The sequence below is a fragment of the Pseudoalteromonas sp. ASV78 genome, from assembly GCF_047806705.1.
GTDB classification, from domain to species: domain Bacteria; phylum Pseudomonadota; class Gammaproteobacteria; order Enterobacterales; family Alteromonadaceae; genus Pseudoalteromonas; species Pseudoalteromonas prydzensis_A.
This window is the reverse complement of record NZ_JBLOPA010000001.1, coordinates 1,562,740-1,619,241: the sequence shown is the minus strand read 5'-3', so window position 1 is coordinate 1,619,241 and position 56,502 is coordinate 1,562,740. Positions and strand designations below refer to the sequence as shown.

57 protein-coding genes, 17 tRNA genes and 1 pseudogene (2 of these 75 cut by a window edge) are annotated in these 56,502 nt (G+C 41.8%); 47 read left to right on the top strand and 28 right to left on the bottom strand.

Translation table 11 applies throughout. From position 1 onward, the window contains the following. The 5 genes from ACMVDV_RS07460 to ACMVDV_RS07440 form a co-directional block, all read left to right on the top strand. Positions 1-8, top strand: the 3' end of a protein-coding gene (locus tag ACMVDV_RS07460) for a transcriptional regulator GcvA (RefSeq protein ID WP_145240653.1). Its footprint begins 889 nt before the window's first position; only the last 8 of its 897 coding nucleotides appear in the window; its start codon lies beyond the left edge, outside the window; its stop codon occupies positions 6-8. A 1-nt stretch (position 9) separates the two neighbouring features. Beyond that, positions 10-642: an alpha/beta family hydrolase gene (locus ACMVDV_RS07455; protein WP_416157709.1), complete on the top strand. Its 633-nt coding sequence runs from the start codon at positions 10-12 to the stop codon at positions 640-642. 25 nt (positions 643-667) lie between these two features. Then, positions 668-1,036 carry a DUF423 domain-containing protein gene (locus tag ACMVDV_RS07450; protein ID WP_304184987.1) on the top strand — a complete coding sequence of 123 codons (369 nt, stop codon included), beginning with the start codon at positions 668-670 and terminating at the stop codon, positions 1,034-1,036. A 38-nt stretch (positions 1,037-1,074) separates the two neighbouring features. Beyond that, entirely contained in the window at positions 1,075-2,160 is a 1,086-nt protein-coding gene (gene rlmM, locus ACMVDV_RS07445; RefSeq protein ID WP_304184989.1) for a 23S rRNA (cytidine(2498)-2'-O)-methyltransferase RlmM, read from the top strand. Between the two features lie 175 nt (positions 2,161-2,335). Further along, entirely contained in the window at positions 2,336-2,689 is a 354-nt protein-coding gene (locus tag ACMVDV_RS07440; RefSeq protein ID WP_304184991.1) for a YkgJ family cysteine cluster protein, read from the top strand. Positions 2,690-2,747: 58 nt separating this feature from the next. Here ACMVDV_RS07440 and cysZ read toward each other — a convergent pair whose 3' ends face one another. Next, on the bottom strand, positions 2,748-3,458 hold the full coding sequence (gene cysZ, locus ACMVDV_RS07435; protein WP_414704871.1) for a sulfate transporter CysZ: 711 nt from the start codon (positions 3,456-3,458) through the stop codon (positions 2,748-2,750). 272 nt (positions 3,459-3,730) lie between these two features. Here cysZ and ACMVDV_RS07430 point away from each other — a divergent pair, with 272 nt between their 5' ends. Together ACMVDV_RS07430 and ACMVDV_RS07425 are read left to right on the top strand one after the other, a co-directional pair. Next, positions 3,731-4,204, top strand: a complete 474-nt coding sequence (locus tag ACMVDV_RS07430; RefSeq protein ID WP_304184993.1) for a nuclear transport factor 2 family protein — start codon at positions 3,731-3,733, stop codon at positions 4,202-4,204. A gap of 98 nt (positions 4,205-4,302) precedes the next feature. Continuing rightward, on the top strand, positions 4,303-4,923 hold the full coding sequence (locus tag ACMVDV_RS07425; protein WP_416157708.1) for a sulfotransferase: 621 nt from the start codon (positions 4,303-4,305) through the stop codon (positions 4,921-4,923). On the opposite strand, the gene ACMVDV_RS07420 is transcribed toward ACMVDV_RS07425, so the two are convergent. Further along, on the bottom strand, positions 4,914-6,317 hold the full coding sequence (locus ACMVDV_RS07420; protein WP_416157707.1) for a hypothetical protein: 1,404 nt from the start codon (positions 6,315-6,317) through the stop codon (positions 4,914-4,916). The two genes, ACMVDV_RS07425 and ACMVDV_RS07420, sit on opposite strands and share 10 nt — an antisense overlap. A 508-nt stretch (positions 6,318-6,825) precedes the next feature. On the opposite strand from ACMVDV_RS07420, the gene ACMVDV_RS07415 reads away from it, so the two are divergent. From ACMVDV_RS07415 to speB, 4 genes are all read left to right on the top strand, one after another. Continuing rightward, a complete protein-coding gene (locus ACMVDV_RS07415; RefSeq protein WP_416157706.1) occupies positions 6,826-7,287 on the top strand; it encodes a GNAT family N-acetyltransferase in 462 nt (153 codons plus the stop codon). Between the two features lie 56 nt (positions 7,288-7,343). After that, positions 7,344-7,745 (top strand): hypothetical protein, encoded by a 402-nt coding sequence (locus ACMVDV_RS07410; protein ID WP_416157705.1) that lies wholly within the window; start codon positions 7,344-7,346, stop codon positions 7,743-7,745. A gap of 315 nt (positions 7,746-8,060) precedes the next feature. Then, positions 8,061-9,974, top strand: a complete 1,914-nt coding sequence (gene speA / locus ACMVDV_RS07405; protein ID WP_416157704.1) for a biosynthetic arginine decarboxylase — start codon at positions 8,061-8,063, stop codon at positions 9,972-9,974. A gap of 1 nt (position 9,975) precedes the next feature. Beyond that, positions 9,976-10,899, top strand: a complete 924-nt coding sequence (gene speB, locus ACMVDV_RS07400) for an agmatinase (protein WP_416157703.1) — start codon at positions 9,976-9,978, stop codon at positions 10,897-10,899. A gap of 57 nt (positions 10,900-10,956) precedes the next feature. Here speB and ACMVDV_RS07395 read toward each other — a convergent pair whose 3' ends face one another. The 3 genes from ACMVDV_RS07395 to ACMVDV_RS07385 are packed head-to-tail and all read right to left on the bottom strand — an operon-like array spanning position 10,957 to position 13,381. Beyond that, positions 10,957-11,250, bottom strand: a complete 294-nt coding sequence (locus ACMVDV_RS07395; protein WP_304182094.1) for a hypothetical protein — start codon at positions 11,248-11,250, stop codon at positions 10,957-10,959. Continuing rightward, positions 11,247-12,284 carry a M48 family metallopeptidase gene (locus ACMVDV_RS07390; protein ID WP_416157702.1) on the bottom strand — a complete coding sequence of 346 codons (1,038 nt, stop codon included), beginning with the start codon at positions 12,282-12,284 and terminating at the stop codon, positions 11,247-11,249. The genes ACMVDV_RS07395 and ACMVDV_RS07390 overlap by 4 nt, the downstream gene beginning before the upstream one ends. Then, entirely contained in the window at positions 12,284-13,381 is a 1,098-nt protein-coding gene (locus tag ACMVDV_RS07385) for a YjgN family protein (RefSeq protein ID WP_416157701.1), read from the bottom strand. Before ACMVDV_RS07385 ends, ACMVDV_RS07390 begins: the two co-directional genes overlap by 1 nt. 167 nt (positions 13,382-13,548) lie before the next feature. Between ACMVDV_RS07385 and ACMVDV_RS07380 the strand changes: the two genes are divergently transcribed. The 8 genes from ACMVDV_RS07380 to msrB all read left to right on the top strand — a co-directional run bounded on the left by ACMVDV_RS07380 (position 13,549) and on the right by msrB (position 22,434). Then, a complete protein-coding gene (locus ACMVDV_RS07380) occupies positions 13,549-14,280 on the top strand; it encodes an RNA methyltransferase (protein ID WP_416157700.1) in 732 nt (243 codons plus the stop codon). Between the two features lie 67 nt (positions 14,281-14,347). After that, a complete protein-coding gene (locus tag ACMVDV_RS07375; protein WP_416157699.1) occupies positions 14,348-17,743 on the top strand; it encodes a chromosome segregation SMC family protein in 3,396 nt (1,131 codons plus the stop codon). 40 nt (positions 17,744-17,783) lie between these two features. Beyond that, positions 17,784-18,560 carry a cell division protein ZipA gene (zipA, locus tag ACMVDV_RS07370; RefSeq protein WP_416157698.1) on the top strand — a complete coding sequence of 259 codons (777 nt, stop codon included), beginning with the start codon at positions 17,784-17,786 and terminating at the stop codon, positions 18,558-18,560. 93 nt (positions 18,561-18,653) lie between these two features. Then, a complete protein-coding gene (ligA, locus tag ACMVDV_RS07365) occupies positions 18,654-20,663 on the top strand; it encodes an NAD-dependent DNA ligase LigA (RefSeq protein WP_416159065.1) in 2,010 nt (669 codons plus the stop codon). Next, positions 20,656-21,000 carry a DUF3392 family protein gene (locus ACMVDV_RS07360; RefSeq protein WP_416157697.1) on the top strand — a complete coding sequence of 115 codons (345 nt, stop codon included), beginning with the start codon at positions 20,656-20,658 and terminating at the stop codon, positions 20,998-21,000. The genes ligA and ACMVDV_RS07360 overlap by 8 nt, the downstream gene beginning before the upstream one ends. Further along, positions 20,997-21,494 (top strand): DUF2919 domain-containing protein, encoded by a 498-nt coding sequence (locus ACMVDV_RS07355; RefSeq protein ID WP_416157696.1) that lies wholly within the window; start codon positions 20,997-20,999, stop codon positions 21,492-21,494. The genes ACMVDV_RS07360 and ACMVDV_RS07355 overlap by 4 nt, the downstream gene beginning before the upstream one ends. Before the next feature lie 27 nt (positions 21,495-21,521). Continuing rightward, positions 21,522-21,962, top strand: coding sequence for a hypothetical protein (locus ACMVDV_RS07350; protein ID WP_416157695.1), 441 nt, complete (start codon positions 21,522-21,524; stop codon positions 21,960-21,962). 31 nt (positions 21,963-21,993) lie between these two features. Beyond that, a complete protein-coding gene (msrB, locus tag ACMVDV_RS07345; RefSeq protein WP_416157694.1) occupies positions 21,994-22,434 on the top strand; it encodes a peptide-methionine (R)-S-oxide reductase MsrB in 441 nt (146 codons plus the stop codon). 132 nt (positions 22,435-22,566) lie between these two features. Here the strand turns inward: msrB and ACMVDV_RS07340 are convergent, their stop codons facing one another. From ACMVDV_RS07340 to ACMVDV_RS07310, 7 genes are all read right to left on the bottom strand, one after another. Further along, complete coding sequence (locus ACMVDV_RS07340; RefSeq protein ID WP_304178433.1) at positions 22,567-24,228, bottom strand: tetratricopeptide repeat-containing response regulator; 1,662 nt, start codon at positions 24,226-24,228, stop codon at positions 22,567-22,569. Between the two features lie 855 nt (positions 24,229-25,083). After that, positions 25,084-25,159, bottom strand: a tRNA-Val gene (locus ACMVDV_RS07335). 136 nt (positions 25,160-25,295) lie between these two features. Then, positions 25,296-25,371, bottom strand: a tRNA-Val gene (locus tag ACMVDV_RS07330). Between the two features lie 172 nt (positions 25,372-25,543). Beyond that, positions 25,544-25,619, bottom strand: a tRNA-Val gene (locus ACMVDV_RS07325). Between the two features lie 154 nt (positions 25,620-25,773). Beyond that, positions 25,774-25,849: transfer RNA gene (locus tag ACMVDV_RS07320), tRNA-Val, on the bottom strand. A 172-nt stretch (positions 25,850-26,021) separates the two neighbouring features. Next, positions 26,022-26,097: transfer RNA gene (locus ACMVDV_RS07315), tRNA-Val, on the bottom strand. A 155-nt stretch (positions 26,098-26,252) separates the two neighbouring features. Beyond that, positions 26,253-26,328: transfer RNA gene (locus tag ACMVDV_RS07310), tRNA-Val, on the bottom strand. Positions 26,329-27,105: 777 nt separating this feature from the next. On the opposite strand from ACMVDV_RS07310, the gene ACMVDV_RS07305 reads away from it, so the two are divergent. From ACMVDV_RS07305 to ACMVDV_RS07260, 10 genes are all read left to right on the top strand, one after another. Beyond that, positions 27,106-27,181 (top strand) — tRNA-Ala (locus tag ACMVDV_RS07305). Between the two features lie 39 nt (positions 27,182-27,220). Beyond that, positions 27,221-27,296, top strand: a tRNA-Glu gene (locus ACMVDV_RS07300). A 146-nt stretch (positions 27,297-27,442) separates the two neighbouring features. Beyond that, positions 27,443-27,518 (top strand) — tRNA-Glu (locus ACMVDV_RS07295). A gap of 173 nt (positions 27,519-27,691) precedes the next feature. Continuing rightward, a tRNA-Glu gene (locus tag ACMVDV_RS07290) sits at positions 27,692-27,767 on the top strand. Between the two features lie 84 nt (positions 27,768-27,851). After that, a tRNA-Glu gene (locus ACMVDV_RS07285) sits at positions 27,852-27,927 on the top strand. Positions 27,928-28,100: 173 nt separating this feature from the next. Next, positions 28,101-28,176, top strand: a tRNA-Glu gene (locus ACMVDV_RS07280). Positions 28,177-28,531: 355 nt separating this feature from the next. Continuing rightward, positions 28,532-28,607: transfer RNA gene (locus tag ACMVDV_RS07275), tRNA-Glu, on the top strand. A gap of 606 nt (positions 28,608-29,213) precedes the next feature. Further along, complete coding sequence (locus tag ACMVDV_RS07270; protein WP_416157693.1) at positions 29,214-30,161, top strand: HlyD family secretion protein; 948 nt, start codon at positions 29,214-29,216, stop codon at positions 30,159-30,161. After that, positions 30,158-31,084 (top strand): ABC transporter ATP-binding protein, encoded by a 927-nt coding sequence (locus ACMVDV_RS07265; RefSeq protein WP_416157692.1) that lies wholly within the window; start codon positions 30,158-30,160, stop codon positions 31,082-31,084. Before ACMVDV_RS07270 ends, ACMVDV_RS07265 begins: the two co-directional genes overlap by 4 nt. Continuing rightward, entirely contained in the window at positions 31,081-32,235 is a 1,155-nt protein-coding gene (locus ACMVDV_RS07260; protein ID WP_304180530.1) for an ABC transporter permease, read from the top strand. The genes ACMVDV_RS07265 and ACMVDV_RS07260 overlap by 4 nt, the downstream gene beginning before the upstream one ends. Positions 32,236-32,287: 52 nt before the next feature. On the opposite strand, the gene gloA is transcribed toward ACMVDV_RS07260, so the two are convergent. Then, positions 32,288-32,686, bottom strand: coding sequence for a lactoylglutathione lyase (gene gloA / locus ACMVDV_RS07255; RefSeq protein ID WP_304180532.1), 399 nt, complete (start codon positions 32,684-32,686; stop codon positions 32,288-32,290). Positions 32,687-32,849: 163 nt separating this feature from the next. Continuing rightward, complete coding sequence (locus tag ACMVDV_RS07250; RefSeq protein ID WP_416157691.1) at positions 32,850-34,757, bottom strand: aminotransferase class V-fold PLP-dependent enzyme; 1,908 nt, start codon at positions 34,755-34,757, stop codon at positions 32,850-32,852. A gap of 275 nt (positions 34,758-35,032) precedes the next feature. On the opposite strand from ACMVDV_RS07250, the gene ACMVDV_RS07245 reads away from it, so the two are divergent. Beyond that, the gene (locus ACMVDV_RS07245; protein ID WP_416157690.1) at positions 35,033-36,028 is read left to right on the top strand and encodes a YncE family protein; all 996 of its coding nucleotides are present in this window, start codon (positions 35,033-35,035) and stop codon (positions 36,026-36,028) included. Positions 36,029-36,137: 109 nt separating this feature from the next. Here ACMVDV_RS07245 and ACMVDV_RS07240 read toward each other — a convergent pair. After that, a pseudogene (locus tag ACMVDV_RS07240) lies at positions 36,138-36,245 on the bottom strand (endonuclease III); the annotation flags it as partial. 373 nt (positions 36,246-36,618) lie between these two features. Here ACMVDV_RS07240 and ACMVDV_RS07235 point away from each other — a divergent pair. After that, positions 36,619-37,173, top strand: coding sequence for a GNAT family N-acetyltransferase (locus tag ACMVDV_RS07235; RefSeq protein ID WP_416157689.1), 555 nt, complete (start codon positions 36,619-36,621; stop codon positions 37,171-37,173). A 110-nt stretch (positions 37,174-37,283) separates the two neighbouring features. Here the strand turns inward: ACMVDV_RS07235 and nth are convergent, their stop codons facing one another. The 13 genes from nth to ACMVDV_RS07170 all read right to left on the bottom strand — a co-directional run bounded on the left by nth (position 37,284) and on the right by ACMVDV_RS07170 (position 48,037). Then, on the bottom strand, positions 37,284-37,916 hold the full coding sequence (gene nth, locus ACMVDV_RS07230; RefSeq protein WP_416157688.1) for an endonuclease III: 633 nt from the start codon (positions 37,914-37,916) through the stop codon (positions 37,284-37,286). Between the two features lie 37 nt (positions 37,917-37,953). After that, positions 37,954-38,652: an electron transport complex subunit E gene (locus ACMVDV_RS07225; protein WP_416157687.1), complete on the bottom strand. Its 699-nt coding sequence runs from the start codon at positions 38,650-38,652 to the stop codon at positions 37,954-37,956. Beyond that, on the bottom strand, positions 38,649-39,284 hold the full coding sequence (gene rsxG / locus ACMVDV_RS07220; RefSeq protein ID WP_416157686.1) for an electron transport complex subunit RsxG: 636 nt from the start codon (positions 39,282-39,284) through the stop codon (positions 38,649-38,651). The genes ACMVDV_RS07225 and rsxG overlap by 4 nt, the downstream gene beginning before the upstream one ends. Continuing rightward, on the bottom strand, positions 39,281-40,339 hold the full coding sequence (gene rsxD, locus ACMVDV_RS07215; protein WP_416157685.1) for an electron transport complex subunit RsxD: 1,059 nt from the start codon (positions 40,337-40,339) through the stop codon (positions 39,281-39,283). The genes rsxG and rsxD overlap by 4 nt, the downstream gene beginning before the upstream one ends. Then, positions 40,339-42,822: an electron transport complex subunit RsxC gene (gene rsxC / locus ACMVDV_RS07210; protein WP_416157684.1), complete on the bottom strand. Its 2,484-nt coding sequence runs from the start codon at positions 42,820-42,822 to the stop codon at positions 40,339-40,341. The genes rsxD and rsxC overlap by 1 nt, the downstream gene beginning before the upstream one ends. Before the next feature lie 9 nt (positions 42,823-42,831). Next, positions 42,832-43,386, bottom strand: a complete 555-nt coding sequence (gene rsxB / locus ACMVDV_RS07205) for an electron transport complex subunit RsxB (RefSeq protein WP_416157683.1) — start codon at positions 43,384-43,386, stop codon at positions 42,832-42,834. A gap of 1 nt (position 43,387) precedes the next feature. Continuing rightward, positions 43,388-43,969 (bottom strand): electron transport complex subunit RsxA, encoded by a 582-nt coding sequence (gene rsxA / locus ACMVDV_RS07200; protein WP_304180553.1) that lies wholly within the window; start codon positions 43,967-43,969, stop codon positions 43,388-43,390. A 248-nt stretch (positions 43,970-44,217) separates the two neighbouring features. After that, positions 44,218-46,161, bottom strand: a complete 1,944-nt coding sequence (locus tag ACMVDV_RS07195) for an EAL domain-containing protein (protein ID WP_416157682.1) — start codon at positions 46,159-46,161, stop codon at positions 44,218-44,220. 150 nt (positions 46,162-46,311) lie between these two features. Continuing rightward, positions 46,312-46,388 (bottom strand) — tRNA-Asn (locus tag ACMVDV_RS07190). A gap of 27 nt (positions 46,389-46,415) precedes the next feature. Next, positions 46,416-46,492: transfer RNA gene (locus tag ACMVDV_RS07185), tRNA-Asn, on the bottom strand. Between the two features lie 22 nt (positions 46,493-46,514). Then, positions 46,515-46,591: transfer RNA gene (locus tag ACMVDV_RS07180), tRNA-Asn, on the bottom strand. Positions 46,592-46,612: 21 nt separating this feature from the next. Further along, a tRNA-Asn gene (locus ACMVDV_RS07175) sits at positions 46,613-46,689 on the bottom strand. A 721-nt stretch (positions 46,690-47,410) separates the two neighbouring features. After that, complete coding sequence (locus ACMVDV_RS07170; protein ID WP_416157681.1) at positions 47,411-48,037, bottom strand: helix-turn-helix domain-containing protein; 627 nt, start codon at positions 48,035-48,037, stop codon at positions 47,411-47,413. 289 nt (positions 48,038-48,326) lie between these two features. On the opposite strand from ACMVDV_RS07170, the gene ACMVDV_RS07165 reads away from it, so the two are divergent. From ACMVDV_RS07165 to ACMVDV_RS07090, 16 genes are all read left to right on the top strand, one after another. Continuing rightward, positions 48,327-48,596, top strand: a complete 270-nt coding sequence (locus ACMVDV_RS07165) for a helix-turn-helix domain-containing protein (RefSeq protein ID WP_416157680.1) — start codon at positions 48,327-48,329, stop codon at positions 48,594-48,596. Next, the gene (locus tag ACMVDV_RS07160) at positions 48,596-50,806 is read left to right on the top strand and encodes a Mu transposase C-terminal domain-containing protein (RefSeq protein ID WP_416157679.1); all 2,211 of its coding nucleotides are present in this window, start codon (positions 48,596-48,598) and stop codon (positions 50,804-50,806) included. Before ACMVDV_RS07165 ends, ACMVDV_RS07160 begins: the two co-directional genes overlap by 1 nt. Positions 50,807-50,817: 11 nt before the next feature. Further along, entirely contained in the window at positions 50,818-51,531 is a 714-nt protein-coding gene (locus tag ACMVDV_RS07155; RefSeq protein ID WP_138561784.1) for an AAA family ATPase, read from the top strand. A gap of 9 nt (positions 51,532-51,540) precedes the next feature. Further along, positions 51,541-52,143, top strand: coding sequence for a hypothetical protein (locus ACMVDV_RS07150; RefSeq protein ID WP_416157678.1), 603 nt, complete (start codon positions 51,541-51,543; stop codon positions 52,141-52,143). Next, positions 52,130-52,459, top strand: a complete 330-nt coding sequence (locus tag ACMVDV_RS07145; protein ID WP_416157677.1) for a helix-turn-helix domain-containing protein — start codon at positions 52,130-52,132, stop codon at positions 52,457-52,459. Before ACMVDV_RS07150 ends, ACMVDV_RS07145 begins: the two co-directional genes overlap by 14 nt. A 2-nt stretch (positions 52,460-52,461) precedes the next feature. Next, positions 52,462-52,668 (top strand): hypothetical protein, encoded by a 207-nt coding sequence (locus tag ACMVDV_RS07140; protein ID WP_416157676.1) that lies wholly within the window; start codon positions 52,462-52,464, stop codon positions 52,666-52,668. A 6-nt stretch (positions 52,669-52,674) separates the two neighbouring features. Next, positions 52,675-53,277: a DUF3164 family protein gene (locus ACMVDV_RS07135; RefSeq protein WP_416157675.1), complete on the top strand. Its 603-nt coding sequence runs from the start codon at positions 52,675-52,677 to the stop codon at positions 53,275-53,277. A 12-nt stretch (positions 53,278-53,289) separates the two neighbouring features. After that, positions 53,290-53,475, top strand: coding sequence for a hypothetical protein (locus ACMVDV_RS07130; RefSeq protein WP_416157674.1), 186 nt, complete (start codon positions 53,290-53,292; stop codon positions 53,473-53,475). A 104-nt stretch (positions 53,476-53,579) separates the two neighbouring features. Then, on the top strand, positions 53,580-53,759 hold the full coding sequence (locus tag ACMVDV_RS07125) for a hypothetical protein (protein ID WP_416157673.1): 180 nt from the start codon (positions 53,580-53,582) through the stop codon (positions 53,757-53,759). After that, positions 53,752-54,363, top strand: coding sequence for a gp16 family protein (locus ACMVDV_RS07120; RefSeq protein ID WP_416157672.1), 612 nt, complete (start codon positions 53,752-53,754; stop codon positions 54,361-54,363). The genes ACMVDV_RS07125 and ACMVDV_RS07120 overlap by 8 nt, the downstream gene beginning before the upstream one ends. Further along, complete coding sequence (locus ACMVDV_RS07115; protein WP_416157671.1) at positions 54,335-54,832, top strand: hypothetical protein; 498 nt, start codon at positions 54,335-54,337, stop codon at positions 54,830-54,832. Before ACMVDV_RS07120 ends, ACMVDV_RS07115 begins: the two co-directional genes overlap by 29 nt. Then, positions 54,829-55,173, top strand: a complete 345-nt coding sequence (locus ACMVDV_RS07110) for a hypothetical protein (protein WP_416157670.1) — start codon at positions 54,829-54,831, stop codon at positions 55,171-55,173. The genes ACMVDV_RS07115 and ACMVDV_RS07110 overlap by 4 nt, the downstream gene beginning before the upstream one ends. Further along, positions 55,170-55,586, top strand: a complete 417-nt coding sequence (locus ACMVDV_RS07105; RefSeq protein ID WP_416157669.1) for a Mor transcription activator family protein — start codon at positions 55,170-55,172, stop codon at positions 55,584-55,586. Before ACMVDV_RS07110 ends, ACMVDV_RS07105 begins: the two co-directional genes overlap by 4 nt. Further along, a complete protein-coding gene (locus tag ACMVDV_RS07100; RefSeq protein ID WP_416157668.1) occupies positions 55,586-55,918 on the top strand; it encodes a hypothetical protein in 333 nt (110 codons plus the stop codon). The genes ACMVDV_RS07105 and ACMVDV_RS07100 overlap by 1 nt, the downstream gene beginning before the upstream one ends. Beyond that, a complete protein-coding gene (locus ACMVDV_RS07095) occupies positions 55,908-56,444 on the top strand; it encodes a hypothetical protein (RefSeq protein ID WP_416157667.1) in 537 nt (178 codons plus the stop codon). Before ACMVDV_RS07100 ends, ACMVDV_RS07095 begins: the two co-directional genes overlap by 11 nt. 29 nt (positions 56,445-56,473) lie before the next feature. Next, a protein-coding gene (locus ACMVDV_RS07090) for a hypothetical protein (RefSeq protein WP_416157666.1) crosses the window boundary here: on the top strand, positions 56,474-56,502 show its 5' portion. It continues 241 nt past the right edge of the window; the window shows 29 of its 270 coding nt (coding positions 1-29); its start codon is at positions 56,474-56,476; the stop codon falls past the right edge of the window.

Here is a 56,502-nt window from a genome sequence, read left to right as displayed (position 1 = left end):
AGTATTAATATGATTGAATGGATCAAAAGTAAGTCACCTGCTAAAGCTCAGTTTATTTTTGCCCATGGCGCCGGAGCAGGCAGTGACTCTGAATTTATGCAACAGGTGGCGCAATTACTAGCAGCGCACGATATTGATGTTGGTTTGTTTGATTTTGAATATATGCAAACCGCCAAGCAAACCAACAAGCGCAGGCCTCCCGATCGGGCGCCTAAACTGTTGGATTATTTTGCGCATATATTAACCTTTACACAGCCTAATCTGCCGCTGTTTATTGGCGGCAAGTCAATGGGCGGGCGGATGGCATCAATGCTTGTCAGTGAAGAGCGAGTAACAATGCCGACAATTTCAGGCGTATTGGCATTTGGCTATCCATTTCATCCTCCAGGTAAGCCTGACAAGTTACGCATTGAGCACTTTGGCAACATAGCATGCCCGTTTATGGTGCTTCAGGGCGAGCGCGATACGTTTGGCACCCGTGATGAATTAACTCAGCTACAACTTGATAAGCGTCCTGATTTTGTCTGGCTAGCTGATGGCGATCATTCCTTAAAGCCGCGTAAACGCAGTGGTTTTACAGAGTTAGGTAATGTGCAAACTGCCGCTGAGCACGCAGCAGGTTTTATCAAGCAGCATATCTAAAAGCATCTTTTATAGGAAAAAAATCATGATTAAACTATTTTTAATGGCTGGCAGTTTATTTTGTATGCTCTCTGTGGTGTTGGGCGCATTTGCGGCCCATGGCTTAAAAAGCCGAGTGTCTGAATACGCGATAGGCGTATTTAAAACCGCAGCAGAATATCAAATGGTACATGGCCTTGCGCTAATTGCGATTGCCATTTTAATCAAATGGGGAATTAACTTAACTTGGGCTGGTTGGTTTATTATTGCCGGTATTTTGCTGTTTAGCGGTAGTTTATATTTATTAGCAATCACAGGTTATAAGTGGCTAGGGCCAATTACGCCACTTGGCGGGGTTTGTTTTATCATCGGTTGGGTGATTTTATTGGTGCAAGTGGCACGCTTCAAATTTTAATAGAGAATATCGCGCGGGTGCGCAATTAAAGGGTTTTTATGTCAAGTGTAGTGATTTACTGTCGTAGTGGGTTTGAAAATGATGCCGCTGCAGAAATAACATTTCATGCCGCAGAGCAGGGCTTTGCAGGCTATGTAAAAGCAAAACCTAATACCGGCTACGTTATCTATGAATGCTTTGCAGCGCAGCACAGCGATGAAATTATTAAAAAAGTCGATTTCAAAAATATGGTGTTTGCTCGTCAGTGGTTTGCTGGCACTTTACTTGAAAACATGCCAGTTGAAGATAGAGTTGGCGAAATCGTAACAGCAGCGGTCGATTTCCCACTTTGCTCAGAGCTACGGGTAGAAACACCTGATACCAACGAAGGCAAAGAGCTATTAACGTTCTGCAAAAAAATCTCTACTCCGCTTAAAAAAGCGTTAGAGAAACAAAACACTGTGCTACGTGAACCGAAAGCTAATCGCCCTGTTATGCACATCATGTTTTTAACCAACAACACCGCCTATGTTGGGCATTCATATAGCTATAATAACTCGCCATTTTTTATGGGCATATTACGACTAAGAATGCCAAGTGATGCACCGAGTCGCTCGACATTAAAATTGGATGAAGCGTTTAACGTATTTATTCCTGAAAAAGATCAAGAAAGCCGCGTACAAGCCGGTATGCGCAGTGTTGACTTAGGTGCCTGCCCAGGAGGCTGGACATATCAACTAGTGCGTCGCGGTATGTTTGTCAGTGCCATTGATAACGGCCCAATGAACGATGATTTAATGCAAACAGGCCAAGTTAAGCATTTTCGTGTTGATGGCTTTAAATACCGCCCAGAAAAAAGAAATATTACTTGGTTGGTGTGCGACATGGTGGAAAAACCAACCAAAGTAACCAGTCTTATGATTGATTGGGCGGTCAACGCCTACGCCAAAGAACTTATTTTTAATCTAAAGTTACCGATGAAAAAACGCTTCGACAGCGTGTATGAATGTTTAACGATGATCAAAGAAGAGCTTAATAAATACGGTATCAGCTATGAATTACAAGCTAAACATCTTTATCACGACAGGGAAGAAGTAACGGTGCATTTGAACGTCACTAAAGTGCCGCAAAGTCTATACAGTTAATCAGCTTGCAGCGCTTAGATCTAAAAAGCACAGCTCTGGCTGTGCTTTGTTGTTATGGGGTAAGTAAGCACCAACATAACGTTGCAAGTTACTACACACAACACGTAATATAGAGTTAATGGAGAATCAGTTACGTTGCGGCAGCAATACACTGCAAAATAAAAGGTAAAGATAGATGTATAAGAATCAAAAAGTAATTTTGCGATTGCGCGCTAATATACCCTCGTTTGAGTGTGTTGAAGGCTGCCATGATTGCTGTGGGCCAGTGACAACATCATCTGAAGAAATGTCTCGATTACCAGTAAAAACGGATGCCGAGCATGAAGCGGCATTAAATGAGTTTAATTGTGTACACTTAGGTCCTAAAGGCTGCACAGTATATGATGAGCGGCCGTTAATTTGCCGCTTATTTGGTACTACACCAAGAATGCCTTGCCCAAATGACCGCAAGCCAGAACAGCCTGTAGACATTAAAATAGAGCGCGAAGTACACCATTTTATTGCCAATACACGCCAAGTGCTAGTGTAAATAGTGGTGCAAATCGGGGACTTAATAATGGCTTATATTGTCGTCCCCTCTGAGCGTTTTATTCGCGGTAGTTAGGGCGGTATTGATCAACCCATAAACGCGTTGCACCGCACACAGCGACGGGCATAACAATTAAATTAACGATAGGAATGGCTGTAAGTAACAACACTGCTAAGCCGAATCCATACGACAGCGTTTGTTTTTGTTTTAAGTCTTCTTTCATTTCTTTAAAGCAAATTTTATGATTATCAAACGGATAATCTTTGTATTGCACTGCATACATCCAACAGGTAAACATCACCCATAACACTTGACCGATAACAGGTAATATCCACAGTAAGATAAAAAAGCCAATAGCACGTGGCAGGTAATAGCACAACTTAGTCCACTCACGACCAAGCATTCGTGGTACGTCTTTAACAATCTCCGCTAAGCCATCATCATTAACCGTTTGACCCGTTAAGTGCAGCTCAACTTTTTCGCTAAGTAAGCCATTAAAGGGCGCGGCAATGAAATTAGTGATCACCGAAAACAGCATACTGTAACTAAATAAAATCACTAATACTGCAATCGGCCACATTAGCCACTCCAGCCAACTCAACCAGGTTGGTAATAGCTCATTTAAATAAGCGAAGCCATCAGTAAGCCAGCCATATAAAAAGAATAATGAGCTACCAAAGAGCACGATATTGATTAATAAAGGAATAAATACAAATCGCTTCAAACCTTTTTGGGTAATTAATTTGAAGCCCGAAAAAAAATATTCCATACCCTGCGTAAATTGCACGTTAAAACCTCAGATCATATCAACATTGCTCACAGTATAAGTTGCTCAGCTTTTTTGAACAGTATTTTTGCGTAACAAAGTGTTTAAAATCCAGCGTGTAACAGCGAGGTGTGAATACATTATGGATTGCCATTGAGGCGCATAAAAGAAAGTGCAGTAAATAATTGTATCAATATTAACGCTGGGCTATGGTTTGTAGATTAATCTCAATAAATTGATACGAGAGCTGCAATCAGCTCGTCAGGATGCCCCAAATGACTATGAGTAAACGCTATTTTTTGTCGTTGTTATTGGTTCCACTTTTAAGTTACGCCAATACTGATCCTTTACAAAATAAAATGCGCGGTTTAGATGCCGCATTGTTTGATGCTTTTAATCATTGTGATAATCCAGCGCAATTGGCGAAGCATGCTAGTTATTTTGCCAAAGATGTCGAGTTTTACCATGATAATGGTGGGGTGACTTGGGATCGTGATTCCATGATAGCTAATACCAAGAATTTTGCATGTGGTAACTATACGCGGGAGTTGCTCAGCGGCACGTTTGAAGTGTTTACCATTAAAGATTTTGGGGTGATGACCAAAGGAACCCACACATTTTGTCAAGATGGCGGCAATAAATGTGAAGGTAAAGCCGATTTTGTGATGCTTTGGCATGACTTAGGCGACAAATTAGAAATTACCCGAGTATTGAGTTATGGGCACCGTAGCAATATGGATAATAAATAAGGGAGCTTGCGGTTAAACTTCGGCTTAGCTTTGTTGCTCTGTGGGTGATGCTGCCATTTAGGTATATACTAACCAGCCTTTTTATATGAGCGTCTGTGATGTCTAAGATTTTTATTATTGGCCTACCAAGAACCGGCACCACCAGTATCAGCGTTGCGTTGTTAGAGATGGGCTTGTTAGTTGCGCATACCGCGTTTACTAAAAAAGCCTTTGAAATGGCTGATGCTATATCTGACGCGCCGTGTTTTAGTGATTATAAGCAATTAGATTCGTTATTTCCCAATGCGAAGTTTATTTATTTAAATCGTGACCTTAGGGCGTGGTTGCCATCCATCACTATGCTGCTTGAAAAAATGGCGCCACATCTTGATCTTAAAACTGGGCACTTTAGCCCGGTTCTAAAGCGCAGCTTTCACCAAACCTTTCCCACTATTCATCCACTGAGTGAGCGCGAGTTGGCTGCTTGTTATACTAAACATCAGCAGGCGGTATTTAAGTATTTTAAAGGTCGTGATGACTTTTTATCGCTTGATGTGAGCGTGCAGGGCAGCCTGCTAAAGCTAAAACAATTTTTGGGAATGCCGACAGATGGCGATACTGACTTTGCGAAATTAAATGTTGGCCGCAATGTCGCCAACTGGCGTGAGTATAAACACCCCAATAAAGTGAATGCTAACTTGGCTGGCATAGAGCATCGCAAGTTCTTTGATTACTGTTGATTTTTGGCTAATTGAGGCGCTTCACTAGCTGCTGAACTGCGAATGTTGCCACTACTATAAAAACTGAGCTTACCGATTAATTCAGGCACCAGTTGCTCGCTATTATAATCATAAATTTTATTCATTTGTGTTACGTGAAATGCGCCTTCAATACGCGAAATATTTTTTAGTGCCCAAGCTTCAACTGAATCTGAGCGAGTAAACTGCTCGGGCATTTTTTCTTTATCATCAAGTAGTGTTTGCCATAATTCGTTTTGGATCTGTGCGGGGGTCCCTGTGAATTGTTCTAGCGCATCGTTTATCCAGCCCATGCCAATGTCGTTATTGGCGTTTAAGATATTGTTATACAATTCACGTCTATTCGAGTCCGAGCTAATATTATCTTGCTGTGCGACAAACTTACCGTTGTCCATTTGGTAATACTGTTTATTCGCTTGGTAATTGGTTTGCTGCGCAAGGTAGCTAAACAAGTTAGGCTCGCCGTCTTTGTCAACTTCATTGAGCATCGCTAATACATCATCGTTTTGATGGGTTTTAACTAAGCTCATCATGTCGATAATACCGCTGCTTTGCTCAAGTGTCGTTTCCGATAAGTGGCTATTTAACTGGATAAGTTGGCCTTCGCTAAGGGTTTTTTCCATTAATAAATTGGCATAATCGTTTGCTAATTCATATTTTGCCATGTTGGCCCTGTAGTTTGATTTAAACCAGCTGATGGTGTCTGGCATGCTGATCATTGCTAACGTTTCATTGCCATGCTCATTTTCACCGATTGGTGACACAGGCTTTTTATAATCATTCCCTTGCTGTAATAATTTATCCATTGTTGCAATTGTACTACTTAGGGCATCACTTGATAGCTTGCTTAACGATGAAATTAATTGCTCACTACTATTTTTGTTTTCCAGGCCAAACTGATGGCGAGAGGTTGTCACAGCAAATTGAGTGAATGCAGCCAGTTCTTCATCACTCATTTTTTGCACTAGCTCAAGCAATTCTGCTGTTGGTTTGAGGTGTTGAAACATGTTTTTCAACTCACCATCTAGGCGATCTACCTGATCTAAAAATGCGTTAATATCATCAGGGTTGGTAAATTCACCGTATTTGTAACTACGTTCAGCAAACGGTTTATTTATGTCTATTGGGCTTGAGCCGATGCCGTATTTTTTCATACCCAAAATGGGATTCAGATCTGGGCTGTAGATGAAATCAATATTGCGGCCACGAAAAGGGTCTGGTGCTAGTTGGCTAATGGGCTGTTCAATAGCGATGACATAATCAGTTATAGCTTCTGAGTCGTTCACTTTTACTGTTGCGCTCGAGGTGCTAGCTGATTTTTCAAGCGTATTATGAGTTATTAATTGTTGGGTTTGTGCAGTGTTTGGTAGTTTCATTGTTATTCCTTTAACGACACTTTAAATATCTATCGACAGTGGGCGGCAAAGCTTGAGGAAATAGCCTATTTATTTAAGGCAATTGCCAGTACTACAGCAGTTAGTTGAGCATTAAAATGTAGCAGTACGACAAAAGTTGTAACAGATATACCCAAACCCCTCAAGATACGAGTTTCAGTTGGAATTAAAAGCGATTTAGGCAAGGCATTGATTGCAAATAATAGTGGTTCTATTGTTAAAATCAATAACGCAGTATCAATCGCTTTTAAACCAACCCGTTGGGCGTTTCACAGGAACTTACTCTCTGCGTTATTACTTCTTAAAAGGGACTGCCATTCTTGCAAAGTAACGCCTTGATATTAAGCCCCTGTGAAACGCTGAATTCTGCATCTTGAGGAGGTTTGGGTATAAAAGCATAAATAAATGATAAATCTATTCTTCTGGGTTGTTCATTCGCTGCAATTCGGTATAGTTTGTTATCAAATTATAATTATAAATTAGAGCTTTTATGCAGTTAGTCGACTTAACCCCTGATGATCCGGATGTGATTACTGTTTTTTCGGATATCGATAGGCTTATAAATTCTCTGTATCCAGTCGCTACGGCTCAGTCGTTATCACTCAATGAACTTGGCCAGCCTAATGTATTTGCGATAGGCTTAAAAAATGACGATGGTATTGTCGCGTGTGGAGCGATTGTAAAACAGCTTGATACCGTTCCTTATGGTGAAATACGCCGCTTGTATGTAAAACCGAGTTATCGTGGCAAAGGGTTGTCTCGACGTATTATGCAAATTTTATTGCATCATGCCGGAGAGGAACAAATTCCATTGATCCGACTGGAAACGGGGCCAAAACAAAAAAAATCAATAAGTTTATATGAAAACTTAGGCTTTCAACCTTGCGGCCCGTTTGGTAACTACACAGAGAATCCGCAAAGTTTATTTATGGAGCTTGGGCTTAGCCAGTAAACCTGTTCAAGTTTTGCAAAGCAGCTGATTCGTATAACCTACGTTTAAGAGGTGTTATGGAAATCCAGAAACCACTTTCTTTAATTTTTAGCTGCTTTGTTTTTATCACTGCCTGCGACGCTGCCAAGAAAGGAAATTCTGAGCCCTTACCGGCTGAGCCTTGGTGGGCGTCATTAGAACCAGACGTTGTGATTGATAATGATAAATTTTATTTAAACGGATGTGACTTTGTGACGCGAGTTATCAATAATAATGGTGATAACACAGCCCACGTCATTTTACAGATCCCATTTCGATTGCTAACTCCCTGTCCTCAGCAACAAGAAAATAACAGCTCACTGCAATTTGATGGCACCTATTTAACCCTCACTATTTGCCGCACTACAATTAGCGCAGGCGGCTGCGCTAAAGAGCGCTACAGAACCCGCGATTTTGAAAATTGGCAGGCTCAATGGTGAAGAGTATCAAGCATGGCGAGTGTTAGGTTCAAGGTCATCAAAAGCGGATGAAATCAGCAAAGTGATTAAATCTAAACATTAATTAAACATCTGGCATTTGCTTCCCCGTAAATAGCTAAAGCCCTTTTGTGATTTATCGTAAGAACCTCGCAACGCCTTGTTTTAATGCAGCTAGGCTCTATCCATCGTGTTGCTTATCATCAACACTAAAACTCACTCGTTACGAGTAAAAATACTTGTTGGACTTGATAAGCTATTTTTCTTTTAATGCGCGCAACAGCCGCAAGGCATTCATTAAATAAAAGAGAAAGATAAATGAAAGAGACAACATCACTAGAACAAGCTCGTACGAGTTACAATGTTCGTCATTGGAGCCAAGGTTTTTTTGGTATTAATGATCAAGGTGATGTGTATGTTGCGCCAAAGGCTGATGCCCCAGAGCAAACCATTGCACTTATTGATATCGCTAAACAACTTGAAGAGAAAGGTTTAAGCCTGCCTGCTTTGGTGCGCTTTCCACAAATTTTGCATCACCGCGTGCACAGTTTATGTGCTGCGTTTAATACCGCAATTGAAAGCTATGGTTACCCTAAAGATTACTTGCTTGTTTACCCAATTAAAGTGAATCAACAACGTGAAGTAGTTGAAGAAATTGTGGCAAGCCAAGCGAACGTAGAAAAGAAACAACTCGGTTTAGAGGCGGGCAGTAAGCCAGAGCTATTAACTGTGTTGGCATTGGCTGAAAAAACCAGTGCAGTGATTGTGTGTAATGGCTACAAAGACAAAGAGTATGTGCGCTTAGCACTGATTGGTGAAAAGTTAGGCCATAAAGTGTACATAGTGCTGGAGAAACTGTCTGAGCTGGATATGGTGCTTAGCCAAGCCAAAGAGCTTAACGTAAAACCGCGTATTGGTATTCGCGTGCGTTTAGCGTCGCAGGGTAAGGGTAAATGGCAAGCCAGTGGCGGTGAAAAATCAAAATTTGGTTTATCGGCTTCACAAGTATTACATGTTGTGAACCGTTTAAAAGAAACTGATCAGCTTGATTTAGTGCAGTTAGTGCACTTTCATTTAGGTTCGCAAATGGCCAACATTCGCGATGTGCGTTTAGGTGTCAGCGAAGCGGCGCGTTTTTATTGTGAGCTACGCAAACTCGGCGCACAAATTGATTGCCTAGATGTAGGCGGTGGTTTAGCCGTTGATTATGATGGCACGCGCAGCCAATCTCATAACTCAATGAACTACAGCTTAGCTGAGTATGCAAATAATATTGTTTACACCATAGGTGATATTTGTAAGCAGTATGAGCAACCGTTCCCGACCATTATTTCTGAGTCTGGGCGTGCATTAACAGCGCATCATGCCGTACTTATCTCTAATGTAATTGGCACGGAAAGTTACGAGCCGGAAGAAATTCAAGCACCAGCAGATGACGCCCCATTATTGCTTAATAACATGTGGCTATCGTGGCAGCAATTACATGTACTGACCGATGACCGTGCATTAATTGAGATTTATCATGATAGCCAAGGTGACTTAGCCGAAGCACATAACCAGTTTGCGATGGGATTATTAGATTTAACTCAACGGGCATGGGCAGAGCAAATTAATTTACGTGTATGTTATGAGCTTAACAAACACATGGATAATAAAAACCGTTTTCATCGCCCAATCATCGATGAACTCAATGCGCGGTTAGCGGATAAGTTTTTTGTTAACTTCTCACTGTTTCAGTCATTGCCTGATGCGTGGGGAATTGACCAAGTGTTTCCGGTATTGCCATTAAGTGGCTTAACGGAAGCACCGCAACGACGTGCGGTATTATTAGATATTACTTGTGACTCGGATGGTGCGCTTGATCATTATGTTGATGGTCAAGGTATTGAAAGCACTTTACCGGTGCCAGCATTTAGTGCTGAGAAACCTTATTTAATGGGCTTTTTCTTAGTGGGGGCGTATCAAGAGATTTTAGGTGATATGCACAACCTATTCGGTGATACCCACAGTGCGATGATCAGCATGGATGAGCACGGCGAGGCGAGTATCGTAGAAATTAATCAAGGTGACACAGTGGCAGATATGATGCGCTATGTGCACTTAGATGTTGAAGGTTTTCAATCTTCATATGCACAGCTGGTGGCTGCAAAATTACCACCGGCTGAGCAACAAAGTGTGCTTGATGAATTACAAGCGGGTTTAGACGGTTATACTTATTTAGAAGAGCTTTAATATGACCACTTTGTTTGATCACCCCGATCACTCATTGTATTCCAATGGCATGACGTTTTTACGTCAGCCAATGGTACAAAATATCACGGATATCAATGGCGATGTTGTGGTGCTGGGTTTGCCATTTGATATGGCAACCTCGGGACGTCCAGGTGCACGGTTAGGCCCTGATGCTATTCGCCGTGCATCAGTGCATTTAGCATGGGAAGAAACAAAATACCCGTGGACGTTCAAATTATTTGAGCGTTTACAAGTAGTGGATGCTGGCGACTTTACTTACCCGGTCGGTGACGCTGAATATTTTACCGCTAAGCTTGAGCAAGCCGCGGGCAATATTTTAAGCCAAGGTAAAGCGATTTTAGGTTTAGGGGGCGACCACTTTGTAACCTTACCTTTACTACGTGCGCACGCTAAACGCTTTGGTAAAATGGCCTTGGTGCATTTTGATGCCCACACAGACACTTACAGTAATGGCTCACGCTATGACCATGGCACCATGTTTTATCATGCGCCGAAGGAAGGACTGATTGACGTTGATCACAGCATCCAAATTGGTATTCGTACTGATTTTGATCAAAGCAAACACGAGTTTGCAGTGATTGATGCAATGGCAGCCAATGATTTATCGGCGCAAACCATTGCTGAGCAAATTTTAGCCCGAGTAGGTGATTTGCCGGTATACGTAACCTTTGATATAGATTGCTTAGATCCGGCATTTGCTCCTGGTACTGGTACACCCGTATGCGGTGGCTTAACATCAGATAAAGTACTTAAGATATTACGTGCCCTCAAAGGTATTAATATGATTGGTATGGACGTGGTTGAAGTATCACCTTCGTATGATCAAAGTGAATTAACTGCGATTGCCGCAGCAACCATTGCCAGTGAACTACTGCATTTATGGGCATTAAAGCATAAATATTAATATGCATTAATGCAGACTAAAAAAGCGCCAATTAGGCGCTTTTTTTAATCCAGCAAATTATGGAAATTTCATATTATGCTTTTTTGCATAGAGCAAACAAACAGGTATCTCGATAATTAAGTAAGTTAGCAAGGTAAACCAAAACCAATTCAACTTAAATCCTAACCAGTTGAATTCAATGCTGGAGTTGTAATATAAGCTCGCAGCGATAAACAAAGTTACGGCCGTTGCAAACACATCTTGCATCGATACTCTTTTAAAGTCATTACCTGCAAAGCGTGGGTAAATAAAACCATACCCTAACGCAATCACGGTAGCGGCTAAGACGATTAACGTTAACTCCGGTGTCATTGGGGCTGATATTGCCTTGCATGTGTAATTCGCTCTTGAGAGCTTGGGTGTGTTGATAAGTATTTTAACCAACTATCATCAAGTTTAGCCTTTTCAGCTAAGCTTGTTTGCAGTGCTTCAATCGCATCGGCAAAATCATGATTAGAGTAACCCAACTCAATTAATTTTTCGATGGCATACTGATCTGCTTCGCGTTCCATATCTCGTGAAAATGCTTGCTGTAAAAACGACGAGCCAGAGCCAAGTACCACTTCTGTAATACCCTCTAAGTCACCAAAAATAACAGCGAGAACGATGCTGCTGGCTGCTGCTTGGGCAGTTAGGCGAATGCCATGATGATACTCAACATGACCAATTTCATGCAATAAAATTGCCCGCAGCGCGTCCGGCTTATCATTAAGTAAAGTAACCAGTTCATCAGTAACAACAACGCGGCCATGTGGCAGTGCAAACGCATTAGCCGACAGGTAGTCCGATTGATAAAATGACAGTCTAAATTTAGTTGTATCTAAATTCAGCTTATTGAGTATGGTTTGCCATTGTAATTGCAGTGCCGCTTGTTTGTCTTCACTGAGCATTGATGGCTCTAAAGCAACTTTCTCAATCACAGTGAGAGCTTGTTCACCCATATTTTCAACGGTGTTAGGTGAGGCCAAGCTTACGCTATACACCGCGATGGCAGGGATGCCTCGGTATAAAATAAACCAAAGTAGCAATGGTGTTAGGATAATTGACAGTAAAATAAGCGCTTTATTCTTCTCTAAGCGTTCAGTAAGGCCTTGTTTATCAGCCGCAAACGGCCAACGAAAATGGATATCTTGAGGTACAAAGCGACCACCTTCACAAAAGCTGATTGCGGATGCAATGCCCGGCAGCGGGCTCTCTAATTGGCAGTTAACTAGTGCGGAACACAGTAAAAGCTGTTGTTGAGCATCGATAAGCTGCACATGTTCGTCAGTGACAATGGCGCTGCATTGTTGATGCTGGCTGCTATTAGGGTAGTAATAGCAGCCTATGATGGCAGAATTACTCATCAAGTAAGCGAAATATCAATATCGAACACATTTGCCGCTTCTTCAGCGAATGATGACTGTTGCTGTTGTGCTGTATCAATAATTGCAAGGGCACCAGTATAAACGGTTACCTCTGTTGCTTTAGCGAGTAGGCGAGCTTTACGTATTTTTGCCCACGGGTAAGCCATCCCCAAACTAAAGATGATAGCCAGCGCATTGGTAAATAAAAGTATGCCGTAGTCAACTGCCTTTAAATCAGATTTAAAGCTAGCAACATCGTCAAATTCACTGCTGTTAAAAATATGATTGCGAATAATTGATTGATAAACCGCACTAATCAATGTCAGAAATGCAATATAGAAGGCTATGATTAACACGGGAAATAAAATTGTCGAGACATTTAAGTTATCTGAGTCAATATTACCTAAACCCATCGCAACACCACTAATACCTACAAATATACCAAAAATGACCAAACCTGCGATTGCAACTCCAATTGTAATGAGTGCAGCCATATAATAGGTTTCCCCTTTGAGGTTCACATTGATGGCTTTATTACCGTAGCTGATGTTTTCATGTAAATACTGATCCATACGTTTTAACGCGTAAGGCAGTAATAAGTACAATGTGAACACACTGGCGATAGGCAATAGTACAAAGTTAATTAATGCATCGCCGTAGTTGCCAGCAAACGCAAAGCGTACGTTACGATGGCGGGTCATACGCATATTAAAACGCAGGCCTTGATTGATGATCCAAGGCATAGCAAATAAAAAGCCTAGTGCGAATAACAGCCCAATTAATGGTAATAGCTGTACTACAAGGCTGTAAATTACAAACACCACCACCGCTAAAATACGCCCTTTGAGGATCTGTATCGGGGTTGCTAAATAATCAAAGCTGTGGCCGTCGATACGGGTGTTGCTATAAAAATAGCGATAGGTACGTACTTTTGCCCATGCTGAATAAATGCCGAGGGTTAAAATACTGAGCAGAATATTGACTATCCAAATGCCAAAGAATTCGCCAGCTTGACCGCCAAATTGTACTCTGCCTTGAAAAATAGTTGAGTTAGTTGCTGTTGTGGGTGATTCAGTTGAATGTATGGTGGGTTCCATGTTATTTCCAGTTCCTTTTATGAAGTAGCAAAAGTTACTAAAAAAACACCTTTTAATCAATCATAATCAACAGTAACAACTGATTTAACGCGCTAAAGATTGAGTTTTCAATTTTAGAACTTCCTGTTATATCTGTTATACTCACGGCGTCATTTTATGAGGCTGTTATGATTTCAAAAAACCAACTCAAGTTAATTCGCGCATTAGGTCAAAAAAAGTACCGAAAGCAACATAATCAATACCTTGTGCAAGGTGAAAAAAACGTACTTGAGTTATTGGCAAGTGGCTTAGCGATAGTTGATGTATTTGCGACAGCTGCTTTTATAGCGCAGTTTCAAGCACAATTTACCCATGTCACTATGGTAGAAGCGGACGAAGACAGCCTAACTAAAGCCAGTACCTTAGTGTCAAACAATGCGGCAATTGCGGTTGTTGCTATGCCAACAGTTGCCTTACCAAACCCAGAAGGGTTAATGTTAGCGCTGGATGGGGTATCCGACCCTGGTAATTTAGGGACTATTATTCGTGTTGCAGATTGGTATGGTATCAAACACATTGTGACAAGCTTAGACAGTGCTGATCCATATAATCCAAAAACCATCAGTGCCACAATGGGCTCGTTTGTGCGTGTTGCAGTCAGCCAAGTTGATTTACCTGCTTATTTAAATGATCTTGATTTACCCATATATGGCGCGTTTTTAGCAGGCGAAAACTTGCATCAAGCAACATTAGCGCAATCTGGCGTATTACTGATGGGCAGTGAATCTCATGGTATTCGTGCTGAATGTGCAGCGTTGGTTACAAATAAAATCACCATCCCGGCATTTGGCGCAGCAGAATCACTCAATGTTGCTATGGCAACGGGAATTATTTTAGATAATTTTAAACGCCAAGCTTAACCTTTTGCGCCAAACTGGGTTAAATTAACATCAAGCAGATAACAATAATAATCGGTAAACCAATTAGATGCGTTTAAGCACCATAAAATTAGCGGGCTTTAAATCCTTTGTAGAGCCCACTAAAATTCCATTCCCCGATCAAATGACCTGTGTTGTTGGCCCGAACGGCTGCGGCAAGTCTAATGTCATTGATGCGGTGCGCTGGGTGCTTGGTGAAAGTTCGGCAAAAAACCTGCGTGGCGATGCCATGACCGATGTTATTTTTAATGGCTCAACCAATCGTAAACCGATATCGCAAGCCTCTGTTGAACTGATTTTTGATAACACCCAAGGGCATTTACCGAATACCTTTGCCGATCGCAATCAAGTGGCTATTAAGCGTTTAGTGACGCGTGATGGGCAATCGTTGTATTTTCTCAATGGCAGTAAGTGTCGTAAGCGCGATATCACCGATATATTTTTAGGCACCGGCCTTGGTCCGCGCAGTTATGCGATTATCGAGCAAGGCATGATCTCACGCTTGATTGAAAGCAAACCTGCTGATCTACGCGTGTTTTTAGAAGAAGCCGCGGGTGTTTCAAAGTACAAAGAGCGCCGCCGTGAAACGCAAACCCGGATCAAAAGTACCCGCGAAAACCTTGAGCGCCTACTCGATGTTCGCCAAGAGCTGCAAGCACAAGTTGATAAACTGGCAGTACAGTCAGTTGAAGCAAAAAAATACCGCGAACTTAAAGCGCAAGAACGCACCCTCAAAGGCCAGTTAGCGGTACTGAAATGGCAAAAATTACATCAGCAGCAAGTGACTAAAGCCGACAAAATGGCCCAGTTAAATGAGCAAATTAGCTTTTTTAAAACCGCCCATTCAGGTCATGACGATGTACTAGCAAGCCTTGAAAACCAAGTACAACACCAGCTTGAAAAACTCAATGATGCGCAGCAAGCTCAACACAAAACGCACACCGAACTTACCCGTGCTGAGCAACAACAAATTAGTTTAAAGCAGCAACAGCAAGCGTTTAATCATAATTTGCTTAAACAGCAGCAGTTGCAACTGCAAAATCAGCAGCTACAACAGCAGCAGAAAGATCACACTGATGAGCAGCAAAATGCCTTACAAGAAGCGATTCAACATACTTTAATATGCACAGAGCAAGTTACTGAAATGGCAGAAACAGTTGCTCAGCTACACACTGAAAAAGAGCAAAATGGTGCTGATTGGCAAGCTATTAATGAGCAGTTTCAAACTATTAATGCGCAATATAGCCAGCAACAGAATATCGCTGAGCAATATACGCAAAATTTACAGTACATTGAAAATCAGCAAACTGCATTGCTAAGTGAATCGGCGGAACTTGCCGATAACCCAATTGCTGAACAGTTAACCCAGCAACAACAATTAATGCAGTCGTTAACCCAAGAGCTTGCGGCAAAACAAAGCGCATTAAATAAAGTTCAGAGCAATGTGCAGCAAGCGCAAACAGTTTTACGTAGTAGCCAAGATACTCAGCAAACACTCACTCAGCAACACAACGAAAATAAAGCTAAAATAGCGGGTTTGAATGTAATGCTCGGGGATACTAAAGAGCAAACTGATGGCAATCTGTTAGCACAATTAGTGGTGCGTAACGGCTATGAACATTTAGTAGAGCAGGCGTTACAAGGGCTTGAACAATTGAATGTAACCGCAGTGGCAACCCCTAACGGAATATGGCCAACAGTTGAGACTGCACCTGAAGGTTCATTGGCGACATTTATAGAGCAAGGAGTTTACCCTGATTTATTGCATCGAATTAAGTATAAAGATGATTTTAATCATAATGATTTAGTGGATCAGTATTGGCTTGCAGTGATAGATAGCGAGGGTAATATTCATGGCCGCAATTGGCAGCAACACGCCAGTAAAAGTGCAGATAATTCCTTGCTTGTTAAACATAAACAGTTATTAGAGGCTACGCAGTTAACAGCACAGCTCAGTGTCGAACTAGCTATACAAAGCAATAAGCTTACGACGCAACAGCAAGTATGCGAACAACTGCATGTCCAACGCGAAGAATTAAAAGCAGCGGTACATCAGCTTGCGCAACAAGTGGCTTCGGGCAGTACTCGTCGCGATATGCTTAAAGAGCAGTTGCAGCAATTTCAAAATCAGCAGCACAAGTTACAAACCAAGCTCGCGCAATTAGATGTTGAATACACCAGTATTGAAAATAAATTAACTGCACAACAGCAGTATATAGCTCAGCTGGCAAAACAGCGTGATGAAATAACTGACAGACTAAATGCTGCGCAATTGCAGCAACAGCAAAGTGATGAGCAATTTAAGCACGCTAATGCTCAGTTAGAGCAATATAAAACACGTGCTCATCAAGCAACGCTTAACGAGCAAAAAGCGCGCAGTGAATGCCAACTCAGCGATACTAAGTTACAGCATGCAATTACGGCCAGTGAGTCAGCTCGTGAAGCTGTAATGGAATTAACAGCCCAAATTGAAGAGCTGGTTATGCCATTAGAAGAGGTGGCAGAGCAAATCTTGCGCCTATTGGAGCAAAACCAGCAAAGTGACATTGAGCTTAAAAATTTGCAAACTGCATTAAGTGAAGCTAAAACAGCACTTACGGATAAACAAACAACGCTTAAAGCTTCGCAAGCAGAAATGACACAACTGCAAGAGCAATTACAGCAACATGCTCTTGAAGAACAAAGTTTATTAGTAAAAGCACAAGCAGCTCTTGAGCCACTTGATGAATTGCAGCAAAACTTAAAACAAGTGTTGGCGCAGCTCCCTGAAAATGCCAACATAAATACGCATCAAGGACAGCTCAACAAAGTTGCGCAAAGTCTCGGTGAGTTGGGCGCTGTGAATTTAGCCGCGATTGATGAATTTGAACAAGCACAACAGCGTAGCCAGTACTTAGACGCTCAAGTGGAAGATTTAACTAAAGCGTTAACAACGCTTGAAGGTGCAATTGGTAAAATTGATCGCGAAACAAAAACTCGCTTTAAAGCAACATTTGATCAAGTTAATCGTGATTTTGCTCAGTTGTTCCCCAAAGTATTTGGCGGCGGCAGCGCATATCTTGAATTAACCAGTGATGACTTATTGGAAAGTGGTGTTAGTATAATGGCACGCCCGCCGGGCAAGAAAAATTCAACAATTCACCTGTTAAGTGGTGGAGAAAAAGCGCTGACCGCATTATCATTAGTGTTTTCAATATTCAGGCTCAATCCAGCTCCTTTCTGTATGCTGGACGAGGTAGATGCACCACTTGATGATGCGAATGTTGGACGGTTTTGTCGATTAGTTGAAGAAATGTCACAATCGGTGCAATTTATTTATATCAGTCATAATAAAATTGCCATGGAAATGGCTGGCAGATTGACCGGTGTAACAATGGCTGAACCAGGCGTTTCGCGTGTGGTCGCTGTCGATATTGAACAAGCGGTGCAAATGGCACACGCATAAATATTAATATTTGAGTAAATAGATAATAAAAGGTGAGGGGATGGCCGAACAATTAAGATGGGTTTTAATCATTATCAGTGTAGTAGTCATTGGTGGATTATTAATACATGGCCTATGGTCTGTGCGTAAAAAAGATGCGCCCGCTGCGACACATGACGAACGGGTTGAACCTGCAGCTCATCAAGCACCTGTTGAGCGTCAAAGTGCACCTGAGCCAGTTTCTCACAATGAGCGTGATGAACCGCAGTTTGGCGATTTAAGTTTTAGCGCTGATGAAAAACAGCACTCTCACGCTGATTCATTTGCTGAGCCAGAGCAAGAAACCACCTCTGAGGTTGATGATGTTGCAACAGCGACCAAGTCTAGCGACGAAATGGTGACTGAGCAAGAGCCTGAGCAACCCGTGGCCAGTGATTTTATTATTGTGCATATTCAAATGCCTGAAGGCTTGAATATGGAAGGCAGTAAATTATTGCCTGCTGTTAACACGCTGGGTTTTAAATACTCTGATGAAGGCTTTTTTAATCGCCATTTAGATCCTGCCGGTCACGGTCCAGTGCTATTTCGCTTAGTTAATATGTACAACCCAGGCACGTTCGATATTGATAATATGGAACAGTTTAGTACTGCCGGGGTCAGTTTATTTATGACTCTACCGTGTGATGGTGATGGCCTTGCGGCCTTTAACATGTTGCACAGTGCCGCTAAAAAGTTAGCCGATGAGTTTGGCGCAACTATTTTAGATTCACAGCGTGAAGAAATGACCGTTGATAGCGTGCGTGAGTATGTTGAAAAAGTGAGACGTTTTTCAGTTTAATCATTTGCTATAAAAAGTAACTAGTTAAGAATTTTATAAGCCACTTGGCGATGACTCGTTAAAGTGGCTTTTTTTATGTTTTTTGAGGTCAGTATGTCCACTTTAGTGTTAGCGCAAATTACGCAGCTTCGTCAACAGTTAGAAGATCATAACCACAACTATTATGTGCTTGATAACCCCAGTATTCCGGACGCCGAATATGATCGATTATTACGCGAGTTAAGTGCGCTTGAAACTGCTAACCCTGAGTATATGAGCGCCGATTCACCGACTCAAAAAGTAGGCGGTGCTGCACTTGCTAAATTTGAGCAAGTAACACACCAAGTGCCTATGTTGTCGTTAGATAACGCCTTTAGTGAAGAAGAGTTCAGTGCCTTTAATCGTCGCATTAAAGAGCGGTTGATGGACAATAAAGAACTTACCTTTTGCTGCGAACCAAAACTTGATGGCCTCGCTGTATCGATTTTATACCGCAATGGCGTACTCGTGCAGGCAGCAACCCGCGGTGATGGCCACACTGGTGAAAATATTACCACCAACGTGAAAACAATTCGTAACGTGCCGCTAAAGTTACGCGGTGATGATTTCCCCGAGGAAATTGAAATTCGCGGTGAGGTGTTCATGGACAGCGCCGGATTTGCCAAACTTAATGCTGAAGGCGAAAAAGTGTTTGTGAACCCGCGTAATGCCGCAGCAGGCAGCTTGCGTCAGCTCGATTCAAAAATTACTGCCAAACGGCCATTGATGTTTTATGCCTACAGTATTGGCGTTGTTACCAATGGTGAATTACCGAGTGACCACTATCAACAGTTAGCTAAGTTAACGGATTGGGGTTTGCCACTTTGCCCAGAAACAAAATTAGTTGAAGGTCAGCAAGCTGCGCTTGATTATTATCACGATATTCTTGAGCGTCGCAGTAGTCTTAAATATGAAATTGATGGTGTAGTCATCAAAATAAACAACAAAGCACTGCAAGAGCGGTTAGGGTTTGTGGCGCGTGCTCCGCGTTGGGCGATTGCGTATAAATTCCCTGCGCAAGAAGAGATCACTCAGTTACTGGATGTTGAATTTCAGGTTGGCCGCACCGGGGCCATTACCCCTGTAGCGCGTTTAGAGCCGGTGTTTGTTGGTGGTGTTACGGTTTCAAATGCAACTTTACACAATCGTGATGAAATAGATCGTTTGGGTGTAAAAATTGGCGATACAGTGATCATTCGCCGCGCTGGTGATGTGATCCCACAGATCACCCAAGTGGTGTTAGAGCGGCGCCCTACAGATGCGAAGGAAATCGAGTTTCCGGCAACTTGCCCGATTTGCGACTCTCATATTGAGCGTATAGAAGGCGAAGCCGTAGCGCGCTGTACAGGCGGTTTGGTATGCCAAGCACAGCGCAAAGAAGCCATTAAACACTTTGCCTCACGTAAAGCACTCGATATCGATGGCCTTGGCGATAAAATTGTTGAACAGCTGGTGGATAGAGAACTTATTAAAACGCCTGCGGATTTATTTATTCTTAAGCAAGGGCATTTTGAGTCACTTGAACGAATGGGGCCAAAATCAGCGAAAAATCTGGTTGCAGCACTTGATGATGCGAAACAAACCACCTTGGCTAAGTTTTTATACTCTTTAGGTATTCGAGAAGTGGGTGAAGCGACGGCGCAAAACTTAGCAAATCACTTTTTAACGCTTGAAAAAGTAACCACGGCAACCACTGAAGCGTTAGTTGAAGTTAGCGATGTTGGCGAAATTGTAGCCAAGCATGTACGTGGTTTTTTTGCTGAACAGCACAACTTAGACGTTGTGAATGCTTTAATAGAGCAGGGTATTCATTGGCCTGAATTGACTGCGCCAAGTGAAGATTCACAGCCGCTAGCGGGCTTAACCTATGTGTTAACAGGGACTTTAAACGAGCTTAATCGTAATGACGCCAAAGCACGTTTACAACAATTAGGCGCAAAAGTGTCTGGCAGTGTATCAGCGAAAACAGATGCCTTGATTGCAGGTGAAAAAGCCGGCTCTAAGCTAACTAAAGCACAAGATCTAGGGGTTGATGTACTCAGCGAAGATGACTTAATTGCATTACTGGCGCAACATAATGGATAGTATTATTGCGCTTTTTCAGAATCTAGCGCTGACTTTCGGTCAGTGGCTAAAACCGTACTTGTATAATATCGCTTTATTACTGGTGGTTTGTATAGTGTCTTTGTATGCCAATGAAATCATTAAAACCACGAAACGCTTTGTAGCAAGGCGTAACTTTATTATCAGGGTGTGCGCGTTTGTCCTGGTAACTGGGTTCGGTTTTGGTTTATTAGTGGTGTTTGTGACGCCGTTAATTAGCCAGTTATTGATGTTTTTTGGCACGCGTTGGTTAGCAGTGATGGTTGTTTCAGCATTTATCCTACTTGGCATCTTAGCTGATAGGAAAAACCAGTTATGAAGCGTTATGGGCCAGAGTACTGGGATAAGTACGGCACATATCGGACACCAATCGCATTTCATTTGAGTTTATTGGTATTACTGCGAGCCTACTTTATTTGGATCATTGCGGCGCTTAGCCGTCGTCCTGAGCTTGATTTGATGTCATTGGCATTTCGTTCAAAAAGTGATTTTTTCAGTGCTTTGGCCATTGGTGCAATTGCGATTATCCCTGCGGTGGTGTTTTGCTTGCGCAGGCCACAAAAAAGCCCCGATCATGCAGCACGCTTAGCAAAAATATGGCGTTTTATGCGTTGGCCGTTATTGGTGTGTGCAGCATTCGATTTAAGTTGGTTGGTTATTCAAGCCGCCCATAGCTATTATCAGTTCTCGATGTTTTTAGCCTTACAAATGGTAACTGTGTTGTGGGTACTACTGTATTTAGCTAAAAGCCGTTATTTAACGGTGTTTTTTAATGACTGGCCCGATCCAGAAACGGATAAAAAGAGTCATTAACTGAAGCAGTATAAAATAGGAGCTGCAATGCGAAAAATTAATCAACGATTGGCGTTGATCGTCGCCTGTTTTGGCATCGTACTATTGTTGTTGAGCGTATTTACTGGATTATTTCAACAGGCTTGGTTTGTATTTTTAATTGCTTTATGGCTGTTTGTATTTAGCTCATGTTGTTACCGACTAACGCCGTTATTTATAGCGCGTAATCCGCTAGATAAATTTATTCAGCGTGAGCAACAACACCTTTTACTATTTACCTTGTCGGGATTTTTCGATAGGACGCATGGTCCGCAGTGGCTGTTAATTGCTAGTATTGAGAAAATACAGTGCCGTGATGATCAATGCACTATTTTTTCCAGCGAGCAGCGCCAATGTGTGATTAGCTTGCCAGCCTCTAAAGCTGAACTTATGCATTACTTTAATGGTCTTTTTACAGAGCATGAAAAGCAGGCAATTATAATTGAATGAAATTAACCCATCTTACTCAATGAGGTCAGTTATGTTGAATTGGAATGATATTCTAAATTTTGCCAATAAAGGTAATCCAGAGCCGAGCCGTAAAGTAGTCAAAACCGAGCAGCAGTGGCGTGAACAACTAACCGAACAAGCGTTTTATGTTACCCGCAACAAAGGCACGGAGCGGCCACACAGCTCTGACAGCTGCACCTTGTTTGAACCAGGTAAATATGCCTGTGTGTGCTGTAATAACTTGTTGTTTGATGGCGATGAAAAGTTTGATAGCGGTACTGGCTGGCCATCGTTTACTCAGCCAGCAGAAGTAAATTCAATTGCTTACAACAGTGATAAAAGCTATGGCATGCAAAGAATAGAAACGGTATGTAACGTGTGTGATGCGCACTTGGGGCATGTATTCCCAGATGGCCCAATGCCAAGTGGTCTGCGTTATTGTATCAATGCCGTATCATTACAAAAATTATAATAACTAATCTTGCTTATCAACGTCCTACTGGATTTAATTTATTAATCCAGTAGGACTCAGAATGGTTATCACAGTAGTTTCTTATAAATTTATTATCTTTCATGGTGCCTAAACGACAGCTATTTAAATAGTTTATTTAGTTTTACCAGACTCTTCTAAATCCGTAAGTGTTAGCCCCATCGCGGTCGCTTGCAGCACTATTTTATTAAAGCGTTGCTGTTGCTCGTTATCCAGCGCCGTTGTATTTAGTAACGCATAACATTTCTTTGCCATCATGGTATTTAATGTTTGGCCATTTTGTTTGGTATTATCAAATAGACACTGCAATAAATTTAAAGCAATGCTGGAGTTACGAGGCATGACTCTAAATGCCTGAGTAAAAGCCTCAAGCGCGGTATTTAATTGACCACGATTAAACTGAGTCACTGCATGGTTATTAAGTTCTTTCGGTCCCATTTTTATATCGCGACGCTCGCTTTGCTGCTGCTGAATATACTTTAAATAAACCGGATCACTAACCGTAGGGTGACGCTCACAATGGCTGATAATTTGGTTGAACAGTGATTGTGCTTTATGATGAAAGCCCAGCTCATGAAATGCTTTTGCTTTATCAAGCGCGCCATCCACCGAGCGAATATGATTATCGTCATCATCGAGTTGCTCGATCAGCATTTTTGCTTTTTGATGCTCGTCTTTTAGGTAGTGTAGGCGGGCATTTAGTACATCAATTTGCGCTTGATTATGACTGTTCGGAAACTGGCTTTTTAAGTCAGTTAAGTACTTATTGGTTTGTCTTGAAATACGTTGAATTTGGTCGCTTTGATCTGTTGTTAAGGCAAAGTCAATACCTGCTCGTGCTGCGTTTAAATAGACATCGGGGTGATCGTGAATTGAGTGCTTGGCAAAATTAGCGATGTCTTTTTGTGTTAGGTAGTTTTTTTCATAATCGTGATTGATCAGTGAAACATGGCTAAGTGACTTTTGACGATCTATATTACGTGGTGCAATATCAACCGCTTGACTTAAAAAATCTTGCGCTAATTCGAACTGGTTTAATTTTATTTCTAACTTACCCAGCAAATCCAGTGCAACTAATCGTGTTTCATGGCGTTGTAGCATCGTTCTAAGCATTCTTTGTGCAAGAATATGTTCATTATTCGCAATTAATGCTTCAACTAACCCTACCTTGGCCCAAGCGAATTTTTGAATGTCTAATACGGATTTAAAAAAGACTTTTGCTGTGTCTGCACGTTTTAAGCGAAGCAGGGCATCGCCTTTTAAACGTAATAGTATTGCACTGTAAGCATTGCCTTTTTTATCTAGTGCAGTGTTGATCTCTTTTAATGCTTTGGAGTCATTTCCATCGTCGATGTAGTTATATATTACTTGTAAGTTGCTTTTACGTAGCAGTATTCGTTCGATACGCGTTTTAAGATCATAGATGGTAAAGGGCTTTACTAAAAAATCATCAGGTTGCAGCTCTAAAACACTATGCACAAGGGAGCCGCTAGTCTCAGCAGAAATAAAAATGAAGCCAGTGGAATTTTTTATTAGACGTTTAACCCGTAATTCTTCATACAGCTGATAGCCATCTTGATTTTTACTCAGATTAAAAGAGCATACAATGAGATCAAACTGTTCACTGGTGCACTGCTCTTTAGCTGAATTTGCATGCTCAGCAAAGCGTAACTGCCGAAAGCCAAGTTTTTCGAGCGATTGTTTCATATAGCTTTGAGCAAGTGGTTGCTCTTCAACTATTAGTATTTTTGCATTAGAAAAAATCTTTGCTGGCATTAGACTTGTGACCACGTGAACGTATCAGAGACTATAATAAACAGTCTAGTCGCTGACAAGGGAATTTAAAATTTAAAACCGCAGACTTCCTATTTTTAATCAGTTATGGGTTTTCGAGCAGCCCAATTATAGCGCTAGTTATTGCTTGAGGGTTTTTATAGTGATAGGAGATCCTAGGCTTGTTGAGCGCCTTGGTTGATGTTTCTCAAACTTAATTAGCCATTAAAGAACACATTAAAAGAGTTTAAGGTTTGCAAAAGAACTAGCGTATTTAGAGGTTTTGTTGAATTTTATTTTTGAAGAATTATTAAGAGGTTTTATATGTGGTGGGTGATACTGGACTTGATACCTGCGATCCTCGCCATTATTTGTGAAGGGTGGCGATGCTCTTTCTTTTCAGCTGAGCCAATTATCCATTAAAGAATATATTAAAAGAGTTTAAGGTTTGGAAAAGAATTAACGTATTTGGAGGCTTTTCGAATTTTGTTTTTAACTGAATTACTAAGAGGTTTTATATGTGGTGGGTGATACTGGACTTGATACCTGCGACCCTCGCCATTATTTGTGAAGGGTGGCGATGCTCTTTCTTTTCAGCTGAGCCAATTATCCATTAAAGAATATATTAAAAGAGTTTAAGGTTTGGAAAAGAATTAACGTATTTGGAGGCTTTTCGAATTTTGTTTTTAACTGAATTACTAAGAGGTTTTATATGTGGTGGGTGATACTGGACTTGATACCTGCGACCCTCGCCATTATTTGTAAAGGGTGGCGATGCTCTTTCTTTTCAGCTGAGCTAATTATCAATTAAAGAGTATAACGTAAGGTTTGATTGAGGGTATTAAGAGGTTTTATATGTGGTGGGTGATACTGGACTTGAACCAGTGACCCTCGCCTTGTAAGGGCGATGCTCTCCCAACTGAGCTAATCACCCACATATAAATTAAAACGCTACTATTAAGATAAATAGTACTGAACTTCGCCATTTCTTGTAAAAAGTGGTGATGCTCTTTTTTTCCAACTGAGCTAACGATCCATTTAGATTTTTGTAATATGCACCATTCTAAGAATGGTGGGTCGTACTGGACTTGAACCAGTGACCCTCGCCTTGTAAGGGCGATGCTCTCCCAACTGAGCTAACGACCCATATTACAATTTTAAAACGCTACTATTAAAATAAATAGTACTGGACTTTAACCAGTGAACGTCGCCGTTACTTGTAAATAGCGGTGATGCTCTCTTTTCTTGCAACTGAGCTAACGACCCATATTACAAATTTAAAACATGCAACTATCAATATAATAACAGGTTTTATATGTGGTGGGTGATACTGGACTTGAACCAGTGACCCTCGCCTTGTAAGGGCGATGCTCTCCCAACTGAGCTAATCACCCACATATAAATTAAAACGCAACTATTAAAGTAAATAGTACTAGACTTTAACCAGTGAACCTCGCCGTTACTTGTAAATAGCGGTGATGCTCTCTTTTTTCTAACTGAGCTAATCACCCATTTAGATTTTTTGTAATATGCACCATTTATTAAAAATGGTGGGTCGTACTGGACTTGAACCAGTGACCCTCGCCTTGTAAGGGCGATGCTCTCCCAACTGAGCTAACGACCCATATTACAATTTTAAAACGCGACTATTAAAATAAATAGTACTGGACTTTAACCAGTGAACGTCGCCGTTACTTGTAAATAGCGGTGATGCTCTCTTTTCTTGCAACTGAGCTAACGACCCATATTACAAATTTAAAACATGCAACTATCAATATAATAACAGGTTTTATATGTGGTGGGTGATACTGGACTTGAACCAGTGACCCTCGCCTTGTAAGGGCGATGCTCTCCCAACTGAGCTAATCACCCACATATAAATTAAAACGCGACTATTAAAATAAATAGTACTGGACTTTAACCAGTGAACGTCGCCGTTACTTGTAAATAGCGGTGATGCTCTCTTCTTTTCTAACTGAGTTAACGACCCATATAGAATACCAGATGTGAAACACTTTAAATTAAAGTGGTGGGTGATACTGGACTTGAACCAGTGACCCTCGCCTTGTAAGGGCGATGCTCTCCCAACTGAGCTAATCACCCACATCTGAACAACAACTTATTGCTGCGTTGTTGTGGGGCGCTATTATAGATAGAGTTGTAAATGTGTCAACACTTGAATGAGGAAAAATATTTTAGATGCAGCTTTTATAATCAATGACGCAAGATTGAGATTGTTTTATAGCCAATTTGCTTGCATTCAATCCACACGTGAAATCAATTTACTCATTATTCAATGTAATACTTCAATAGCCAGTGGTGCCCGATTGTCAAAAGCGGGTATGTTTTCCAACCACAAAAGGGAAGTTTACAGTCGATCGCATTGCAAAATCCAAATACCGCCAGTTAAATATGATTGATACAAAGCACCCACTCCAACTAATGGAGTTTCTTATTTAGCATTATCATTTTAATAACTGGCAATAGAGTAGGGGCGTTACAGTTAACTGCTAGTATGTTCATCTTAAATTCGCTTTACTTTGTTTTGTGATGAAAACTTTGTGATGAAAAACGAGGAAACACTCCGACTTTATTTTGCATATAAATGTATACCTTATTATTTTGATGTTTTAGCGTATAGTTCACCTCAATTAATCTAGATTGTGTGCCTTTCTTTCCTAATTATTGTTTTGAAACAGCTGCTTTGCATGTATTTTGAGCGCCACGGTTTATTCATTATTCAGTTTGTTGAAAATTAAACCGTTTAAATAAAGTTACTGAAAAAAATGTTGACATTATTTTGGTGGCTGCATAGAATGCGCCCCGCACTCAGCGATACACAGCACGGTTTAACTGCGCAAGTGTTTAGCAAAATAAATTGGGGCTATAGCTCAGCTGGGAGAGCGCTTCGCTGGCAGTGAAGAGGTCTGCGGTTCGATCCCGCATAGCTCCACCAATTTATTAAAGTGTTTGTCCTAGGGTAGCAGTTTTCTGTGTCCCCATCGTCTAGAGGCCTAGGACACCGCCCTTTCACGGCGGTAACAGGGGTTCGAATCCCCTTGGGGACGCCAATTAACTTTAATTAGTTAACGGCGGGTTAACCGAGAAAATAGCGAACAAATTAGGCTCGAGTCTTAATTTGTATTTAATCGCAATTACCTTATAAAGCTCAGGATGTGAGCATAACTAATCAACTGTCCTAGTGACACTTTTTAGTGTCCCCATCGTCTAGAGGCCTAGGACACCGCCCTTTCACGGCGGTAACAGGGGTTCGAATCCCCTTGGGGACGCCACTTACTGTTTACAGTAGGGTAGTGTTATTAAAAACTCGGCTGAAGCGAGTCTAACCATTCAGTTGTCCTAGTGACACAGGAAATGTTTCTGAGAAGATAATGCCATTCGCCTCACAGGCTCGGCTCATCTTACGCAGAAATAGCAAATCAGTGATTTGCAAACCAATTTCTGCGTCCCCATCGTCTAGAGGCCTAGGACACCGCCCTTTCACGGCGGTAACAGGGGTTCGAATCCCCTTGGGGACGCCACTTACTGTTTACAGTAGGTAGTGTTATTAAAAACTCGCCTGAAACGAGTCTAACCATTCAGTTGTCCTAGTGACACTTTTTAGTGTCCCCATCGTCTAGAGGCCTAGGACACCGCCCTTTCACGGCGGTAACAGGGGTTCGAATCCCCTTGGGGACGCCACTTACTGTTTGCAGTAGGATAGTGTTATTAAAAACTCGCCTGAAACGAGTCTAATCATTCAGTTGTCCTAGTGACACAGAAAATGTTTCTGAGAAGATAATGCCATTCGCCTCGCAGGCTCGGCTCATCTTACGCAGAAATAGCAAATCAGTGATTTGCAAACCAATTTCTGCGTCCCCATCGTCTAGAGGCCTAGGACACCGCCCTTTCACGGCGGTAACAGGGGTTCGAATCCCCTTGGGGACGCCACATTACTTTATTTAAGTAATGTGTATAGCAGTGTGACACCGCACTCTCTATGCACGACGTTAGCAAGAGTACAAACCTCTTGGGGACGCCACATTACTTTATTTAAGTAATGTATATAGCAGTATGACACCGCACTCTCTATGCACGACGTTATCAAGAGTACAAACCTCTTGGGGACGCCACTTACTGTTTACAGTAGGGTAGTGTTATTAAAAACTCGCCTGAAACGAGTCTAACTATTCAGTTGTCCTAGTGACACAGAAAATATTTCTGAAAAGATAATGCCATTCGCCTCACAGGCTCGGCTCATCTTACCCAGAAATAGCAAATCAGTGATTTGCAAACCAATTTCTGCGTCCCCATCGTCTAGAGGCCTAGGACACCGCCCTTTCACGGCGGTAACAGGGGTTCGAATCCCCTTGGGGACGCCATTACTTTATTTAAGTATGTATATAGCAGTGTGACACCGCACTCTCTATGCACGACGTTAACAAGAATACTAATCTCTTGGGGACGCCATTACTTTATTTAAGTAATGTATATAGCAGTGTGACACCGCACTCTCTATGCACAACGTTAACAAGAATACTAATCTCTTGGGGACGCCACATTACTTTATTTAAGTAATGTATATAGCAGTGTGACACCGCACTCTCTATGCACGACGTTAACAAGAGTACAAATCTCTTGAAAATCCATTATCTTAAAAAATAAGTAAGATATAAAAGTCAGTGTAAAGCTTTATACTCCAGTTAGCCTATTCAAAAATTTCCTTCATCTTGCTATACCTATTTACAGTAAAATTTACACAATGCTAAGGTAGCTAAAAGATTAGCAATCTAAAGTAATTATTTTTATTAATTAACACCTCACTTAATTTGAACCTTTTGTAACATTTATACAGATTGCTTCACTTCAATAGTTAACTGCTATATTCTATCTTGTAATTTATCTAGTTTATGGATCGTTACCAATTGCTACCATTCGGACATGCCATAGCAATTTCAGTAATTGGTATAATTATTAGGGAAAATATTATGTTAGCTAAAAAGTTTATATTTTTTATTGCCTTACTATTATTGATAAGTTGTTCAGAAAATAATACCGGTATCGCGTTAGGATCTTTAGAGCGTGAGCGTGTTATACATCCTGCGACTACAAATAACATTTTAATTGAACTTCCTGTAGCAGCAGGGGATCCGGTTAAAAAAGGCCAAGTCGTTGCTCAGTTTGATGATCAGCTACAACAGGCAATGGTTGCAAAAGTAAAAGCGCAATTTATGCAGGCGCAAGCTAACCTTGAAAAAGTGCTCAATGGTGCGCGTGCAGAAGAGGTGGCCGCAGCCAATGCTGCTGTTGCTGCTGCAAAAGCAACATCACTACAAAGCGAGGCTAATTTTGAGCGAACTCAGCGACTTGTAAAGGACAGACTCGCTAGCCAAGACACATTAGACCGTGCAACCGCGAGTCGTGACGAAAACCTAGCTAAGTTAGAAAGTGCGCAACAACAGTTAAATGAACTTACCAGCGGTTCTCGTATCGAAGATATTCATATTGCTAAAGCACAATTACAAGCAGCCGACGCTGAACTAACAATACAACAAAAACACTTAAACGATTTAACCATAACTGCTACTCGAGATGGCATACTCGATAATTTACCATGGCATGTAGGTGAACGCGTTACACTAAATAGCCCAGTGGCAATTGTGTTAGCCGCAGGGGCACCTCATGCAAGGGTATACATTCCTGAGCCCTATCGTGCAAAACTATCTCGGGGTATGCAATTAATGGTTAAAGTAGATGGTATAAGTACGGCTTATTCCGGTACTTTAACTTGGATTGCCAATGATCCCGCTTTTACTCCGTACTATGCACTGAACCAAGAAGAACGTGCACGATTAATGTATTTAGCCGAAGTCACCTTACCCAAATCGGCAGAAAATTTACCAAGTGGTGTTCCTGCACAAGTGATCATGCCATGAGTGAATTTGTTATAAATGCCAGTAAACTTGAAAAGCAATTTGGTGATTTAAAAGCAATTAATCAGCTCGATTTAGCAGTAGAAAAAGGGCAAATATACGGCTTTTTGGGGCCTAATGGGTGTGGTAAGACGACTGCTATCCGTATGTTAACAGGATTATTAAAACCCACTTCGGGAACTGTTGAAGTATTGGGATTATCGTTACCTACACAGGCTAATTTATTGCGGGAGCGCCTTGGCTATATGACTCAAAAGTTTTCTTTATATGCAGATTTAACTGTCTATGAAAATTTGAAGTTTATAGCGGCACTTTTTCCTTTATCTAAAGCTGAGAAACGCAACCGGGTCGACGAATTATTACATACTTATGGACTGGACGAGCGTGCTTCTCAATTAGCTGGCAGTATGAGTGGCGGACAACGGCAACGTTTGTCATTGGCTGCGGCGGTAATGAACAAACCAGATATTTTATTTTTAGATGAACCGACATCGGCTGTGGATCCGCAAAACCGTCGCGATTTCTGGGAAACTTTGTTTGATTTAAGTAATGCCGGCACGACAATATTAGTCACTACCCATTATATGGATGAAGCAGAGCGTTGCCATCGTCTTGCAATTTTAGAAGCTGGCGTAAAAAGAGCAGACGGAACACCAAAGCAATTAATGACAGAGATGCATGCGCACGTTGTTGAAATTGCAGGGGCACAAACACGAGCTTTAAAACAACAATTAGCCACGGTGAGTGAAGTTATTTCTGCAACTCAACTTGGGGCACAATTAAGAGTGTTGGTAAGCAAACAGGTAAGTGATCCACTCGATTTTATAAAAGCCACTTCCTTTGCTGAAAAAGATTGGCAACTAAGTTTAGTGCGTCCTAGTTTAGAAGACGTCTTTGTTACGTGTACGGGGCAGGGGCGACAATGAATATCATTACTTCATTCGCGCGTATCAAAGCTATTTTTGCGAAAGAGTTATTGCAATTAAGACGTGATAAAATGACCTTTGGAATGGTGGTAATGATCCCGCTTATTCAACTTATTTTGTTCGGTTATGCTATCAACACCAATGTTAAAGATATTCCCGTCGGCGTTGTCGATCAGAGCCAAACAACGTTAAGCCGCGTATTAGTACAAACAGTGGCCGCGACTAATGTGGTTAAGTTTACGCATCAGTTTAAGTCGCTAGAAGCTGCACAAGCAGCGATTGCCAGCACTAAGGTTAGGGCGGTGCTATTTATTCCCCACGACGTTGATAATCGGCTTGTGCAACACCCAAGCGTGGGTTTTGGTTTACCTGATGGCAGTAACGAAAGTGTCGTAAGACCGATTGCACAGTGGTTAATTGATGGCTCTGATACGATGGTAGCTTCGAGCATTAAAGCCTTACGAACTATGCCATTGAGTGAGCTACTCGATAAACCTGCAAATAGAAGTTATGCTACTTTTGAGACGACTCTTTTTTATAATCCTGAGCAGCGCACCGCAGTTAATATTGTGCCTGGTCTTGTTGCCGTTATTTTAACTATGACCATGATCATGTTTACCTCTGCCGCCATTGTTAAAGAGCAAGAGCGCGGTAATATGGAGCTATTGATCACTTTACCACTTAGCTCGTTAGAATTAATGATAGGCAAAGTGATCCCTTATGTGTTTATTGGCTTTGTGCAGCTTTTTATTATTTTAGGTATGGGCCATTTATTATTTAATATTCCTTTTGGTGGCAGCTTACTAGCACTGGCAGGCGCGACATTGCTATTTATTTGTGCAAGTTTAGTACTTGGTTTAGTGTTATCTACCATCGCCAAAAATCAGTTACAAGCAATGCAAATGACCATTTTTATATTGCTACCGTCTATTTTACTTTCTGGTTTTATGTTTCCTTATGAAGGTATGCCAATCGTTGCGCAGTGGCTAGCTGAATGCTTACCTGCTACACATTATCTGAGACTGATCCGCGGGATTGTGCTGCGAGATGTTGAATTTTTAGCCATGAGTCGAGATCTAATATGGTTAGCTAGTTTTATGTTGATTGGGTTAGCGGTTGCTGCGTTCCGCTTTAAAAAGACATTGGATTAAGGTATGGATCAAAAAGTATTTCAGCAGCCGAAGCTGCTGAAATGTAACCTGTTTAAAAGTCGTTATTATCTTTTTTCTGTATCAGTTCAATGGCGTAGCCATCAGGATCTTTTACAAAAGCAATTTCAGTGGTGCCACCTTTTACAGGGCCAGGCTCTCGACTGACATTACCGCCAGCTGCTTTGATATCAGCACAGGCTTTGTAAATATCATCAAACTCAATGGCAATATGGCCATAGGCATTGCCTAAATCGTAGCTGTCAGTATCCCAGTTATAAGTCAGCTCTAGTACTGTCGTGTCTTTTTCATCACCGTAACCAACAAAGGCTAGGGTATAACGATATTCTTCGTTGTCTGCACGGCGTAACTCTTTCATGCCGAGTATTTGAGTGTAAAACTCAATTGATTTATCTAGATCAGCAACCCGTAACATGGTGTGTAGTAAACGCATTTGAATCCCCTTGCTTTTAAATTCACATAAATTTTTGATAACGCAGCTACGCTGTAACTATTGCTGCGTTGTTAAAATATCAATAATCCGATTATAAATTATTTCTGTGAACATCACAGTATCATTGCCATTAGTATTTATAAGACTGTATTAAAGGATATATTTACTTGTTAACCTTGCCTTTAAGAACATAGATCTCACCATCGAAACTTCCTTGAATCGTCAATCCTTGTCCCGCCAATTCTTTCAGATATTCAATATGTTCTTCCGTGATATGTTGGCCCGGCACTAACAGGGGAATGCCTGGTGGATAGGGCGTGACTAAACCGGCACAAATGCGGTTGTTGCTTTTGCCGATAGGCACAGATTCGCGTTCGCCATAAAAAGCATCGCTTGGAATACAAGCAAGGTCGATAGCGGGCAAATTCTCCGGCAAGCGGGATCGTCGCGTCGATTTTGATAATTTCACCTTACCACTGTCGAGTTTCTTCAGCGCATTGTAAAGACGAATTATTTTTGAGCGCGTGCCGCCAAGGGTTAGTAAAACCAAGATGGTGCTGTGAGTGTACTTCTCTATTTCTAAGCCAATTTCATCCAGCAGGTATTTATGAATATCCTTTAATGAATAAGGCAACGCGCTAATGTCGATAAGAATTTTTAGTGGATCGTGACCCATGTTGTCACCACTAAAATGCGGAAATATTTCCATAAAGTCTTGCTTACCTAGCACTTTAATTTGCTTGAGCGAGGCCATCTGTTGTTTAAATTCTTCCACATGGTTCAACAGGGCATTAAGCAACTTATAGCCTTCCATCTCCAATTGTTTTTGGCACACGTCAAGCGACGCGATAAGCTGATACTTTGGTGATGTGCTGGCGTAGATACTGTAAATCTCGCGAAAGAAATCGGCATCGAAATCGGGATCGTTCACATGAATATAAGACGCCTGAGAAAACGCTGATACCACTTTATGCGCTGAATGGGTGACATAGTCAGCGCCAGCATGAATAGCGGAATAATAGCGTAGGCTGGGGTGAAAAAGGGAGTAAGCAAACCAGGCTTCGTCGATAAACACTTTAATACCATGTTGATGAGCAAACTCGACCACTTGTTTCAGATCGCTAAGTAGGCCATCGTAAGTACAACCGGTGAGCACCAGTAATTTAGCATCGGTATTTTGTTCAATTGCCTGCTTGATGTCGGCCAACGACGGCGGTGCGAAGATGCCATATTTTGGATTTAAAATACTCGACAAATAAATAGGGAAACTGGCTGATTGCAAGATGCCATAGTGCACAGACTTATGACAATTGCGGTCGATGATGACTTTATCGCCCTTGCGCAGCAGTGTCTGCAAGATGATTTTATTTGAGGTGGACGACCCGTTGGTGACGAAGTAAGTATGCTTAACCTCAAACGTCGCCGCTGCTGACTCTTGCGCACGGCCAATGGTATTGGTGCTGTCTGATAATGAACCTAACGAATCGACTGAAACCGACAGATCGCCAACGAATACATTACGGCCATAAAACTGATAAAAATCTTTGATATAAGGGGAATTTCTAAAGCTAGAGCCACCGCTGTGTCCTGGTGTATGCCAAGAATCGTTTGCTTCGCCAACATAACGGCGATACGCGGTCCAAAATGGGGTTTCTGATCGGTCATCGAAGTCGTTGATCATATAACCTAAAATTGCTTCTGGATCAGAAATCACTTCATCTTTAAAGAAGAACGACTCAATTTCCTCCGATTCGTTGACGATCTCCAATCCTTTCGTGTCGTCGCCGATGACATAAACCGGCAACTCGAGACGGATCCCCTTTAACTGCTCGATAAAGCGACTATAGGTTCGTTCGCCCTTATTGTGTACATCCCAACTGAGTACTACGGCTTGAATATCACCATCAGCCTCTACACATGCCAACGCTTGCTTCAGCTCGAGACATTCAATAATATCGATATGAACATCACTTCGCTCAAAATTAGGGATCGTTTTCGACAGATTCGTTGAAAGCTCTTGCAAGGTGATTGGGTCTTGCTCAATTAACAAGATGCGAAGTAAAGGTAACATAGGAATTCCCGCAATAAAATTTCATAATGCTCAACAGCATAACTAAAGGATTGAGACTTGTGAAATTAATACTCTGAAAATGTTCTAATAATTTTGCAATATTAGTTAGTACTGTACATCAGCTTAAATTTGGATAGCTTGTTTTTTAATCGTCGCATTTTAATTGATCTAACAATCTGCTAGTTTCGACTAAGCAATGCGTTTTATTTAACGCCAGCTAGTTGAGCTTCACTGATCAAAAATGAATGCTCTAGTGAAGTAAAAAAGGGGACGAAATGAGAGTGGTTCATGCTTTAGTGTGTATATTTCTACTTGGGTGTTTTACCAGTTTACCTATAGTGGCGGGCGAAGGAAACGTGTCGGGAACATTGCTTGTTGTAAATAAAAAGGCTGATACGGTTGATTTCATCGACCTTAAAAGCCGAAAAATCAAATTAACGCTTGCAACAGGTAAAGGCCCTCATGAACTCGCTATGAGCGCTGACGGGCAGGTAGCTGTCGTGACTAATTATGTTGCTGGTAATAGTTTAACGGTGTTTGATGTTCGACAAGCAAAACAGGTTCGGACGGTTGATTTGTCTAGTTACCCAAGCCCGCATGGTGTGTTGTTTTTAAAAGATCAGCGAACAGTTGCAGTGTCTTCCGAGGGCTCGGATAGTGTAGTTATAGTCGATATTGAATCAGGCCAGATTGATAAAGTAATAGCTACAAAACAAAAAGGCTCTCATATGGTTGCATTACCAGCTTCAAGTGAACGAGTGTATACCACAAATATGAGATCTAATACGGTGTCTGAATTGGATGTTAAATCAGGTGCTTTACTGCGGAAAATTTCTACGGCAAAGGTGCCAGAGGCAATCACGGTAAATAAAAACGGCTCAGAGCTCTGGATAGGGAGCAATGATGACGGTTTACTCACTGTTTATGATTTAGAGCAGGCTAGAATTATTAAGCAATGGCAAGGGTTTAACTTTCCTTATAGAGTGTTACTCACACGCGATGAGCAGTTTGCCGTGGTCCCTGACTATAAAAATAATACCCTCGATGTTATCGATGCCAAAAATAAAGCGACATTGCATAAAATAGAGTTTTCCCAAGGTACAGGACCTAAAGGTGTTTTTTTTCACCCAGATGATCGCACGTTATTTATGTCCGCTTACGGGAAAAATAAGGTCATTGTTATTGATATATTGTCGGGTAAAACCTTATTTGAACTAGCCACTAGTGATGGACCAGATGGCATAGGCTACTCACCTGTGGTACTACCTTAAACTATCAGAGTGATACTTAGTCAACTCGCTTTGCGTGATATCATGTTGTTGAAATTCCCCATAAATTAAAAATTTTGCGGGAAAATTCAAATTAACTTTCAGTCTTATCTTTAAACTCTTTAGGGATTTCCTTTTCGAGTTTTTGCTCAACTGCAACTACATTCTTACCCATGGCGAATTTAGTACGGTTTGAAGCGCGGAAAATATGCGTATCTACGGTACGGCGATTGTAGGCTGGCTTAAATCTAAGGAAATTAGATGTAATTCGCTTTCAAAATATTGGTAGTTGCACCCTAAACATCAAAGATCGTATGCTTGCATTAGGCTTCATCGTAGCTTTTAGTTACAAAGTTAATCTGGTAACTCATATTACCTTGTGTTGTAGTTGCTATTAACTACAACACAAGATAGAGAATTATGTGTGAAAGAAGATATTGATGAATTAAAAAGTGAACTCCAAGCAAAACTTTTATTCTGGAATAATCTAAAAAGTAAAAAATTAAAGTCATATTTATATTAATAATTTTCGGCTTGATTGGATTAAAGGTTTTTACCACTATGTTAACTTTCGATTGGCTTACAGGGTTAATATGACCATTACTTTTCGTCCACTTAACCAGCGTGATATTAATTATTCAAAAGTTATTGAACTTTTTTTTGATGCTTTTCCTAACGTTCAACGACTACCAACATGGGTTGTTAAATATAGGATGAGGAATGGAAAAAATGGCTTTGATGTTATTTATGATCATAATAAATGGGTTGGTTTTCTCTATACTAAAGAATATAAAAAAATTGTCTGCGTAAAGTTTTTTGCGATATCTGAATCGCTCCGTTCAACAGGTTACGGAAGCAAAGTAATGGATGCTATGAACGAAAAGTATTCGGACAAAAGAATTGTTCTAACTATTGAAGAGCTTGATGAAAAGAAAGAAAACTATCAACAAAGAGTCAAGCGCAAAGCGTTCTATGAAAAAAATGGGTTCAGTTCTACCGGTTTTATTCTCAGAGAGCCAGCTGAGCGGCAAGAAGTGCTTATACGTGGGGGAACTATCTCTCAAGAAGAAATAGAAGCTATGTACAAGCATTTTTTAGGCAATTCATTGTTTTCTTTACTTAAAATCGAAGTATTAAAAATTGAATAGGAATACCGTCATTTGAATGTAATTGATTAGTCATTAGCAGTTAAATAATGCATACAAACAACTAAGATAAAAACTTAAAGTTTACTTATTGGCTCAAAAAAGAATAAACATTATTCAGTCTTATCCTTGAACTCGCACAAGTCTTCAATAATACAACTGCCGCATTTTGGTTTACGTGCCACGCAGGTATAGCGGCCGTGAAGAATTAGCCAGTGATGTACATCAACTTTAAATTCTTTTGGGATCACTTTTTCAAGCTTTTGTTCAACGGCGACAACATCTTTACCCATAGCCAGCTTAGTACGGTTTGATACACGGAATATATGCGTATCTACCGCGATTGTAGGCCAGCCGAAGGCGGTGTTGAGCACTACGTTTGCAGTTTTACGGCCAACGCCGGGTAGGGCTTCTAGGGCTTCGCGATTCTCAGGCACTATGCTGTTGTGTTGATTAACCAGAATCTCGCACATTTTATAAACGTTAGCAGCTTTGGAATTAAACAAACCGATGGTTTTAATGTAATCGCGCAGTGTATCGTGCCCTAAATCTAAAATGGCTTGCGGTGTATTGGCAACCGGAAAGAGCTTACGCGTGGCTTTATTGACGCCAACGTCTGTTGCTTGCGCTGATAGCGTTACCGCAACAAGTAGCTCAAACGGGCTTGAATATTCAAGCTCGGTTTCTGGATGTGGATTTTGCTCGCGCAGGCGAGAGAGTATTTCGTATCGTTTTTCTTTATTCATGCAACTTAAACGCACAGTAAATACTGTGCGCTTCCCCTTAAGTTAAACTGGTGACCCTTGCTCGTGGGCCTTTTTCGGCCACTGGTGGTGCAACTTGCTTTGCTTTTATTTGTGTGTCAATGACATTTTTAGCCGCAATCAGTAAGCCTAAACCTAAAAATGCACCGGGTGGTAGAATAGCCAGTAAAAATTGATTATCAAAACTAAATACTTCAATGCGTAACACGGATGCCCATGGGCCAAGTAATAAATCAGCGCCATCAAATAAGGTGCCTTGACCGATCAGCTCACGCATTGCGCCAAGCACAACAAGCACTACCATAAAGCCAGAGCCCATCATTAAACCGTCAAACGCTGATAAATGAATCGGGTTTTTAGACGCATAGGCTTCCGCGCGGCCAATAATGGCGCAATTTGTTACAATTAAGGGAATAAATATTCCCAACGATTGATATAAGCCAAACGTATAGGCATTCATTAATAGCTGCACTATGGTTACAAAGCCTGCGATAAACATCACAAATACAGGAATGCGGATGTCTTTTGGCACCCAGTTACGCACTGCAGAAATTGTGATGTTCGAGCCAACTAATACCAGTAGAGTGGCTAAACCTAGGCCCATCGCATTGGTTATCGTCGATGTGACGGCCAGCAGCGGGCACAAACCGAGCAATTGTACGAGGGCAGGGTTATTTTTCCACATTCCTTCGTTAAACAGTTCTTTTAATTGGCTCATGGTTCACCTATTTGGCATGCGTTATCGGCACTAAATACCGCATCGAAATTATTTTTTGAGAATAACACAGCGTGTTTCACTGAGCCAACCACAGCACGGGGTGTGATCGTCGCCCCTGTGAACTGATCAAAACTACCGCCATCTTTTTTTACTGCCCAACGTTCGTCGTCTTCACTTAGTAGTGTTTGACCTTTAAATGAGGTGATCCATGATGACTTTTTTATTTCTACTTTATCACCAAGCCCTGGGGTTTCTTCATGCTTTGTAACACGAACACCAGCAACCTCACCATTAGTAAACACCGCAGTTAATAACTCGATATCACCACTGTAACCTTTGGGCGTTACGTGGCGCATCACTAAAGCAATAGGCTGGCCATCTTTACGGGCACGGTATATTGTTTGTGGATGATCGCCTAATAGCGGATCATCGATGATGGCGCAATCTTGATAAAGAGTATTATCGTAAAAATCAGCAGCGAGTACATCTTGCAATTGTAATGAAAGTTGTTTGCGCTCTTGCTCGGCAATATTATCTGCGGTGAGGCTATGAATAACTCCCACAGCGCCGGTAGTGAGCAGGGCAAATAGGGCTAAAATACTGCCATTTTTTGTCATTGATGAAATGATCATTTATTCACCCCATGGCCATAGGTACGTGGTTGAGTGTAATAGTCTATCAGTGGCACGGCCATATTTAGTAGTAACACTGCAAAGGCCATTGCATCGGGGTAGCCACCAAAAGTACGGATCAAATAAACTAATAAACCAATTAGCGCGCCGTAAATTAACCGGCCGCGATTAGTGGTGGCTGCCGAAACTGGATCGGTGGCAATGAAAAATGCCCCCAACATAGTCGCGCCGCTGAATAAGTGAAACACCACACCAGGCTCAGTACCCGGTGCTGCGATATAACCAATTGCGCTGCACACTGCAATTGATGCAAGTACCCCAACTGGGATATGCCAATTGATGACTTTTGCTTTGATCAGGTATAAACCACCGAGCAAAAAGCCAAGATTTATCCAGCCCCAACCTTGGCCTAGCCAACTATTAAAAATAGCGGCTTGCATACTCTCTGTTACGGTTAAGCCATGTGCGATATCAGTCTTAATGGTATCCAGTGGCGTGGCCATTGTTACGCCATCAACCCCGACTCGCAGTTGATCAACACTAAAGCCACCGCTTGTAAAGCCGTTGAAAACCACGCTCAGTTGCTGACTAAAGCTAATAGAATTTGCGAGTAAGTCACTGACTGGCATCCAAGTGGTCATTTGTACAGGGAATGAAATTAGCAGTAATACATACGCTGCCATGGCGGGGTTAAATAGGTTAAAGCCAAGCCCACCATAGAGCTGTTTCACAATGACAATGGCAAAAAAGCTACCGATCACAATAACCCACCACGGTGCCAACGGTGGAATACTCAGTGCTAATAACACTGCGGTAAGCCATGCACTGCCATCACTCAATGCAGGCCATACAGGGCGCTTTCTAATAAGAATGATAATAGCTTCACTAATACTGGCTGTGAGCAACGCTAAAACAAGCTGAATTATTACGCCAGTACCAAAAAAATACAGTTGCGCGATAAGTCCAGGAATACAGGCTAAGATCACTGTTTGCATCAACCTGCTCAGTGATTTATGGCTGTGGCTATGCGGCGAGCTGGCCATCGTTAGCTTCATTACTTATCACTTCCTTCTTGTTGTAGTTTCTTCGCTTTTGCTCGGGCAATAGCAGCTGCGACTGCGGCCTTTTTCTTGTCTTGTGCCGTTTGTTCTGGTTTATCTTCAGCGATTTTAGCTTCGCTTCTAGCAGTAGCTGCCGCCTCACTTTCAGAATTGTCATTTTCTACGCTTGCTGCTTGTTCAGCCTGTGCTGCCTTTTTCGCTTTCGCACGGGCAATAGCAGCAGCGACGGCGGCTTTTTTCTTGTCTTGTGCCGTAGTTTGTTCTGGTTTATCTTCAGCGATTTCAGCTTCGTTTCTAGCAGTAGCTGCCGTATCACTTTCAGAATGGTCGTTTTCTACGTTTGCTGCTTGTTCAGCCTGTGCTGCCTTTTTCGCTTTCGCACGGGCAATAGCAGCAGCGACGGCGGCTTTTTTATCATCGGCCGGTGAGGTTGTAGCTGTTTCGCTTTCAACCTTATCAGTTTCTAGCGTATCCATTTGTTGTGCTTGCGCTGCCTTTTTCGCTTTCGCACGGGCAATGGCAGCTGCGACAGCGGCTTTTTTATCGTCAGCTGTCGTGGTCGATGCTGTTTCATTTTCAGTATCGTCGTTTTCTACGCTTGCTGCTTGTTCAGTCTGTGCTGCCTTTTTCGCTTTTGCACGGGCAATAGCGGCAGCGACGGCGGCTTTTTTATCATCGGCAGGTGCTGCGTTAGTGTTACCATCGTCACCTTCTGATGCCGCCGCTTTTTTCGCTTTAGCGCGGGCAATCGCAGCGGCTACCGCTGACTTTTTATCATCCGGATCAGCTGGCGTATCGCTTGTGGCTTTTTGCTCTTTGTATTTGCGAGCTTGCTCTTTGCGCGCTGCGCGCTCTAGTGCAACGTCACTGTTATCTGGTTCAAGCGTTGCATCTTGATTTTGCTTTTTAGCTTTGGCGCGAGCAATTGCAGCAGCGACGGCTGATTTGTCGTCATCTTTTGCGGGTTTGTTTTTAACGCGGGCGAGAGCATCGGCAATTTTTTGTTTTTCGTCAGCTGATTTTTCAGTCGCTGGTTTGCGCTTATGACGGTTTTGTCGTGCTTCTTGCTCACGTTCAAGACGTTGCTTGCGCAGTTCAAAACGCTCTTTGGCACGCTCAGCTTTAACTTGCTCAGCTTGTTGTTCTTTTATTTCAACTTTGGCTACACGGTAGTATTGTACCAATGGAATTTCACTTGGGCATACATACGCGCAAGCACCGCACTCTATGCAATCAAATAGGTTATGCTCTTTCAGCTTGTCGTATTCTTTTGACTTAGCAAACCACTGTAATTGTTGAGGTAATAGCGAAGCAGGGCAGGCATCTGCACAGGCACTACAGCGGATACAGGCTTTTTCAGGGCCCGGCTCCGCCAACTCATCATGATCTGGCGCTAAAATACAGTTAGTGGTTTTTACTACACCAATACGTACGGTTGGTAAGGTAAAGCCCATCATTGGGCCGCCCATCACCACACGTTGTTGTGGTACTGGTGAAAATCCTTGGCAATCTAATAGGTGCTTTATCTCAGTACCTAATAAAGCCCACACATTACCAGGCTTATGAATTGTATTACCAGTGACAGTAATAACTCGTTCAATCAGTGGCTTACCTTCATAAACCGCTTGATTAACCGCAAATAAAGTACCGACATTTTGCACTAATACACCAATATCAGCTGGTATGCCGCCACTGGGTACTTCTTTATTGGTGAGTAACTTAATTAATTGTTTCTCACCACCAGAGGGGTAAATAGTCGGAACTGTTTGAATGATTATTTTGTCATTATGCGCAGCTGCGGCCTGCATGGCTGCAATGGCTTCAGGCTTATTATCTTCAATGCCAACGATAGTGAGTGTTGGCGTAAGTAACTGCTGCATGATCTCGATGCCAGCGATAATTCCCTCAGCATGTTCACGCATCAGCATATCGTCAGCAGTAATATAGGGCTCACATTCCACAGCGTTAACAATAAAATACTCGATCGCTTTGCGGCTATTAGCTTTGATATAAGTCGGAAATCCTGCTCCACCCATGCCAGCAATACCGCGATCATGAATAATATCGATAAGTTGATCGTGAGAAAGTAAGCTTGGTGTTGTCACCGGTGCTAATGCGCACCAGCTGTCTTGGCCATCGGGCTCAATAATGACACTTAACTCAGGCAATGCTGATGGATGTGCCGAAGGCATTTGGCAAATATCGGTAATTACACCAGACGTTGGTGCGTGGATAGGCACGGACCAATTCGCAACGGGCTTAGTGAGAGCTTGACCTTTTAGTACCTGTTGACCTTTTTCGACAAGCAATTTGCCATTAGCACCAATGTGCTGCTTTAAAGGGACAACTAGCTTGTCGGGTAAAGGCAGGCGAGTAATTGCTTGGTTTGTGGAAATGGCTTTTTGTCCCGGCGGATGAATACCACCTGAAAATGGCCACACTTTACCTTGTTTTATTTGTGCGATTAGCTTTTCCATGTGTGGCCCTTAATCAATTTGTGTAACTGGGATTGCATCAAGTTGCCATTTCCACGTTTGTTTCGTGGTTTTAACAGGCAGCATGTCAATGCAGTCAACAGGACAAGGTTCAACACATAGATCACACCCTGTGCATTCATCAATCAACACAGTATGCATTTGGCGCGTGGCACCAACAATAGCATCAACAGGGCAGGCTTGAATGCATTTCGTACAACCAATACATTCATCTTCACGAATATAGGCAACGGTTTTGATTGGCTCAGCTTGCTCATCACCGGCAAGGGGTTTGGCATCAACCCCCATTAAATCAGCTAATTTTTTTACAGTCGCATCGCCACCAGGAGGGCATTTATTAATTTCGTCGCCATTGGCAATCGCTTCAGCATAAGGACGACAACCCGGGTAGCCGCACTGGCCACATTGTGTTTGCGGTAAAATAGTATCGATTTGTTCGACGATAGGATTGCTTTGCACACGAAAACGTACCGCGGCAAATCCTAAGATCAAACCAAAAATAAGTGCCAGTGAACCCAGCGCAATCAAGGCATAAAACAAGGTCATGTTAAAACTTCACTAATCCTGTAAAGCCCATAAAGGCCATCGACATTAAGCCTGCGGTGATCATCGCAATCGATGCGCCTTTAAAGGGGGTAGGTACGTCTGCAGCGTTTAAGCGTTCACGAAGCGCTGCAAATAAAACCAGTACCATAGAAAAACCAACGGCAGCGCCAAAGCCATATACCGCTGATTGTAAAAACGTATGATCTTCTTTGATATTTAATAGTGCAACACCTAACACCGCACAGTTGGTGGTGATCAAAGGTAAAAAGATACCAAGCAAGCGATACAGCGTTGGGCTGGTTTTTCTGACCACCATTTCGGTGAACTGAACCACCACCGCAATCACTAAAATAAAGCTCAAGGTACGTAAATAGGTGATATCAAGTGGGATCAAAATATATTGATTAACCAGATAGCTTGTCACAGAGGCTAGCGTTAACACAAAAGTGGTCGCAAGAGACATGCCTATTGCGGTATCTAGTTTGCCAGATACACCCATAAACGGGCATAAACCTAAAAATTGTACTAACACAAAGTTATTAACCAGTACCGTGCCGATCAACAGCAAGACATATTCTGTCATGTTCGCCTCAAGCTATAATAAACGCCGACATTATCCTTTTTTATTGGCGGTTTAACAACACGTAGTAGGCAAATAAACCGCTCATTTAGTAATGATAGTGAATTGCATTTAGAATTTTATAGCATGATAAATAAACATTAACTGTTCATTAACTTGGTTACAGGCATTTGGACTGGTAAAGCAGCTCAGGGGAGGGGGAATAAACCAATAGAAAACTAAAGAGGTGCATAAAGCACCTTTTAGATTGATTAAATGTCTTTTGGCTTTTCGATGTAATAACCTTGCACACCATCAAGGCATAAAGTCTCGATAATATGTTTTTCTTCTTGGCTTTCAACGCCTTCAGCAAAAACACTAACGCCAATTCGGTGTGCTAAATCCACCATTAAACGCATAAAGTATTGGTTATTCTTATCTTCTTCAAGGCCACGAGTATAACTTGCATCCATTTTGATAAAGTCTGGCTTTAAATCACGGAAAAACTTAAACGAGGTTAAACCCACACCAAAGCGCTCTACTGTGATCCGCGCACCAACACGGTGGATCATATCTATAAAGCGTTTACTGGCTTTAATATTTTGCTGTAAGCCAAATTCACTCACTTCAAATACTAATTTTGAAGCAATATTAGTGTCTTTTAATAAGCGGCGTTCTAACCAAATTACAAACTGATCATTATGCGCGCTTGAAGCGGTCACATTCAAACCAAAGAATTTTTCAGAGAAATTACGGCTTTTAATTTTTTCTAGGGATGAATTAATGATCAAACGATCAATTTCCATCGCCATATCAAGTTTTTCAGCCATTGCTAAAAACGAAGCCGTAGGCAACACTTGATTTTCAGCGGTTTTAAAACGCACTTGAATTTCAGCGTAAGCTTTAATGCTTTTACCAATCGGCATAATATTTTGCATTACTAAATGCACGCGTTCAGATTCAATGACTTCATTGATCACTTTACGCCAGTTTTGGTTGCCAAATCCAGCACTGACATTATTAACTAAATCTGTTTCACGTTGTACATGCCATGCATTCGCTTGTTTTGATTGCGCCATACTCATCGCATTGTCCACCACTGAAAGTAGCTCACCCAATGGCTTGCCTTTTTCGTAGCCAACAATACCTGTGTTTGCCACTGAGCTTAATTCTTGAGTTTGTTGATATTGAGTAAAGCGAGATTGTAAGTTATCACCAAAACGTTCAGATTCTTTTAGCGGTGTGTTTGGTAGCACAACGGCAAAATCTGAGCTGTTTAAACGAAAAACCTTGCTGTCAGTGTAAGTGCCACTGATATGCTTAATGATGTCAGCGACTGCTTTGACATATTCATCGCCTTTTTGATAGCCACGGGTTTGGTTGATTGCTTGTAACTCACTACAACGCACCATAGCCAGTGAACCAAAGGTACTTTTTTCGCTGCTCTCAATATGCTTTTCATAATACTCAACAAACATATTACGGTTACCAAGCTCAGTCACCACATCTTTATAGGCTTCTTGCTTGATAGAATGTGCGGCATTTTGAATATCATCATGTTTACTTTGTAAAAAATGCGATAAACGGTTAAAGCTTGGTATTAAATCAACCCCCAACTGTTTTATTTTGCTGCTGTTAATTGCAGTTTCAAGGCCGCTATTGACTTGATTTTGATTGATATAAACATCAATAACTTCGGCCACCGTCATGCTGATATTGCGATTTAATTTTTTAAACATGGTTTTCATGAAAACAATCGGAATAATGGCCATTAAGCCTGATACTAAAATAACAATAAATAACCCTTGTTGTAGTAACAAGCCCAAGTTGTTGGCATTTATCATGAATTCAACTTTTATATCTGACGCTTGGTTAACTGCAAATTGTGGGCGAATAGAATTAAAACTTGTAGCTACTAATTGGGCAATAGCGGGTAAAGGAGTAGGGGATTGAATATTAATTACTTCTTTGCCTTGCTGATCACGCAGAATAAATGAGGAAAAAGTATTGCCATCAGCAAGCACTTGCTGAAGTTTCTCAGGGGCTATATCGGCAATCGAATGTTTATTTATATAGTTATTAACCACTAATTGCGTTTTATGTTGTGCATTACTTGCTGCATTGTCAAACGCTGATGCAACAAAGTAACCACCAATACTCGCAAACAATAGCCAAGATATTAATTGAATAAATATGAGTTTTTTAAAACCAGCCATGTCTTATTCTTTTAGTAGATCAAAGGGAAAGGAATCATATCCTTGATTAATCAAAATATTTTATACATGTTAATTGTATAGTAAGCGTAAACGTTTTGATTTTAGTAGAGTAGAGGAATTATTTGGGAAAGTCTAATGGATTATTTAAGTTGGCTCCCCCTCCCCGACTCGAACGGGGGACCTGCGGATTAACAGTCCGTCGCTCTAACCAACTGAGCTAAGGGGGAACTACAATAACTTAAATTTATATGATTTGGCTCCCCCTCCCCGACTCGAACGGGGGACCTGCGGATTAACAGTCCGTCGCTCTAACCAACTGAGCTAAGGGGGAACAATATCATATTACATAAACTTGGCTCCCCCTCCCCGACTCGAACGGGGGACCTGCGGATTAACAGTCCGTCGCTCTAACCAACTGAGCTAAGGGGGAATCGTTTATGGTTGAAAAGATTGGCTCCCCCTCCCCGACTCGAACGGGGGACCTGCGGATTAACAGTCCGTCGCTCTAACCAACTGAGCTAAGGGGGAAGCGTATGTGCCTTTCAACGGGGCGAAATATTAATGACCGCGCTGCAAAGTGTCAACACATAAAACCGGATAAACAAAAAAAAGCAGTCTGTTCGATGTTTTTATGTTCGATCTGGCTGTTTTGTAGCTTTTTTTATCCTTATTTTACTGTTTTAGATCGTGATGTTTTATCAAACTGCGACTTTTCAAGGTTACTAAACAGTCAAGTTGACTGTACTGTAAATTATAAAAAGTGAGCATTTATGTACTTTTGTACGAATAAGTTTATGAAATACGCTTTTTTAACGCACGTGGTTAAAGTTGCAAACTCACGCAGATTAAATTTACCTGTGTATTTAATCTGCCCTGAATGAAAAGCGCTGAAAACTAAATTAGGTGGAGATCTTGCTGCTTAATTTGTTGTCGTAACACTAACTGCGATAGTAATGTGATTCTTATTTATTATTTTATTTCAATTGGTTAGTGTTTGTTTTTCGATCTGGGTTGGTATCCAAATAAAGTCAGTAGCTCATTGGTACAAGGGCTAAGTATGTTTTTTGAGCTGTTTGTGTAACTAACAGATCTAAATGATAAACAGGGAATAGATAAGAATAGATGGGAAAACGCGGGAGAAATAAGGGTTTAAGCCCAGTTTAAGTAAAATTAAGTGCGATCTTAAAAAGTGCGAAAAAATGATAATTTCAAGTGCGAAACCGCGATAAACACGGCTTACATTGATAAATTAAAAGATAAGCTCAGCTTTTACAATTTTACCCAAAAGCCCCAACGTTTTTAAAATATAGTGCGATTCAGTCTCGCCGCCTTCAACGCTAAAGACCAGGTCTTTACGCTCAGCGCTATCAAATACTAATTTCAGCTTTGTTGCTGTAAGTACCAGCTTTGCAGCGAAGTGCTCAGCATTCATAGGGTTTAGAAACGCATACATGCTATTTGCATCAATAGATTTTGAGTTTGTATTGATAAAAATAGTTGCCCCAATAGGTATAAGCTTATGTGAAACTTCAGTAATTTTTACTTGCATCAATTCACTTGCTACGTTGTAAGTCACGCTTGGCTCATTAACTGATTTTATTTCGTAATAGCCTCTTTCACCAGGCTGTAACGCCTTTAACGCCTTATTGATAGCATCCTCTGATGCTTTTGAGTCTTCTAAACGTTTTATTAGAATTTCATCGAGCGGTACTTCAACTATAGATGCAAACTCAACTAGGTAATCAAAATTTGGGTCGCGACTATCTTCATACTTTGATTGAGTATTACGATGCACTCCTGTGCGCTCAGCAACAGTGCCGATGTCCAGAAACTTGCGTTCTCTAAGCGCTTTTAAATACTGATTGAATGCAGCCATACCCGTTAATAATTTGCCAAAAGGTGTACATAATAATTATTTAAACACACATTTCAGTGCATACAAAATAAAAAACACAGTTCGGTGTATTTCGAACTGCGATCCTTTCGCACTTTTAAAGCGCGAAGCGCGATCCTGTCAATCCAATCAAAGTTAAAAATAAATAGTCTTAACAATCAATCGCTTAACTACTATGCACACAAAATTGTGCAAATAAACCTTGTATGCACAATTTTGTATGCGTATATTTGTGTGCATGAATACAAAATACACATGTTAAGGTGCATAAATGGAAAGTGCAGATCGTCCAGGCTGGACGGTAACAGAAATAAAAGCAGCACTAGAGAGCGAAGGTTGGTCATGTCGGCAACTTTCATTTAGTCGCGGCTATGCGTCTAATGCTGTGCAAACTGCACTGCATAGGCCCTACCCATTAGTTGAAAAAATTATTGCCGAAGTTATTGGCGTGAGCGCCTTTGAAATATGGCCTGAGCGCTATGGTAACGATGGTAAGCCAAATCGTAAAGCTGGACGTCGCAGTAACAAAAGGAGTGTGTAATGGAACTATACACAGCACATCAAATTGCAGCATATATGCTCGTTAATAAGCGCAGCATTCAAATTAAAGCAAAAAATGAGAATTGGCCCTTTACTGAAATAAAAGGTCGAGGTGGGAAAGTACGCAAGTATGCACTTGCTGATCTTCCTGCACACATATGTGTGCAGTTGAAAGAGGCAATACTTAAAGAAACAGCCAGCCCAGCAGCCGAAGCCGGAAAAGCCTATCTTGCTGTAAATGAACAAAGTGATCGCTTTAATCAAGAGCAAGCAACGCAGCAAAAGCACGCGCACCTAAAGCAGTTAGCAGGGCTTGATAACATACCGCCTAAAGCAAGTGCGAAAAATCACATTTTAAAAGCAGCTGAGAACTTTGTAAGTGCGAATAACCTTGCAAAAGTTGCTGGTTTTGACTTGTTCAGTGAGCGCTATAACCAAGGCATGTTAGATATTCCAGCAGAGTACAAAAGCTTAATACCTTCTGTTTCTCGCATCACATTGATCCGCTGGCAAAAAACAGTGCAACAGAAAGGCATTGCAGGACTTGCTGTAAAAATTAAGCGCTCAGGTAAATCAATCATCGACTCTGATCCAGAGCTTAGCGATTTTTGCATCGCTATGATTTACCAATACCCGCACGTAAAAGCCACCCAAGTAAAAGAGGGGCTAATAGCTCGTTTTTACAGCCAGGGTAAAGCTATCCCAGCAGAAACCACAATCCGTGAATGGCTAACACGTTGGAAGCGCGAAAACAGCGCGCTCTATACCAAAATGGCAAACCCAGATGCTTGGAAAAACAAGTTTATGTCTGCGATGGGTAAAATGGACGAAAACATTACGCGTATTAACCAGTTGTGGGAATTCGATTCAACCCCGACTGACGTAATGCTCGTTGATGGCCGTCATTCGTTGATCGGCATTATCGACGTTTGTACGCGCCGTGCAAAAGTTGTTATTCATCCAACCAGCGACAGCACCGGTATTTGTTTAGTTATCCGCAAAGCAATACTTGATTGGGGTATTCCCGAAATTGCTCGCACAGATAACGGGAATGATTACACCTCAATTCAAATTACCAGCGTGTTCGATGCACTCGACATAAAGCACGAAACAACAAACCCGTTTAGTGGTGAAGAAAAGCCATATATAGAGCGTTTTTTCAAAACCTTCTCGCACGATATAGCAGAGCTATTAACAGGTTATATCGGTCACAACGTATCAGAACGCCAAGCAATCGAAGCGCGCAAAACTTTTGCACAGCGCCTATTAGCAAAGCAAGGTAAAGATAAATCAGCCATTGAAATCAACATGACCGCGCAGCAGCTGCAAGCGTTTGTAGATAACTGGATCGACAGCCGTTATCACCACAAACCGCACAGCAACATAGGAAATAAAACACCGTTCGATTTATTCGCAGCAAGCCGCGACCAAATCAAAGTGATCAAAGACGAGCGCTTACTCGATGTAATGCTACAGCCAGTACCATCAAATCGTGGTCTACGAAAAGTTGGTAAAGAGGGGATTAAGTTAAGTGGCGGGTTCTATATTGCCCCTGAGCTTGGCGCAATAGTAGGCGATGAAGTGCTGTGCAAATGGGACCCTAAAAATGTAGGCCGTATTTACGTATTTAATCGCATGAATAACGAGTTTATTTGTATCGCAACAGACCACGAAATCGAATCAGCTGGTATGACCCGTCAAGACGTAGCACAGCATGCAAAACGTAGCCAAGCAGCGGAAACATCACGCAAGCTAAAAGAGCTTAAAAAGACCGCTAAATCAGTAAATGTATCAGATATAGCAAACGAAGTACTCAGCCATTACACAACCAAAAATAAAGCACTGGCAACACTGCCTAAGCAATCAGTTGAGCACACTAATGTCATTACCCAGTCAGCTATAAAAGCACTTGATAGCAAGCCTGTCACAACCTACAGCGACGAGCAATTAAGCGAGTTTGAAAAGCGCCGTAAGCAGCTAGAAAGCGAAGCCGCCGCAGCCAATGTAAACCCAACACCGTTATTCAATAACACCCGTGATAAAGCCATGTACCACAAAAAACAGCGCTTAACTAATCAGTTAAGTGATGTAGATGCAGGCTGGCTTAATACGTGGGAGCAGCAAAACCGTGCCTTATCAGCACGACTAGATGACCTTTTAACAGAAATGAACGCAGCACCCGCTGCACCAACTCAATTACACAAACAGTAAAGGAATAAACCATGAAAACCAAAATCGCAATCGTAAGTAATGTAGTAGCCACACAATTAATGGTTGAATCGCTTACTCAGCGCGCGTATGGCGTGCCTGGGATTGGTTTAATTTACGGTGAGCCAGGACTAGGTAAAACCACCGCTACGGCATGGCTGGTAAACCGCTGTAACGGCATCTACATCCGTGCTACATCAGGTATGACATTAGCCCAGCTATTACGCCAGATAGTCAAAGAACTAAGCGGCCCTGATATCCACACTAAAGAGGGCATGCTCAATTACATCATTGAAAGCATGGCAACGTCTATAAACCCACGCACCTTGTTTATAGACGAGGCAGACTACTTATTAAACGACAAAGAAGCCCTAGAAAGTGTACGCGATATACACGACTTAACCAGCTGCCCAGTAGTGTTAATTGGCATGGAAGCAGTGCGCCGTAAATTGCAACGGCATAAGCAGTTTTATAGCCGTATCAGCGAGTGGTTAGAGTTCATGCCCACCCAGTTTGAAGACTTACAAATCATCGTTAATGCAGTCATAGAGCCAACGCTCACTATCCAAGACGACTTATTAAAACAGCTACTGAGTGACACCGATGGCGAAGTACGTCGCATCATCACAGGGCTTTCAAAAGTAGAGGCATTTGCACTGGCTAACGGCTTAACCAGTATCGACCTACAGCAGTGGGGCTCAAAAGAATTTTTCCTTAAAAAAGCGTAGGAGAAACCAGTGAGCCGCCAACAATTACAAGACGCATGGCAAGCAATGAAAATCCTAAAACGATTTTCATTGCAGCAAGTGCGCGACGCAGTACAGCACACCACATTAGACAGCCTAAAAGCCTTTGCAAAGCGCTTAGTCGCAGCAAATGCAATTGCTGAACATGTTGATCACGAGGACATTAACTACAGCATTTTAAATGCCAGTTATAACCCGTTTGAACAGCCTGTAAACAGTGGTGACAAAAACAAAAACTCAGGGAGACAACGTATGTGGCAATCAATGCGGATCTTAAACGAATTTGACGCAGGCCAAGTGGCAAGTACCGCTAATGTGTCGTTGTCATCAGCTCGCTCATATATCTCAATACTTAAAAAAGTAGGGTACATATTTGTTGTAAAAAATGCTCCGCGTTCAGGCTCATTAATAGAGCGAGCAGGGGAGACAACTATTTACCGCATGCTTAAAAATACAGGCCCCAAGCGGCCAATCCCTAAAACCAAAGGCGTTTTTGATGCCAATACAAATAAATTAGTCAAATTCAAGTCAGTAACACGTAAACCCGTGCAAATGGCCCCTGTAAAGCTAGGAGAGGCACATGACTACCAATAATTGGTTAGACGTTTTAAAGGAAGAAATAGCAAAGCAAGGGATGCGTGCTGTAGCTGAAAAACTCGGTGTCAGTAAAGCAACGGTTAGCCAAGTTGTAAACGACAAATACAAAGCCTCTACACACGTAATACAGCAACGTGTAGAGGGCGTATTTATGGCGTTTGTAGTTAATTGCCCAATCTTAGACGACATACCAGTAAACGTATGCATAGAGCATCAATCTAGAAAATTTGCAGCAACCAATCATGTGCGTGTAGCGCTTTATAGAGCATGCCGTAACGGTTGCCCCCACTCAAAAATATGCGGGAGTAAATAACAATGGAACTACGCAACACACTAAAAGAGCTACAAAAACAAGGGCTGCAAGTTATCAGCTCACACAAAGGCTTTAGCCGCCATGTAATCGAAGTAGTAGGCAAAGCCCCAGCTCATTTACCAGTAATAACCGAAACCAAAAACGGGCTAACGCGGCAAGTTCGCCCAGCAAAATTACACGGCCAAATCATCATGTTTATAGAAGGATAAACCACCATGCCACAAGATTTTTTAATTAATCATAAAGGCCAACAAGTGCCTATCAAGGGCATCCGCCCAGCAGACATAATTCGTCATGAATTTGTGCAAACAGCGATTGAACTAGCCAAGGCGCAAAGCCAAGCCCTTGCTGAGTTTAAAAAGCAGCAAATGAGCGAGTTTGACGCATTCATGGGCTTACTAGCCCAAGAGTACGCAGTAGAAATGGGCGGTAAAAAGGGCAACGTCACACTACGCAGTTTTGATCACAAGCAAAAAGTAACGCTACAAGTGCAAGAAAGCATTGAGCTTGGCCCAGAGCTACTAGTAGCAAAAGAGTTAATAGACGAGTGCCTAAACGAGTGGAGCGCAAACGCTAACGAAAACTTGAAGCTTATTATTGAGCAAACCTTTGCCACGGACAAGAAAGGCAAGGTTTCAGTGCAAAAAGTGCTAGGGCTACGCCGCCTTAAAATCACCGACGACAGCGGTAAATGGCAGCGTGCCATGGACATCATAGCCGATGCAATTCAAGTCATAGACTCAACCCGCTTTATTCGTTTTTACGAAACCGTAGGCGAGCAAGAACGCGCAATATCACTTGATATAGCCAAGCTGTAAGGAGCACTAACCATGGAAGTTAAACCAACAATTCAAGTAAACGAACACAGCGACCTACAAGCAGTTGTAACCCTTGTAGCTAAAAGCAAAGAGCCAGTAAATATCAACTTTGTGTTTCAAAACATCACATTTGTAGTGCAAAGCCAGCTGGTTGGCATCAACCCACCAGTGCAAAAAGGCATATCACAACCCAGTTAAGTAACCCAAAAGCGCGCATGGATGCGGCTTTTTATCAAAGTGTTTTAACTAAAGCTAAAAGCACTTCGATAAACAGCAAACAACAAACAACAAAAGGAGGTCACATGGCCTATATCGTAAAACCAGAATTAGAGCTAAAGCAGCTTGCTGCCCTAGTTAAATTCTTAGAGTGCTCACACAAGCTAGCAGTAGACACCAGTGCATTTACAGCCCAAGAAGCCGCCGACATCGGTCAAGGTTACTTAGCACTACGCGAGCAGTTAGAAGAGTTTAAAAATGACTAAAGCAAAGCTGATACAGCTCATTCATATAGCAAAAGGGCAGCTAGGGCTAGACGATGACACCTACCGCGCCGCATTACTTGGCTCAGCGGGTAAAACGTCATGCAGCCAAATGAGCCTACCCGAGCTAAACCAAGTCTTTGATCACTTTAAAAAAGCAGGGTTTAAAGCCAAGGCTAAGCGCCGTTTAAGCCCTAAATCATCTCCAAAGCAACATGGAGAAATAAACAAAATTCGCGCTATTTGGATCACTATGCACAAACAAGGTTTTGTACGTGATGGCTCAGAAACCGCCCTAGACAGCTACGTAAACCGCATGTTAAACCGCGCAAAAGTGGGGGGGAACGTCAGTTACCACACCCATTTTTTAACGCTCACACAGGCAATAAAAGTGCTAGAGCCGCTTAAAAAATGGCACAAACGCGAAATGATCGCGCACCTAAAAACAAACGGCATGCAAGCGTATGAAGCGTTTTTTGACGAAATAACAACGCAAACTTACGCACGGCCAATACCACTTAGCACCGTACCCCATAAATCATACCCAGCGGTATGCGACATATTTGAGATCAGCACCAATGAAATTAACCCGTTGCCCCGTGTGTAAAAGCCACCTAAGCCTAGATCAACTAGTGCAAGACGACGCAGGCAAAGAGCTATTAAGCATCGTTGCCAACATCAACAAACGCACAGCCCAGGCATTGGTCGGTTACTTAGCCCTGTTTCGCCCAGCAAAGCAGGACTTAAGCGCCACACGCGCAGTAAAACTAGCCCGTGAAGTACTCGTACTAACCGAGAACGTAGCAGCACTGGGCCATGCCATGGAGCAAACCACTAATTCAATTATGGCAAAGCGAGTAGGCCAACCAAACATCAAGCCGCTTGCAAACCATAACTACTTAAAACAAGTGCTCACCACCTCACTAGAGCAAATAGTGCAGCCAAGCGCCGCAGAACGTAGCCGCAGTATGGAAGTAAAACGCCAGGGCTTAGAAATGAGTGAGCAGCAAAACCACCAAGCCTATTTAGAACAAATGAGCCGCTACGGCGCAAAAGTAAATAAGGAGGACAAATGAGATTAGGCCAAAAGCTTGTAATGCAAGCATTAGAAAAAGAGCAAAAGCGTTTAACGCTTAAAGCTCAAAAAGCAGCCCAGCTATCAGAGGAATTTATAAATGCTACTTCAACAATTTCAGAAGTAAGAAGTAAGGCTACTGAAATATTGCGATCAGGCGAATATGAAAAAAGAATCAGTGAATTTGAAGAGTTAGCAAACCAAGAAAAAGCCGCACTCAAATTAATGAAAAAAGATCCGATGAAAGTTTTTGATGCTGAACATTCAACCCGTGATGAACTCAACGATTTTAATAATGAACTTTCATTTTTAACAATGAGATATAACCGAGGTGGTTTATGAGCGAGCAACAATCAGAGCTGTTTGGTGAAAGCGTAGAGCAGCTGCAAGACTGCCTAAGCAAGCTATCTACTGAGGATGCAGCCGAAGTACGTAAACGCTGGCCGAGTAACCTGCAATCGCTAGCGCTGCTCATTGAAGCAGAATTAAACAAAGCCAAAGTGAATGAACCTCAACTCATTGGCGAGTCAATCACCCTAGCAATTGGCCATTACTTCGGTGGCCGCGATGTGTACATACCTACCGACCAACGGCTAAAAGCCGCGCTGCGCGATATACAAATATGGCAAGAGTATCGCGGTAATAACGTTGAAGCCCTGGCTATTAAATTTGGCCTAACAGAGCGACGTATAGCCGAGATCATCCAACACCAACGCGCGGTAGAAACCCAGCGCCGCCAAAGGAGTTTATTCTAATGAGTGAAGCAATCAAAATGGCCGCAACTGCTGCCGACTGCGTAGAAGAATTAATAACCGATATGCTTAGCGGTAATCACCCTGACAACTACGTACTACTGGGGACGTTGCAGTCAGCTAATACAGATATACAAGTACAGCTGCATGTAATGCAAGACGAACGCAAGTTCATAGATGAAGTAGGCGCACCACTGATAGCTAAAACGCCCGCAGCGCTTGCAAGTACCAGCTCGAAAGACCTAGAGTTTATGCTTATCCATAAGCCAAATGAGTTACTAAAAGGCATTACCGAACTACAACAAAAGTTAAATGAGTACACAGATGAAAAATAGAATTGAATGTTCAGAATCAGCATGCAAATGGACTGGAACAGAGAGTGAAATGAAGCAGAAAAAAGATCCTGAATTTTCTTTTGCTTATACTTATGTTTGCCCTAAGTGTGGAAATGACACTTACTATGAGTTAGCAGCACCAATTCAATGTGAGCGAGTTGATCACATTAACCAGTTAATAAAAATCATCGCAAGCTATGGGCGTAAGTTCTTTGATCATAAAGGCACAATAGCAACCATGGAAAAAGATGCTAAAGGCAAGGTTTGGTTTGTTGATGAATATACACGACGCCGTATTTATGTAGCGTATAAAGGCGAGTGGCGAGGTTTTCATCATGGTGGTACGTTAAGAAACTTGGTTGAGGATTTTTATGCTTATATTAAAACTGGAGAACAAATTGATATTAGGCTGTTAGCCTTTAAAGGTTTTAGAACCGATGGTTCAAATATTTGGGGTTATCCGCCAAAAGATGCTGTAAAAATGCGTAAAGATGCATTAAAGCTACCTTGCTGCAAAGAATACTAGTTAAAACCAAATCAGATAAGTGATGTGAAATGTACGCATTAATTAAAGGTAAAGAATC

Bases quoted from the DNA above. Each gene is read 5' to 3' on its own strand.
- ACMVDV_RS07410 (WP_416157705.1), top strand. From the start codon at position 7,344: ATGGAAATCCAGAAACCACTTTCTTTAATTTTTAGCTGCTTTGTTTTT.
- msrB (WP_416157694.1), top strand. From the start codon at position 21,994: ATGTTGAATTGGAATGATATTCTAAATTTTGCCAATAAAGGTAATCCA.
- ACMVDV_RS07360 (WP_416157697.1), top strand. From the start codon at position 20,656: ATGGATAGTATTATTGCGCTTTTTCAGAATCTAGCGCTGACTTTCGGT.
- ACMVDV_RS07340 (WP_304178433.1), bottom strand. From the start codon at position 24,228: ATGCCAGCAAAGATTTTTTCTAATGCAAAAATACTAATAGTTGAAGAG.
- ACMVDV_RS07125 (WP_416157673.1), top strand. From the start codon at position 53,580: ATGGCCTATATCGTAAAACCAGAATTAGAGCTAAAGCAGCTTGCTGCC.
- ACMVDV_RS07170 (WP_416157681.1), bottom strand. From the start codon at position 48,037: ATGGCTGCATTCAATCAGTATTTAAAAGCGCTTAGAGAACGCAAGTTT.
- ACMVDV_RS07415 (WP_416157706.1), top strand. From the start codon at position 6,826: ATGCAGTTAGTCGACTTAACCCCTGATGATCCGGATGTGATTACTGTT.
- ACMVDV_RS07395 (WP_304182094.1), bottom strand. From the start codon at position 11,250: ATGACACCGGAGTTAACGTTAATCGTCTTAGCCGCTACCGTGATTGCG.
- ligA (WP_416159065.1), top strand. From the start codon at position 18,654: ATGTCCACTTTAGTGTTAGCGCAAATTACGCAGCTTCGTCAACAGTTA.
- ACMVDV_RS07100 (WP_416157668.1), top strand. From the start codon at position 55,586: ATGAGTGAAGCAATCAAAATGGCCGCAACTGCTGCCGACTGCGTAGAA.
- rsxG (WP_416157686.1), bottom strand. From the start codon at position 39,284: ATGATCATTTCATCAATGACAAAAAATGGCAGTATTTTAGCCCTATTT.
- ACMVDV_RS07425 (WP_416157708.1), top strand. From the start codon at position 4,303: ATGTCTAAGATTTTTATTATTGGCCTACCAAGAACCGGCACCACCAGT.
- ACMVDV_RS07375 (WP_416157699.1), top strand. From the start codon at position 14,348: ATGCGTTTAAGCACCATAAAATTAGCGGGCTTTAAATCCTTTGTAGAG.
- speB (WP_416157703.1), top strand. From the start codon at position 9,976: ATGACCACTTTGTTTGATCACCCCGATCACTCATTGTATTCCAATGGC.
- ACMVDV_RS07225 (WP_416157687.1), bottom strand. From the start codon at position 38,652: ATGAGCCAATTAAAAGAACTGTTTAACGAAGGAATGTGGAAAAATAAC.
- ACMVDV_RS07440 (WP_304184991.1), top strand. From the start codon at position 2,336: ATGTATAAGAATCAAAAAGTAATTTTGCGATTGCGCGCTAATATACCC.
- ACMVDV_RS07355 (WP_416157696.1), top strand. From the start codon at position 20,997: ATGAAGCGTTATGGGCCAGAGTACTGGGATAAGTACGGCACATATCGG.
- ACMVDV_RS07265 (WP_416157692.1), top strand. From the start codon at position 30,158: ATGAGTGAATTTGTTATAAATGCCAGTAAACTTGAAAAGCAATTTGGT.
- rsxA (WP_304180553.1), bottom strand. From the start codon at position 43,969: ATGACAGAATATGTCTTGCTGTTGATCGGCACGGTACTGGTTAATAAC.
- ACMVDV_RS07165 (WP_416157680.1), top strand. From the start codon at position 48,327: ATGGAAAGTGCAGATCGTCCAGGCTGGACGGTAACAGAAATAAAAGCA.
- ACMVDV_RS07135 (WP_416157675.1), top strand. From the start codon at position 52,675: ATGCCACAAGATTTTTTAATTAATCATAAAGGCCAACAAGTGCCTATC.
- rsxD (WP_416157685.1), bottom strand. From the start codon at position 40,339: ATGAAGCTAACGATGGCCAGCTCGCCGCATAGCCACAGCCATAAATCA.
- ACMVDV_RS07380 (WP_416157700.1), top strand. From the start codon at position 13,549: ATGATTTCAAAAAACCAACTCAAGTTAATTCGCGCATTAGGTCAAAAA.
- ACMVDV_RS07235 (WP_416157689.1), top strand. From the start codon at position 36,619: ATGACCATTACTTTTCGTCCACTTAACCAGCGTGATATTAATTATTCA.
- ACMVDV_RS07155 (WP_138561784.1), top strand. From the start codon at position 50,818: ATGAAAACCAAAATCGCAATCGTAAGTAATGTAGTAGCCACACAATTA.
- ACMVDV_RS07105 (WP_416157669.1), top strand. From the start codon at position 55,170: ATGAGCGAGCAACAATCAGAGCTGTTTGGTGAAAGCGTAGAGCAGCTG.
- ACMVDV_RS07115 (WP_416157671.1), top strand. From the start codon at position 54,335: ATGAAATTAACCCGTTGCCCCGTGTGTAAAAGCCACCTAAGCCTAGAT.
- rsxB (WP_416157683.1), bottom strand. From the start codon at position 43,386: ATGACCTTGTTTTATGCCTTGATTGCGCTGGGTTCACTGGCACTTATT.
- ACMVDV_RS07385 (WP_416157701.1), bottom strand. From the start codon at position 13,381: ATGGAACCCACCATACATTCAACTGAATCACCCACAACAGCAACTAAC.
- ACMVDV_RS07095 (WP_416157667.1), top strand. From the start codon at position 55,908: ATGAAAAATAGAATTGAATGTTCAGAATCAGCATGCAAATGGACTGGA.
- ACMVDV_RS07390 (WP_416157702.1), bottom strand. From the start codon at position 12,284: ATGAGTAATTCTGCCATCATAGGCTGCTATTACTACCCTAATAGCAGC.
- ACMVDV_RS07420 (WP_416157707.1), bottom strand. From the start codon at position 6,317: ATGAAACTACCAAACACTGCACAAACCCAACAATTAATAACTCATAAT.
- cysZ (WP_414704871.1), bottom strand. From the start codon at position 3,458: ATGGAATATTTTTTTTCGGGCTTCAAATTAATTACCCAAAAAGGTTTG.
- ACMVDV_RS07450 (WP_304184987.1), top strand. From the start codon at position 668: ATGATTAAACTATTTTTAATGGCTGGCAGTTTATTTTGTATGCTCTCT.
- ACMVDV_RS07160 (WP_416157679.1), top strand. From the start codon at position 48,596: ATGGAACTATACACAGCACATCAAATTGCAGCATATATGCTCGTTAAT.
- ACMVDV_RS07140 (WP_416157676.1), top strand. From the start codon at position 52,462: ATGGAACTACGCAACACACTAAAAGAGCTACAAAAACAAGGGCTGCAA.
- ACMVDV_RS07430 (WP_304184993.1), top strand. From the start codon at position 3,731: ATGACTATGAGTAAACGCTATTTTTTGTCGTTGTTATTGGTTCCACTT.
- zipA (WP_416157698.1), top strand. From the start codon at position 17,784: ATGGCCGAACAATTAAGATGGGTTTTAATCATTATCAGTGTAGTAGTC.
- nth (WP_416157688.1), bottom strand. From the start codon at position 37,916: ATGAATAAAGAAAAACGATACGAAATACTCTCTCGCCTGCGCGAGCAA.
- ACMVDV_RS07110 (WP_416157670.1), top strand. From the start codon at position 54,829: ATGAGATTAGGCCAAAAGCTTGTAATGCAAGCATTAGAAAAAGAGCAA.
- gloA (WP_304180532.1), bottom strand. From the start codon at position 32,686: ATGCGTTTACTACACACCATGTTACGGGTTGCTGATCTAGATAAATCA.
- ACMVDV_RS07350 (WP_416157695.1), top strand. From the start codon at position 21,522: ATGCGAAAAATTAATCAACGATTGGCGTTGATCGTCGCCTGTTTTGGC.
- ACMVDV_RS07145 (WP_416157677.1), top strand. From the start codon at position 52,130: ATGACTACCAATAATTGGTTAGACGTTTTAAAGGAAGAAATAGCAAAG.
- rsxC (WP_416157684.1), bottom strand. From the start codon at position 42,822: ATGGAAAAGCTAATCGCACAAATAAAACAAGGTAAAGTGTGGCCATTT.
- ACMVDV_RS07270 (WP_416157693.1), top strand. From the start codon at position 29,214: ATGTTAGCTAAAAAGTTTATATTTTTTATTGCCTTACTATTATTGATA.
- ACMVDV_RS07455 (WP_416157709.1), top strand. From the start codon at position 10: ATGATTGAATGGATCAAAAGTAAGTCACCTGCTAAAGCTCAGTTTATT.
- rlmM (WP_304184989.1), top strand. From the start codon at position 1,075: ATGTCAAGTGTAGTGATTTACTGTCGTAGTGGGTTTGAAAATGATGCC.
- ACMVDV_RS07120 (WP_416157672.1), top strand. From the start codon at position 53,752: ATGACTAAAGCAAAGCTGATACAGCTCATTCATATAGCAAAAGGGCAG.
- ACMVDV_RS07195 (WP_416157682.1), bottom strand. From the start codon at position 46,161: ATGGCTGGTTTTAAAAAACTCATATTTATTCAATTAATATCTTGGCTA.
- ACMVDV_RS07245 (WP_416157690.1), top strand. From the start codon at position 35,033: ATGAGAGTGGTTCATGCTTTAGTGTGTATATTTCTACTTGGGTGTTTT.
- speA (WP_416157704.1), top strand. From the start codon at position 8,061: ATGAAAGAGACAACATCACTAGAACAAGCTCGTACGAGTTACAATGTT.
- ACMVDV_RS07260 (WP_304180530.1), top strand. From the start codon at position 31,081: ATGAATATCATTACTTCATTCGCGCGTATCAAAGCTATTTTTGCGAAA.
- ACMVDV_RS07130 (WP_416157674.1), top strand. From the start codon at position 53,290: ATGGAAGTTAAACCAACAATTCAAGTAAACGAACACAGCGACCTACAA.
- ACMVDV_RS07250 (WP_416157691.1), bottom strand. From the start codon at position 34,757: ATGTTACCTTTACTTCGCATCTTGTTAATTGAGCAAGACCCAATCACC.